This is a genomic window from Flaviaesturariibacter aridisoli, from assembly GCF_004343705.1.
Taxonomy (GTDB): Bacteria; Bacteroidota; Bacteroidia; order Chitinophagales; family Chitinophagaceae; genus Flavisolibacter; species Flavisolibacter aridisoli.
The window spans coordinates 1-57,671 of the sequence record NZ_SKFH01000005.1 but is presented as its reverse complement, the minus strand read 5'-3'; the positions used below and the strand labels follow the sequence as shown (position 1 = coordinate 57,671).

General features: G+C 60.7%; 42 protein-coding genes. 18 read left to right on the top strand and 24 right to left on the bottom strand.

The window, feature by feature from the left end; genetic code table 11:
* Positions 1 to 144: 144 nt before the first annotated feature.
* Positions 145 to 3,513, bottom strand: a complete 3,369-nt coding sequence (locus E0486_RS04975; RefSeq protein WP_131851043.1) for a vitamin B12-dependent ribonucleotide reductase — start codon at positions 3,511 to 3,513, stop codon at positions 145 to 147.
* 360 nt (positions 3,514 to 3,873) lie between these two features.
* Between E0486_RS04975 and E0486_RS04970 the strand changes: the two genes are divergently transcribed.
* Complete coding sequence (locus E0486_RS04970) at positions 3,874 to 4,629, top strand: phosphoglycerol geranylgeranyltransferase (protein WP_131851042.1); 756 nt, start codon at positions 3,874 to 3,876, stop codon at positions 4,627 to 4,629.
* 84 nt (positions 4,630 to 4,713) lie between these two features.
* On the opposite strand, the gene E0486_RS04965 is transcribed toward E0486_RS04970, so the two are convergent.
* From E0486_RS04965 to E0486_RS04950, 4 genes are all read right to left on the bottom strand, one after another.
* A complete protein-coding gene (locus E0486_RS04965) occupies positions 4,714 to 9,336 on the bottom strand; it encodes an HYR domain-containing protein (RefSeq protein ID WP_131851041.1) in 4,623 nt (1,540 codons plus the stop codon).
* Between the two features lie 351 nt (positions 9,337 to 9,687).
* Positions 9,688 to 10,971, bottom strand: a complete 1,284-nt coding sequence (locus E0486_RS04960; RefSeq protein ID WP_131851040.1) for a M28 family peptidase — start codon at positions 10,969 to 10,971, stop codon at positions 9,688 to 9,690.
* 111 nt (positions 10,972 to 11,082) lie between these two features.
* A complete protein-coding gene (locus tag E0486_RS04955; protein ID WP_131851039.1) occupies positions 11,083 to 11,817 on the bottom strand; it encodes a LytR/AlgR family response regulator transcription factor in 735 nt (244 codons plus the stop codon).
* 101 nt (positions 11,818 to 11,918) lie between these two features.
* Positions 11,919 to 13,013, bottom strand: coding sequence for a sensor histidine kinase (locus tag E0486_RS04950; protein ID WP_131851038.1), 1,095 nt, complete (start codon positions 13,011 to 13,013; stop codon positions 11,919 to 11,921).
* A 276-nt stretch (positions 13,014 to 13,289) separates the two neighbouring features.
* Here E0486_RS04950 and E0486_RS04945 point away from each other — a divergent pair, with 276 nt between their 5' ends.
* On the top strand, positions 13,290 to 13,883 hold the full coding sequence (locus E0486_RS04945) for a T9SS type A sorting domain-containing protein (protein WP_165917196.1): 594 nt from the start codon (positions 13,290 to 13,292) through the stop codon (positions 13,881 to 13,883).
* Positions 13,884 to 14,434: 551 nt separating this feature from the next.
* On the opposite strand, the gene tnpA is transcribed toward E0486_RS04945, so the two are convergent.
* Entirely contained in the window at positions 14,435 to 14,893 is a 459-nt protein-coding gene (gene tnpA, locus E0486_RS04940; protein ID WP_131851036.1) for an IS200/IS605 family transposase, read from the bottom strand.
* A 336-nt stretch (positions 14,894 to 15,229) separates the two neighbouring features.
* Between tnpA and E0486_RS04935 the strand changes: the two genes are divergently transcribed.
* The 4 genes from E0486_RS04935 (at position 15,230) to dxs (ending at position 20,458) form a co-directional block, all read left to right on the top strand.
* Positions 15,230 to 16,171, top strand: a complete 942-nt coding sequence (locus E0486_RS04935) for a toxin-antitoxin system YwqK family antitoxin (protein WP_131851035.1) — start codon at positions 15,230 to 15,232, stop codon at positions 16,169 to 16,171.
* Between the two features lie 96 nt (positions 16,172 to 16,267).
* Complete coding sequence (locus E0486_RS04930) at positions 16,268 to 16,924, top strand: porin family protein (RefSeq protein WP_131851034.1); 657 nt, start codon at positions 16,268 to 16,270, stop codon at positions 16,922 to 16,924.
* Between the two features lie 632 nt (positions 16,925 to 17,556).
* Entirely contained in the window at positions 17,557 to 18,237 is a 681-nt protein-coding gene (locus E0486_RS04925; RefSeq protein WP_131851033.1) for a DUF6624 domain-containing protein, read from the top strand.
* A 283-nt stretch (positions 18,238 to 18,520) separates the two neighbouring features.
* Positions 18,521 to 20,458: a 1-deoxy-D-xylulose-5-phosphate synthase gene (gene dxs / locus E0486_RS04920; RefSeq protein WP_131851032.1), complete on the top strand. Its 1,938-nt coding sequence runs from the start codon at positions 18,521 to 18,523 to the stop codon at positions 20,456 to 20,458.
* Positions 20,459 to 20,591: 133 nt separating this feature from the next.
* Here dxs and E0486_RS04915 read toward each other — a convergent pair whose 3' ends face one another.
* The gene (locus E0486_RS04915; protein WP_131851031.1) at positions 20,592 to 22,097 is read right to left on the bottom strand and encodes a VWA domain-containing protein; all 1,506 of its coding nucleotides are present in this window, start codon (positions 22,095 to 22,097) and stop codon (positions 20,592 to 20,594) included.
* An 84-nt stretch (positions 22,098 to 22,181) separates the two neighbouring features.
* On the opposite strand from E0486_RS04915, the gene E0486_RS04910 reads away from it, so the two are divergent.
* Both E0486_RS04910 and E0486_RS04905 read left to right on the top strand, forming a co-directional pair.
* A complete protein-coding gene (locus E0486_RS04910; protein ID WP_131851030.1) occupies positions 22,182 to 22,850 on the top strand; it encodes a murein L,D-transpeptidase catalytic domain-containing protein in 669 nt (222 codons plus the stop codon).
* A 5-nt stretch (positions 22,851 to 22,855) separates the two neighbouring features.
* Positions 22,856 to 23,347 carry a DUF6265 family protein gene (locus E0486_RS04905; protein ID WP_131851029.1) on the top strand — a complete coding sequence of 164 codons (492 nt, stop codon included), beginning with the start codon at positions 22,856 to 22,858 and terminating at the stop codon, positions 23,345 to 23,347.
* A gap of 59 nt (positions 23,348 to 23,406) precedes the next feature.
* Here the strand turns inward: E0486_RS04905 and E0486_RS04900 are convergent, their stop codons facing one another.
* Entirely contained in the window at positions 23,407 to 24,198 is a 792-nt protein-coding gene (locus tag E0486_RS04900) for a segregation and condensation protein A (protein ID WP_131851028.1), read from the bottom strand.
* Positions 24,199 to 24,267: 69 nt separating this feature from the next.
* Positions 24,268 to 25,239, bottom strand: a complete 972-nt coding sequence (locus E0486_RS04895) for a DUF3078 domain-containing protein (RefSeq protein ID WP_131851027.1) — start codon at positions 25,237 to 25,239, stop codon at positions 24,268 to 24,270.
* Positions 25,240 to 25,346: 107 nt separating this feature from the next.
* Between E0486_RS04895 and E0486_RS04890 the strand changes: the two genes are divergently transcribed.
* On the top strand, positions 25,347 to 26,216 hold the full coding sequence (locus E0486_RS04890) for a DMT family transporter (protein ID WP_131851026.1): 870 nt from the start codon (positions 25,347 to 25,349) through the stop codon (positions 26,214 to 26,216).
* A gap of 120 nt (positions 26,217 to 26,336) precedes the next feature.
* Here E0486_RS04890 and frr read toward each other — a convergent pair whose 3' ends face one another.
* Positions 26,337 to 26,900, bottom strand: coding sequence for a ribosome recycling factor (frr, locus tag E0486_RS04885; protein ID WP_131851025.1), 564 nt, complete (start codon positions 26,898 to 26,900; stop codon positions 26,337 to 26,339).
* Between the two features lie 223 nt (positions 26,901 to 27,123).
* On the bottom strand, positions 27,124 to 28,260 hold the full coding sequence (locus E0486_RS04880) for an MraY family glycosyltransferase (RefSeq protein WP_131851024.1): 1,137 nt from the start codon (positions 28,258 to 28,260) through the stop codon (positions 27,124 to 27,126).
* Positions 28,261 to 28,500: 240 nt separating this feature from the next.
* Between E0486_RS04880 and E0486_RS04875 the strand changes: the two genes are divergently transcribed.
* The gene (locus E0486_RS04875; protein ID WP_131851023.1) at positions 28,501 to 29,337 is read left to right on the top strand and encodes a transketolase; all 837 of its coding nucleotides are present in this window, start codon (positions 28,501 to 28,503) and stop codon (positions 29,335 to 29,337) included.
* 105 nt (positions 29,338 to 29,442) lie between these two features.
* On the opposite strand, the gene E0486_RS04870 is transcribed toward E0486_RS04875, so the two are convergent.
* Together E0486_RS04870 and rbfA are read right to left on the bottom strand one after the other, a co-directional pair.
* The gene (locus E0486_RS04870; protein WP_131851022.1) at positions 29,443 to 30,666 is read right to left on the bottom strand and encodes an FtsX-like permease family protein; all 1,224 of its coding nucleotides are present in this window, start codon (positions 30,664 to 30,666) and stop codon (positions 29,443 to 29,445) included.
* A 98-nt stretch (positions 30,667 to 30,764) separates the two neighbouring features.
* A complete protein-coding gene (gene rbfA, locus E0486_RS04865) occupies positions 30,765 to 31,175 on the bottom strand; it encodes a 30S ribosome-binding factor RbfA (RefSeq protein ID WP_131851021.1) in 411 nt (136 codons plus the stop codon).
* A gap of 136 nt (positions 31,176 to 31,311) precedes the next feature.
* On the opposite strand from rbfA, the gene E0486_RS04860 reads away from it, so the two are divergent.
* Positions 31,312 to 33,117, top strand: coding sequence for an ABC transporter ATP-binding protein (locus E0486_RS04860; RefSeq protein WP_131851020.1), 1,806 nt, complete (start codon positions 31,312 to 31,314; stop codon positions 33,115 to 33,117).
* Position 33,118: 1 nt separating this feature from the next.
* Here E0486_RS04860 and E0486_RS04855 read toward each other — a convergent pair whose 3' ends face one another.
* The 6 genes from E0486_RS04855 to porX form a co-directional block, all read right to left on the bottom strand.
* Positions 33,119 to 34,372, bottom strand: a complete 1,254-nt coding sequence (locus E0486_RS04855) for a hypothetical protein (RefSeq protein WP_131851019.1) — start codon at positions 34,370 to 34,372, stop codon at positions 33,119 to 33,121.
* Positions 34,373 to 34,459: 87 nt separating this feature from the next.
* A complete protein-coding gene (locus E0486_RS04850) occupies positions 34,460 to 35,686 on the bottom strand; it encodes a hypothetical protein (RefSeq protein ID WP_131851018.1) in 1,227 nt (408 codons plus the stop codon).
* A gap of 176 nt (positions 35,687 to 35,862) precedes the next feature.
* Complete coding sequence (locus E0486_RS04845; protein WP_131851017.1) at positions 35,863 to 37,002, bottom strand: acyl-CoA dehydrogenase family protein; 1,140 nt, start codon at positions 37,000 to 37,002, stop codon at positions 35,863 to 35,865.
* Positions 37,003 to 37,334: 332 nt separating this feature from the next.
* Complete coding sequence (locus E0486_RS04840) at positions 37,335 to 38,108, bottom strand: MBL fold metallo-hydrolase (RefSeq protein WP_131851016.1); 774 nt, start codon at positions 38,106 to 38,108, stop codon at positions 37,335 to 37,337.
* A gap of 126 nt (positions 38,109 to 38,234) precedes the next feature.
* Positions 38,235 to 38,603, bottom strand: coding sequence for a hypothetical protein (locus E0486_RS04835; RefSeq protein WP_207906200.1), 369 nt, complete (start codon positions 38,601 to 38,603; stop codon positions 38,235 to 38,237).
* 165 nt (positions 38,604 to 38,768) lie between these two features.
* The gene (gene porX / locus E0486_RS04830) at positions 38,769 to 40,325 is read right to left on the bottom strand and encodes a T9SS response regulator signal transducer PorX (protein WP_131851015.1); all 1,557 of its coding nucleotides are present in this window, start codon (positions 40,323 to 40,325) and stop codon (positions 38,769 to 38,771) included.
* Positions 40,326 to 40,494: 169 nt separating this feature from the next.
* On the opposite strand from porX, the gene E0486_RS04825 reads away from it, so the two are divergent.
* Entirely contained in the window at positions 40,495 to 41,709 is a 1,215-nt protein-coding gene (locus E0486_RS04825) for an HD domain-containing protein (protein ID WP_131851014.1), read from the top strand.
* A gap of 129 nt (positions 41,710 to 41,838) precedes the next feature.
* Positions 41,839 to 42,906, top strand: coding sequence for a UDP-3-O-(3-hydroxymyristoyl)glucosamine N-acyltransferase (gene lpxD / locus E0486_RS04820; protein WP_131851013.1), 1,068 nt, complete (start codon positions 41,839 to 41,841; stop codon positions 42,904 to 42,906).
* Here the strand turns inward: lpxD and E0486_RS04815 are convergent.
* From E0486_RS04815 to E0486_RS04805, 3 genes are all read right to left on the bottom strand, one after another.
* Entirely contained in the window at positions 42,903 to 43,325 is a 423-nt protein-coding gene (locus E0486_RS04815) for a four helix bundle protein (protein WP_131851012.1), read from the bottom strand. The genes lpxD and E0486_RS04815 overlap by 4 nt on opposite strands.
* Positions 43,326 to 43,461: 136 nt before the next feature.
* Positions 43,462 to 43,896, bottom strand: coding sequence for a response regulator (locus tag E0486_RS04810; RefSeq protein ID WP_131851011.1), 435 nt, complete (start codon positions 43,894 to 43,896; stop codon positions 43,462 to 43,464).
* A gap of 89 nt (positions 43,897 to 43,985) precedes the next feature.
* Complete coding sequence (locus E0486_RS04805) at positions 43,986 to 44,411, bottom strand: response regulator (protein WP_131851010.1); 426 nt, start codon at positions 44,409 to 44,411, stop codon at positions 43,986 to 43,988.
* Between the two features lie 627 nt (positions 44,412 to 45,038).
* On the opposite strand from E0486_RS04805, the gene gyrB reads away from it, so the two are divergent.
* The 4 genes from gyrB to E0486_RS04785 all read left to right on the top strand — a co-directional run bounded on the left by gyrB (position 45,039) and on the right by E0486_RS04785 (position 49,779).
* Entirely contained in the window at positions 45,039 to 47,033 is a 1,995-nt protein-coding gene (gene gyrB, locus E0486_RS04800) for a DNA topoisomerase (ATP-hydrolyzing) subunit B (protein ID WP_131851009.1), read from the top strand.
* A 178-nt stretch (positions 47,034 to 47,211) separates the two neighbouring features.
* Positions 47,212 to 48,411 (top strand): carboxypeptidase-like regulatory domain-containing protein, encoded by a 1,200-nt coding sequence (locus E0486_RS04795; protein ID WP_165917195.1) that lies wholly within the window; start codon positions 47,212 to 47,214, stop codon positions 48,409 to 48,411.
* 81 nt (positions 48,412 to 48,492) lie between these two features.
* Complete coding sequence (mgrA, locus tag E0486_RS04790) at positions 48,493 to 49,497, top strand: L-glyceraldehyde 3-phosphate reductase (RefSeq protein WP_262709620.1); 1,005 nt, start codon at positions 48,493 to 48,495, stop codon at positions 49,495 to 49,497.
* 78 nt (positions 49,498 to 49,575) lie between these two features.
* A complete protein-coding gene (locus E0486_RS04785; protein ID WP_131851007.1) occupies positions 49,576 to 49,779 on the top strand; it encodes a hypothetical protein in 204 nt (67 codons plus the stop codon).
* Positions 49,780 to 49,936: 157 nt separating this feature from the next.
* On the opposite strand, the gene E0486_RS04780 is transcribed toward E0486_RS04785, so the two are convergent.
* Entirely contained in the window at positions 49,937 to 55,276 is a 5,340-nt protein-coding gene (locus E0486_RS04780; protein ID WP_131851006.1) for a S8 family serine peptidase, read from the bottom strand.
* 408 nt (positions 55,277 to 55,684) lie between these two features.
* On the opposite strand from E0486_RS04780, the gene E0486_RS04775 reads away from it, so the two are divergent.
* Positions 55,685 to 56,176 (top strand): hypothetical protein, encoded by a 492-nt coding sequence (locus E0486_RS04775; protein WP_131851005.1) that lies wholly within the window; start codon positions 55,685 to 55,687, stop codon positions 56,174 to 56,176.
* A 190-nt stretch (positions 56,177 to 56,366) separates the two neighbouring features.
* On the opposite strand, the gene E0486_RS04770 is transcribed toward E0486_RS04775, so the two are convergent.
* Entirely contained in the window at positions 56,367 to 57,614 is a 1,248-nt protein-coding gene (locus E0486_RS04770; protein WP_131851004.1) for an IS256 family transposase, read from the bottom strand.
* Positions 57,615 to 57,671: the final 57 nt, after the last annotated feature.

Below are 57,671 nucleotides of genomic sequence, written 5' to 3'. Positions count from 1 at the left end.
TAGCTTTGGCGGGCGGGGAAGGGGAAAAGGTTTTTCACCACTAAGAAAAGAATAGAAGAAGGTGGTACGCGAAGAGACAGGAAAAGGCCCCACCAGTGGCGGGGCCTTTTACTTATTAACTAGTCAACGTAGCAACCGGTTCACTTAACTGCAACCCATGCTGTTGCCGCAGTTAAGGCACTTGTAGCAGGTGCCGCTGCGCACGGTGATGTGACCGCAGGTGTTACAGGCCGGGGCGTCGCTCTGCATGCTCTTGGCAGCTGCATTCACCGCACCGAGACCGTTAGAGGCCTTCACGGCTACCGGCTGCTTGTGGGCGACGGCCTTGGCCGCCTGGGGCGTGGAAGCAACCACCCGTACCGAGGAGAGTTCAGGCTTGTCCGCCGAAGCTTTAGCGGAGGCGGGTTCATCCCAGCTTTCGGTGCCGGTGTTTTCCACTTCGGGCTTGTCGAGCACGTGCACCAGGTCGGTGCGGTTGAGGTACTCGTAGCCGAGGAGGCGGAAGATGAAGTCGACGATCGACGTGGTGCTCTTGATGTTCGGGTGCTCCACGAAACCGGCGGGATCGAACTTGGTGAAAACGAACTTCTCCACGTATTCGTCCAGCGGAACACCGTACTGCAGGCCGATGGATACCGCTACGGCAAAGCAGTTAAGCATCGAGCGCATCGTGGCGCCTTCCTTGGCCATATCGATAAAGATCTCACCCAGCGTGCCGTCGGCATACTCACCGGTGCGTACGAACATCGTCTGCCCGTTGATCTTCGCCTTCTGCGTAAAACCGCGGCGCTTCGCCGGCAGCGAGCGGCGCTCTACGATGGAGGCCAGCTGGCGCTTCAGCGCCGTGTCGGGCGATGCCTGGACGCGCTTCTGCACTTCCTCCAGCAATTCATCGATGGTGAGCTTGCTCATGTCCACGATGTTGGTGGCCTCTTCGGCAACGGCGGGCAATTCGGCTTCTGAGTTTTCTCCTTCCGCCGAAGCCTTGGATTTCTTATCGCTTTTGTTCGACAGCGGCTGCGACATCTTCGAGCCGTCGCGGTAAAGGGCGCAGGCCTTCAGACCGAGCTGCCAGGAGAGCATGTAGGAGTCGGCGATCTCGTCTACCACCGCTTCGTGGGGCAGGTTGATCGTTTTGGAGATGGCGCCCGAGATAAAGGGCTGCGCGGCGCCCATCATGCGGATGTGGCCGTGGGCGTGGATGTAGCGCTCGCCTTTCTTACCGCACTTGTTGGCGCAGTCGAACACGGGGAGGTGCTCCTCCTTCAGGAAGGGCGCGCCTTCTACCGTCATCGTGCCGCAAACGAAGTCGTTGGCCGCTTCGATCTCGCCATCGGAGAAGCCGAGGGCTTCCAGCAGGCTCCACTCGAAGTTGAAGTACTGCTCGGGGGTGAAGCCGAGGCGCTGCAGGCACTCTTCGCCGAGGTTGTATACGTTGAACACAAAGCCGATCTCGAAAGCGCTCTTCACGGCCTTGTCCAGCTTTTCGATTTCGGCTGCAATAAACCCTTTTTCCGACAGCGTCTGGTGGTTGATGCCCGGGGCGCCGGCAAAGGTGCCGCTGCCCACGGCGTATTTGATGATCGCGTCCATTTCCTTTTCGGAATAGCCCATGTTTTTCAGGGCCGTGGGTACGCTCTGGTTGATGATCTTGAAATAACCGCCGCCGGAGAGCTTCTTGAACTTCACGAGGGCGAAGTCGGGCTCCACGCCGGTGGTGTCGCAATCCATCACGAGGCCGATGGTGCCCGTGGGGGCGATCACCGTCGTCTGGGCATTGCGGTAGCCGTGCTGCTCGCCGAGCTCGAGGGCGTCGTTCCAGGCCTTGCAGGCGGCCTTCAACAGGTAGTCGGGCGTGAACTGCGCCTTGAGGCCCTGCGGCTTCACGGAGAGGCCTTCGTATTCGGCGGCGTCGAAAGCGGCGGCGCGGTGGTTGCGCATCACGCGGAGCATATGCTTTTTGTTCTCTTCATAGCGGGGGAAGGCGCCGAGCACAGCGGCCATTTCGGCCGAGGTCTTATAGGCCACACCCGTCATGATGGCGCTGATGGCGCCGGCGATGGCGCGGGCCTTTTCGCTGTCGTAGGGAATGCCGCTCACCATCAGCAGGGTGCCGAGGTTGGCGTAGCCGAGGCCGAGGGTGCGGTAGTCGTAGGATAGCTGGGCCACTTCCTTGGAGGGGAACTGCGCCATCAGCACCGATACTTCGAGCACCACCGTCCACAGGCGGCAGTTGTATTCGTAGCCTTCCACGTCGAAATGGTTCGTCGCAGAATCGTAGAACTTCATCAGGTTGGCCGAGGCAAGGTTACAGGCCGTGTTGTCGAGGAACATGTACTCCGAGCAGGGGTTCGAAGCGCGGATCTCGCCACCCTCGGGGCAGGTGTGCCACTCGTTGATGGTGGTATTGTATTGCGTGCCGGGGTCGGCGCAGCGCCAGGCGGCGTAGGCGATGGTGTTCCAGAGCTCGCGGGCGGGCACTTTCTTCATCACGCGGCCATCGGTGCGGGCGGTCAGCTCCCAGTCTTCACCTTTCTCCAGCTTCTCGAAGAAGGAGTTGGGGATGCGCACGGAGTTGTTGGAGTTTTGCCCGCTCACGGTGCGGTAGGCTTCGCCTTCGTAGTCGGAGGGATAGCCGGCCTGGATGAGGGCGGCCACTTTCTTTTCTTCTTCCACCTTCCAGTTTACGAACAGCTCGATCTCGGGGTGATCGAGGTCGAGGCACACCATCTTGGCGGCGCGGCGCGTGGTGCCGCCGCTCTTGATGGCGCCGGCCGCGCGGTCGCCGATCTTGAGGAACGACATGAGCCCCGAGGAGGTGCCGCCGCCGGAAAGCTTCTCGCCTTCGGCGCGGAGGTTGGAGTAGTTGGTGCCTACGCCCGAGCCGTATTTGAAGATGCGGGCTTCACGCACCCAGAGGTCCATGATGCCGTTGTCGCCCACGAGATCATCCTCCACGGACAGAATAAAGCAGGCATGGGGCTGGGGACGCTCGTAGGCGGAGGTCGATTCTTTCAGCTGGCCGTCGCGGGCATCCACGTAGTAGTGCCCTTGGGGCTTGCCGGTGATGCCGTAGCTCTCGTAAAGCCCCGTGTTGAACCACTGCGGCGAGTTGGGCACGCACATCTGGGCGAGGATGGAATAAACGAGCTCCTCGTAAAACACCTGGGCGTCCTGCGTGGAGGCGAAATAACCGTACTTCTCGCCCCATACGCGCCAGCAGTTGGCAAGGCGGTGGGCAACCTGCTTCGCGGAAGTTTCGCGGCCCGTGCTGCCGTCGGCCTGGGGCACGCCGGCCTTGCGGAAATACTTCTGGGCCAGGATATCGGTGGCGATCTGGCTCCAGCCCCTGGGCACTTCCACGTTGTTCATTTCGAACACCACTTCCCCCGAGGGGTTGCGGATCACGGACGTGCGGTAGTCGTACTCGAACAGGTCGAAAACGGGAACGTCATCCCGGGTGAATTTGCGCGTAAAGGTCAGGCCCTTCGCAGGTTTTTTAGCATTGCCCATGGCTAAAGAAGATTTATTGTGGTGGATTAGAAGTTTGTCCTGCCGCCGCTCGTTACCAAGCGGTCGGACGACGAAAGTATCTGTACAGGGCGAAAAAAGAGAGCCGGAAATATGCACATCCCGGTGGATAACTGTTGACAAATTAGGGAGCGCCCGTCCCTGTTGCTTCCTGCGATTTTTTCACGCGAAATCCACATTTGCTGGCATAAATAAATTTGGGCCTGGTCATTTCGGTTTTAAAGCGGGAAACCGGCAAAGCCCGGCCGTTACCCCACTCCCCGGCCACCCCATTCTGTAGCCGAAATTCCCATGGCACAGGCATTGCAAAACTTTTCGCATTTTTGCAGCTAATACATTCGGATGCAGGGCCTTGTTTATCAATCGTTACAGGAAAAGAAGATCCGGGGCGCGAAGTCATTCGCCCTCCTGATCGACCCGGACAAGGTTACGCCTGCCCTGCTCCAGGAGCTCGTGCCGCGCGCCGAGGCGGCCGGCGTGGACTACTACTTCGTGGGCGGCTCGTTGGTCATCAGCGACGGCCTCGACGAATGCGTGCTCGCCATCAAGGCGCTGACGGCCAAACCGGTGGTGCTTTTCCCCGGCGCCCCCTCGCAGCTGAGCCGGCACGCCGACGCCCTCCTGTACCTTTCGCTCATCTCGGGACGCAACCCGGAGCTCCTCATCGGGCAGCATGTGCTGTCGGCGCCCTTCGTAAAGAAGAGCGGCCTTGAGCTGATGCCCACCGGCTACATGGTGGTCGACGGCGGCGCACCCACCACTGTTTCCTACATCTCCAACGCGGCGCCCATCCCCCACGACAAGGCCGACATCGCCCTCTGCACCGCCCTCGCGGGCGAAATGCTGGGCCTGAAGCTCATTTACATCGATGCCGGCTCGGGGGCCCGCCGGCCCGTGAGCGCCGAGATGATCGGTGCCGTGGCGCAGCATATCGACGTACCCCTCATCGTCGGCGGCGGCATCCGAACGGGTGAAGCCGCCTGGGCGGCCTGCCAGGCCGGCGCCGACGTCGTGGTCGTCGGCAACGCCATCGAAAAAGACCCGGCGCTGCTCGAAGAGATCGCCGCGGCGGTGCATGGCGGGGTAACCAGTTTATAATTTGTAGTTGCCGGTAGGCGGCGACGGACAATAAAAAAAGAGCCCCTCTTGCGAGGGGCTCTTTTACTTACTGAACCAAAAGGATCAACGGGCGATCACGACGCGGGTGCTCAGTACGGTCGTGCCATCGGTGACACGAACGGTGTAGAGACCGGCCGCAGCCGTTTGCAGGTCGAGCGTCAGGTCTTCGTTCTTGTAGCTGATGTTCTGGTCGCGCTGCAGCAGGCGGCTGCCGCGGCTGTCCAGCACCTCAATGTGCAGCTTGCCCTGCAGGCCGCTTACGCGCAGTTGCACGATGCCGCGGCTCGGGTTGGGATAAGCGCTGAGCGCAGCCTCGATGGCCGGCTCCGTGCGGGGCTGCTGCCGCGTGACGGCATTGCCGCCGCAGGTGCCGAGATAGCCGCCGTTGGCGAGTTGCGTACCCACCGCTGCCGGGGCTACACATACCTGCACCCAGGGGTTGGAGCCCGAGCCCGTGTTGTGGCAAACCAGCACTTTGTCCATCTTGTTGCCACAGCGCACATCTACCGTGCCGATCACTTTGGTAATGACGGCGGAGATGCAGCCGAAGGCATCGCGCACGACCACCGTCCAGGTGCCGGCACCTACAGCCGTGGATGCCGATGTGGCACCGTTGCTCCACTGGTACGTGTAGGGTGCGGTACCACCTGCCGGAGTTACGGTAAGGGTCAACGTAGCAGGTCCATAACCCTGGTAGATCGTGTTGGGCTGGCCGCCGGGGCGAACGGCCCAAACGTCGGCTACCGAGCCGCTCACTGGTGCATTCACCCGCACGTTGGCCGAAGCCGTGCTGCTGTTACCATGCACGTCGGTCACGGTCCAGGTAATGGTCGACGTACCCACGTTGAAGGCACCGCTGGCGTCGGCTCCGTTGCCGTTGCGGGTGCTGGCGCCGCTGATGCTGTAGGTCACCGAAGCGATGCCGCAGTTGTCGCTGAACGTCGCTGCCGGCACATTATAGGAGGAAGCATGGCAGTACACCGAAGAAACGACGGGGGCCGTTACCACCGGGACTTCCCTATCCTGTACCGTGATGGCTTGCGTGGCGCTGGCCTGCTGGCCGTTGCTGCCGGTGGCCGTCCAGGTGATGGTCGTAGTGCCTACCGGGTACGGGGCGGAAAGCGCGGCGGCGTCGCTGCGGGAACCGCTGACGCTGGCATCGTTGCTGCCGCAGAAGCGGATGTCGTCGATGTAATACTCGGGCGCCGCCAGGTCGTCGGGGTTGTTGCCGGCGTAGAAGTCGATGGCGCCGAGTTGCTTCGTGCCCGGACCGTTCACCGCGCCGATGCGGTCGGAAAGCGTCCAGGTCTGCACTGCGCTGCCGTTGATGTACAGCGTGGCGGTGTTGGCATCAAGGTCGTAAGCGTGCCGAACGTCGAACCACTGCCCGTGCGGGAAGCTGAAGGTGGTGGTAGCGGCCGGCGTGCGGGCCGAGCCGGTGCCGTTGGCAAAGAAGCGTACTTCATGGCCGAACTCCGTACCGATGCTGCCGGCAAACTTCTGCGAATTGAAATACGCGAAGCGGCCCTCGGGCACATACATTTTCCAGGTGAGCTCCCACTTGCCGGAGGTCTTGTCGCCCAGCAGGTACAGTTGGTCCTGGTCGTTGGCGAGGCGCATGCTGTTGGGTGCGCTGAAGGCATAGTTCGAAGACACCGTGCCGCCGAAGCCGCCGGGCCAGGGGGTGAAGTAGGGCGACTGTCCGCTGATGTCACCGGCGCTGAAGCCGTCCATCTTCTCGCTGCGGCATTCGTTGTTGGCGCAGAAGGCCGCGGCCTTCGGAGTGGCTACAGCCACGCGGGCACCGCAGGTGCCGGCGTCATTGGAGGTCGTGATCGCGGGTGTGTTTGCCAGCACGGGTGCGTCCATGCTCAGCACCGTCACGATCTGCACACCTTGCGTGCCGTTGCCCGAGGCATCCACCGCGGTGTAATACACGGGGGTGCTGCCCACGGGGAACTGGTCCGGCAGCGGGTTGCGGGTGACGGTGGCCATCGAGCAGGTGTCGGTAGCCGTGGCCTCTCCCAGCGCAACGGCCGAAGCCGGGATGCTGCAGGAGCCGGAGGGCGCTGTTACCGTGACGTTGGCCGGCAGGTGGAGCACCGGGCGCGTTACGTCGCGCTTCGTCAGGCGGAAGCTGCAGAAGGCGCTGTTGTTGGCCGCGTCGCGTACGGTGAAGTTCACGAACAGGGCACCCGTTCCGCTGAGGAGCGTGCCGGGGGCCGGCGACTGCACGATGTTCAGGGCGCCGTTGCAGTTGTCGGAAGCCTGCAGCAGGCTGCGGTAGTCGGGCATCGCGACCGTGCAGTTGGACTGCAGGTTGATGCTGCGGTTGGCGGGGCACACGACAGTCGGCGCCTGCGCATCCACCACCGTTACGGTAAAGGAGCAAACAGCCCGGTTGCCGCCGGCGTCCACGGCTTCCCAGGTTTCCGTGGTCGTACCGATCGGGAAGGTAGCACCGCTGCCGAGGCCGGAGACGAGATGCGTAGGAATATTACCGCCTTCGAATTCCACCACGAAGAGGGCGTTCTCATAATAATACCAGTCGTTCCAGGTACCGTTGGGTCCCCAGTTGATGACGGCCCAGTCTTCATTGCCGCCGGCATTGTTGGGTTCGCCGCCGTTCCAGTTGGTATAAGTCACCGGCTCGCTGGTCACCCAGCGGAAGTCGCCTTCCACGGCGCGGTCGGTATGCCCGATCCAGATGAAGGCCGGGTTCATGGCCGAAACGAAAGCATTTTCCTGTGCGTTGCTGATCGTTACGAGGTGGCCGCCGAGCGCGATGGCACGGGCGTGCGCATCTTCGGGCGTGGTCACGCTGTTCGACAGGAAATAGGCATGACCGCCGAAGATTCCCTTGTAAGTATAACCCGGGATGGAAGTCGGCAGGCTGCCGCTGCCGCAGTTGTCGGTAGCGGAAGGCGCGTTGTAGTTCACCACGGCACCGCAGCTGTTGGCGGCTGCATTCACCGTCACATTGAATGCACAGGCGATCACCGGCGGCGTGTTGTCTTTCACGATCACGGTCTGCTCCTGCTGCGTGCTGTTACCCGCAGCATCGGCATACGACCAGTGAATGGTGTAGGTGCCCTGGGCGGTGTAGCTCAGCGGATCGTTGGTGGTAGCGCTGATGAGGCCGCTGCAGTCGTCGGTCGCCTGGGGGGCGGTGGCCGTTACCGAGCACTCGCCGTTGAGCAAGGGCAGGGAAGCCTGCACCGGAACGGGGGCCGAATGGTCCGCTGAGGCTACCACGAACGATGCGGGCGCCGAAGCGCAGCCACCGGCAATGCTCTGCACCGAATAGGTACCGGGATGTACGTTGATGGAAGCGCTGCTGTCGCCGGAATTCCAGCGATAGGCAGAGCCGCCCGAAGCCGTGAGCGTTACGGTTCCGGCCGGGCAGGTTTCTGACGCGCCGTTGATGACGGGCATTTCCGGACCGGTTACGATCACGGTCACGGTTACCGTAGAAGTACGGGACGGCGTTCCGTTGTCGGAGGCGCTGAATTCGATGGTATGCGTACCAATGTTGCAGGAAGAAGCAGTGATCTGCACCGTCGCCGTGGACTGGGCACCGGCTGCCTGGCCGCCGCTGACCGACGCCGTGGCGCCACAGAGGCCATTAAGGTCGACACTGTTGGTCACAAACTGGTTGACTTCGGGGCCGAGGGCCGACACCGTGAGCGTAGTCGTCTCCCCACAACCCAGCGTCAGCGTGTTCCCATTCGGCAGGCCGGAGAACGAAGGTGGAATGTTGTCCGCATTGCTGACGTTGAAGGAGTAGCACTCGTAGTCGAGATAGTCGACGCCGTCGGTAGCGCCACCGCCACCATCATAGGTGGTGCCGGCGAAGCCGAAGCGCCCGGTCTGAATGAAGTTGCCACCGGTGCCCTTGTTCACGCCGGCAGTAGCGGGCGTGCCGCCAAACCCAGCCGAACCGCCCGAAGCGGAGCCGGTGGTCCAGTTCATGTCGCCGTAGTTGAACTTGACGTTCTGGCCCAATCCAACTACGGGGTCGGCACCATCGCTGATCACCACCTGGAAGGTGTTCTTTTTATCGCATTGGCCACTGTAATAACCAACGGCTTCCCAGGTCACCACGAATCGGGTGCCGAAGTTCTTGTAGTAAACGCCGCCACCGCAACCAGCGGGCGAGTTGCCGCGGGTGTCCACATCAGCCCAGAAGGGCGCAACCATCGGCATGCCGGCAAAGGGAAAGCCGGTGGAGCTGAAGCTGCTGTAGGCGCTGGTGAAGGTGAGGTTGCCGTTGTTGTTCACAAACACCGAGTTGTAGGCCACGCCATACAGGTTGAAGGTGAAACCGAGCGGGATGACGCCACTGGAGTTGTCGTCGCCGATGGCCAGCCGCGTCCAGCTGGCATCGCGGGGAATGAGGCAGCTTTGCGCCGCTGTTTGGCGTGCACCCGCGGACGGGCGGGAGGCGTCGTGCGGCGCCTGGAGCACCGGGCGGGTGCGCTGCAGGGCAGCGGCGGAAGCCTTTTGCTGGTCGTACTGGTCCAGCGCCGCGTTGTACGCGGCGGAGTCGGCGGCCGGGTGCCCGGTGTCGGTAAATTGTGGGTAGGAACTCTGCGCGGAGGCACCGGATATGCCGGCAACCTGCAGGCATAAAACGGCGAGGCCGGCCAGGAAAGTCCTGGACTTGCTGTTTCGAGGGATGCTCATAAGGAGTTTAGTTTTAACTGGTGCCGATCACAGGTCGCAAGGGCGTCCCGCTCCACTGCCGAAGGCACGGAAAGGAAGATCCATACATGGAAAATGAGGTGGGGAACACAGGTCAGTGAGCCGTCAGGAACGACTCCGGAACTTCAAAGGATGGGGGCTTGATTTGTCGCAGGATGGTAGACAAGACAAATAGAGTCGAAAAGGACCGGCTCGCAAAACGAACCACATTAGAATTCTCTAACCTGCGCAATTTATAGTAGAAATACGGCACTTAGGGTACACATTACCGGGAGTCCATAAAAAGGCCCCGCCGATGGCGGGGCCTGACAAATTCTGCTGGATAACCGTGGCCTATTCCCCGGTCACGCGGCTCGGTGTTTCCTTGCCGCTGATGATGGTGGCGGCGCTCTTGGCAATGGCTTCGGTTACGCGTGCCAGGTTGTCGAGATCGAGCGTGCCCACTTCATCGGAGGGCTTGTGGTAGTGCGGCTCCACGTCCATCTTGGAGGTGGACAGTGTGTGCGCGGGCACACCGAGGCGCGCCAGGGTGGCGTTGTCGGAGCGGTAGAACAGTTGCTGCTGCGGGTAGGGATCGGGATAGAAGTCGAAGCCCGAGCCTTTGAGCGCGGACTGCAGCAGCGCACCCATGCTGCTTTTTTCAAAGCCGGTGATGTAGGCGGAGTTCTTGCCCCACTTCGATTCAGTGCCCACCATCTCGATGTTGAACATGGCCATCACCTTGGCGGGGTCGAGCTGGCGCGAGAAGTAGGTGGCGCCGAAGCCGCCGCTCTCTTCGGCCGTGAAGGCCGCGAAAAGCAGGGTGCGCTCGTTGTTCTGCTGCTTCGCAAAATGCTGCGCCAGCAGGAGCATCGACGTGATGCCCGAGGCATCGTCGTTGGCGCCGTTGTAAACCGAGTCGCCATCAACGGGCTTGCCGATACCAAGGTGGTCGTAGTGGCCGGAAAAGATCACCTGCTCGGCCGCGCGGCCCTTGCCCGGGAGTATGCCTACTACGTTGGCGAGCTTCAGCTCCTCGAAGTTGTGCTCGGCTTTGATGGAATAGGTATCGGGCAGCTTGTCGCCCAGTATAAATACAATATCGGCGGCATTGCTGAACAACGAGCGCTTCAGCCCGGTGAGGCGGCCGAAGCTGGATGAAAACGAAGTATCCACCAGCACGATCGTGGGCGTGGTGGCCGCTGCCAGCTTGATGGCGCTGTTGAAAAAAGCGCGCTGGTTGGCCGCGTCGGCAGGCGTGATGTGCTTCACCGCAAAACCGGACTTCTCCGTCAGCTTGAATTCTTTTTTCGTGGTAACGACGATGAAGCTTTTGGAGTCGGCTTCGGTGCCGGCCATTTCGGCTTTGAGCAGCGTCATCTTCGGGCGGAGCACCGAGAACTCCTGCAGGAAGCCCGAGGCGCCGGGCAAGGGCCTCAGGCCGGCCTTGCGCATTTCTTCGGCAATGAAGGCGGCAGCTTTCTCAGACCCAGGGGTTCCGGGCTTGCGGCCGGCGAGCTCGTTGGAGGCGAGGTAATTTTCCAGGCGCGTGGCTTCGGCGACCGGGATAAGCCCTTGCTGGGCCGAACAGGCAACCGTCAAAAACAAGGCGGTTGCTACAGAGAGTTGTTTGATCATAAGAAGTAAAAGTGTTGGTTGTTGCTACTGATAAACCAGGAAAGGGCCATCTGTTTCGACAGCGACTCCGAAGGCATGCACGATTCACGCTTCACGGCTGACCGCTCACGCCTACAGCGACATCATTTCTTTGAACTTGACCGTCTGCCGGCGGCTCACTTCGATCTTCTCGCCGCCTTTCAGCTCCAGCAGCAGGCCGCCGTTGAAGTAGGGCTCGATTTTGTCGATAAGGCGCAGGTTGACGATGTGCTTGCGGTTGGCGCGGAAGAACACCTTCTCGTCGAGGCGCTCCTCGAGCGCATTGAGCGACTTCAGGATGAGGGGCTTGTTGCCGCCGAAGAACACCTTGGCGTAGTTGCCCACGCTTTCAAAAAGGCGGATGTCGCCGAGGCGCACAAACCAGCAGCGGTCGCCGTCTTTCACGAACACCTGGTCCTGCTCGGTAAGCAGGCCGCGGGGTCCTTCGCCTGCCGCTACGTGCAGGCTGCCGTTTCCGCTCTCGCCGCCGTGCAGCTTCTGGATGGCGTCCGAAAGGCGCTTCGGCTCTACGGGCTTCAGCAGGTAGTCGAGCGCGTTGACCTCGAAGGCCTTCAGGGCGTAGTCGTCGTAAGCGGTGGTGAAAATAACTTCGGGGGCACGGTCCAGTTCGGCCAGCAGGTCGAAGCCGGTCTTGCCGGGCATCTGGATGTCGAGGAAGATGAGGTCGGGGTTGTGCGCCTCGATCTTGGCCAGGCCTTCGTCCACATTGCCGGCCTCGTCCACTACTTCGATCTCGGGAAATTCCTGGAGCAGCTTCCGCAGCTCCGTCCGCGCCAGGCGCTCGTCGTCGATGATGATTGCACGCATAAGAGTAAAAGTTTGTGGTTTGTTGTTTGTGGTTTGTCGTTCCTGGGCGATCCGTGATTCCTACGGGTCCACTTCGTTATTCTGTTTTCTTCATCAACCCGTTAACCGGTCAACTGATTCAACGGTTTGTCCACCGGGATCTCCACCCGTGCTTCAACGAGGTCGTCGGTGAGTTGGCAGATCTGGAAGCGGGCGCGCTCGCCGTAGAGCAGCGACAGGCGGTCCTGGGTGCTGGAGAGGCCAAAGCCGCCCCCGCCTTCGGCGCCGCCATTGAGGTGGCCGGTGTTCTGCACCGTCAGCGCGTAAAAACCTTCGGAGCGCCCCGAGGCGATGCGCACGAGGCCGCCGCGGATCTGCTTGGAGATGCCGTGCTTGATGGCGTTCTCCACCAGCGTTTGCAGCATCATCGGCGGGATCTCGTACTTAAGCGTTTCGGCATCCACCTCGTATTGCACCTGCAGGCGGTCTTCGAAGCGGATATGCTCCAGTGCGAGGTAGTCTTTCACGATCTGCAGCTCGTCGTTCAACGGCACCGTCTCGCCCTTTTCGGCCTTCAGGCTCGAGCGGAGAATGTTGCTCAGCTCGGTCACGGCAGTGCGGGCGCGCGCCGGGTTCTCGTCGATGAGGGCCCGGATGCTGTTGAGGGCGTTGAAGATGAAGTGCGGATTGATATGGGCCTTGATGGTCTTCAGCTCGAGCTCCTTCACCAGCGTTTCGAGCTGGAGGGTTTCCATCTGCTGCTTGCGGCTTTTCGACACGTAGTGGAACATGAAGTAGATCAGGTTCCAGATGAAGAAGAGCCAGAAGTAGCCGAAGGCGCCATCGAGGATGAGCAGGAAGACGTTCTTTTTAAGGTAATACAGTTCCTTCTGGCTGAGCAGGCCGAGCCCATTGAGGCTTTGCATGTAGGTGAAGGAAGCCAGGAAGGAAAAGCAGACCGTCATCAGCAGGAACTGCGCGGCCTGTTGCTCCACCGGCTTTTGCAATACGTTGAGGCGGAGGATGGCAAAGCGCATCGTCATGGTGGCCAGCAGGCCCACGGCCAGGTAGATGCTGAGACGCCCGAAGAAGGTCTCGGTTGCCTGCCAGTTTTGCAGCGTGCCGAAGGAATAGGCAAAAAAGGTGTTGATCAGGGCAAAGCTCCCCCATCCGGCCCCCTGCAGGATCCAATACCGCGAAAACTTGCCAAGAATCATAGGACGACAAATCTACAATTTCAGTCTGCTACGTATAGGTTATTTGTAGGAACGGCCCCGAAGGCGCCTGAGTGGAGCGGAGCCCTCCCGGGCGGCCGCCTGGCTACCGGGGGTAAGCACCGAGGCGGGATTAGGGTTTTCTAATAGCCCCTTAGCCCTTCATCGTATTTCTCCTAAGGGGAACACCGCAATTTGCCATGATAATACCCCAAACCCTGCAATACCGCGGCCCCTATGAGTAATTTCGTAGAGACCGCCTCACCAAACACCGACCTTATGAGAACCCGTACCATTCAAATTCTGCTGGGGGTGCTCTGCCTCCTGGCGACGACGGCCGGGAACACCCAGTCCTACGGCAGGGTGGTGATCAACGAATACATGCCCTGGCCCTCTGCCTCCTGCGGCACGACCTCTATCGAGGAACTCGCGGCCATCGACCTGGAGAGCAGCGAGGACGGCCGCACTTTCCGCAGCGAGCAGCACTGGAACGTGGGCCCGGATGCACCGCTCCGTTACCGCACGTCGGTGCGTCGCGGCGCCGCACGCCACTTCCGCCTCCGCCTGACGGCCAGCACGGGCCGCCCCGAATACTCCCGGGTCGTGTTTACCGGCAACGAGGAGCTGACGCTGCAGACCTACCCCAACCCCGCCACCGACCGCCTGCGCATCCGCTATAAGAGCGCCACCGAGGGCACCGCGCGCTATGCCCTCATCGCTCCCGACGGCCGCACGGCGCAGTCCGGCACGGTCAGCGCCCACAGCGGCCTCAACGAGTGGCCGGTAGACGTGCAGGCCCTCGCCCCCGCGGTGTACCAGCTGCAGGTCGACGCCGGCGGCACGGTGCTGCGGACGCGCTTTGTGAAGCAGTAGGAATGGCGAAAGGCAGCCGGTTGCGCTTGCAGCCATCCCGTCTTCATTTGCGGAGACAACCGACAGAGCGCCCCTTCGGGGCGCCTTTGAAACCCGGGCTCCTGTTTCCCCGGGTTTCACCCGGGGCTACCAACAGGGCGCCCGTTCCGGGCGCGCATATTAGCAACCGGAGAATCTCCTTTGAATCGCGCTGACGCACAGCCTGCTTTTGTCGAAAGGGCGGGATAACGACACCTCTCATTGAAGCGAAACAGGCTTCCGGGTTTCACCCGGGAACTATTTACGGTGGCGGGCCGCCGCACCCCGCAGGGGTGCCCTGTCGGTAACCCCGGGTGAAACCCGGGGTCGCAGTCGGGTAAGCAGTTCCCGGCACCTCGAAGAGGTGCCCTGTCACCCGGCGTTGCAACGTGGGCTATGGTGCAGAAGCAGTACCGCTCCGAAGGAGCGGCCTCCTGGTAGCCCCGGGTACAACCCGGGGTTTGGCGCAGGAGACAAGAGCGGCGCCCCGAAGGGTCGCGCTTCCGGTTGACCTTCCGTAGCAGTACCACTCCCTACTGTAGCGGCGGCCAGAAATATTCGGGCTGCCAGCTCACCCCGGCGTCCTGCAGCATTCCCTGCACCTCGTTGTGAAAACCCATCTTCCGATGGTGCTCTTCCTGATTTTGGATATAGGCCGCAACGACCGGGATGGCGCTTCGTTCATAGCTGAACGCAGCGTAGCCTTCCTGCCAGGCAAAGCGATGCTCGAGGAATCCCCTTTGATTGACCCAGGCGCTGCTGTCGCTTTTGAGCGTACGCAACAGGTCAGGTAAAGGATCGGATGGGCGGTAGCCAATCAGCAGGTGCTGGTGATCGGGCATCGAATTAATAGCCAGCAGTTTGTGCCGACGGTTCTCGATCAACTTGATCTGGTAGCCATGCAACTCCTCTTTCCAGGCGGCGCCGATCAAGGCGCGGCGGTATTTGACGCCAAAAACTAGCTGCAGGTGAATTTGGGTATAGGTAGACATCCGGCAAAACTGCCTTTTGCAACTGGCGGAGCCATGTGTTTTTCAACAGGGAACCGGGTTATTTTTCTCGTGTCTGCCTGTCGATTTCACCATCCCGCGGCGGTCAACCGGAAGCGCGCTCCTTCCGAGCGCCTGGTCGCCACACTCCAACGCACCCCGGGTTGCACCCGGGGCTACCGGAAGCGCACCTCTTCGAGGTGTATTCAACAAGCATCCCAAAGCCCGCCAGGCGATACGCGCCCATTTCGCACACCGGCGTGCAAACCGGCACCCTGCTGCGGACGCGCTTTGTGAAGCAGTAGGAATCGCGCACCTTTGCCGGCATAGCCAACGCATATGTCCCCCCAACGCCTGCTCCTTGCCCTGGCCCTGCTGACCGCCACCGCCGCCGGTGCCCAGAAGGCCCCGCCACGCTATACGCCGAAGCACTTCGTGCGCCGCTACGACAGCCTCGCCTTCCCGCGCCTGCGCGCCACCGACGGCCCCGTCCGCACCTACCTCGAGCTGGCGCCCGATATCTGGGACGTCGACGACGACAACAGCACTCATATCCGCGGGGGCGCCCGCCAGGCCCTCGTGCAGGTGGACGGCACGATGCGGAACAACAAGCGCGAGGGCGTATTCACCTTCTCGCTCATCGACAGCGCCGACCACAGCAAGCGCTTCAAGATCTGGGAACAGGAATTCGCGGGCGATAAACTGAACGGCCAATACCGCACCTACAACCTGAAGGGCACGCTGGTGGAAACCCAGACGATGCGCAACGACAGCCTCGACGGCGTCGGCCGCAGCTACTGGATCGACGGAAAATTGGTGATGTCCGAAACCGAATACTTCGGCGGCCGGGCGCACTACGTCCGGCGCGACCTCAACCCCGACGGCAAGCCGGCCCGCGAATCGGAATACCGCGACGGCGACCTCGTGCGGGTGCGCACCTTCCACCCCAATGGCGCCCCCGAGCAGGAAACGCCGCTGCGCAACGGCGTGCCCAACGGCACCGGCCGGCGCTGGTACGACAGCGGCAAGCCGATGGAAGAAGTGACGCTCGTCAACGGGCAGTTTCACGGCATCCGCCGCTACTTCTACCCCAACGGCCAGCTCTGGATCGAAGAGGAATACCGCAACGGCCTTCACTGGAACATCCTGGGCAACTGGGACGCGCAGGGCAAGCGCCGCGACGCCGGCACCCTGAAGGGCGGCAACGGCACCGTGAAGCTGTATCACGAAGACGGCAGCCTCCGCGAAACAACCACCTACGTGAACGGGAAGGAGCACTAAGAACGGGCGCTCCTCGCTGTTAAGGATAACCTAAATGGCCGGCCCCGTTGCAGCTACCGGCCTCTTGCCGCTGTCCTGTCCGGGAAAAAAATCTCAATGAGGAAAACATCGTTCCTGCTCCTGGGCTGCCTGCTGCTGTTCGCCGGCACCTTTGCCCAGACCGGCCGCCTGAAGGTCGGCCTCGAAACCGGTTTCGGCGTCGCCTCGCTGCGCGGATCTTCCGCCTACAACGACCTGGTCACCGCGCGCCCCAGCACCTACCAGGGCATCTACGCCTCCTGGGCGCTCAACGACCGCTGGTTTCTGCGCACCGGCGCCGGCTTCAGCCTCAACGGCGCGAAGCAACGCAACTCCGTCACCTTTACGGATCCCAATGGCGTACCCAACGGCACCTACCAGGCCTATACCAACCTCCCCTACCTCAACGTGCCCCTGCTGGCGGGAGTTTCCTTCGGCCCCAGCAAGCGCTTGTACGCCGTCGCCGGTCCCTACGTGGGCTTCCTGCTCAGTGCCCACGATACCTACGACGGCCATGAAGCCACCGACACCAAGCGCCTCTACGAGCACACCGACTTCGGCGTGATGGGCGGCCTCGGCGTGGAGCTTCCGCTCCACAAGCGCTTCGGCTTCACCATCGAAATCCGCGACCAGCTGGGCCTCACCAACATCAGCAAGCCTGCCTCCGGCGCCGGTTACCCGCCGCTGAAGAACAATGCCGCCCACCTGATCATCGGGGTGAACTACAAGTTCTGAACAAGCTGTCTGAAATTAATCCGTAGAGGCACGAGGCGGACTCTTCGCCCCGCCGACGTGCACGCCACCAAGCCCTGGCGCGCCACGAGTGCGTCCCGCATGCCGCTCGCCGCCCCGATGAAGTCCCGCGCGGGACGGGCAACAGCTCTTCTCCCCCCGGTTCAGGTCATTTTGACGGGAAAACGCTTTCCAAGTGCCACGCGGAGCCTTTTTAAAGGGGAATACAGGGCGTCGGGCCGTTCTGACATAGCGTCGGAGCGGTCGTACAGGGCGTCATTGACCAGATACAGGGCGTCGAAGGCAACGGACGCAGCGTCGGCGGCTCCGTACCGTGCGTCATTAACCGGGTACAGGGCGTCATGGGCCGCGTACGTTGCGTCATTGAGCCCGTACGACGCGTCATTGGGCACGTACGACGCGTCATTGAGCACGTACCGGGCGTCGGAGGGCGGGATACCTTCCGTCGAAACTCGTTGACGGTGCGTCGAAGGCCACGAACAATGACACAATGACGGGGTTCCGGATGGAGCTTGCAGCAGTAAGAATGCCGTTCCCGGCCGCTGTGGCTATAAATTGCGCCAGGCCGTCCGGCATTGCCGCAAACTCCCGAACTTACCGGTACAATTCCCTTTATGCGCCGATACTTGTTTTTGCTGGCCCTGCTCGCCGCCACTGGCAGCTTTGCCCAGACCGCCCGTAACGAATCCCTCCGCCGCGAGCTGGACAGCATTTATCGCACCGACCAGTATTACCGCGCCCTGATGGGCGCCAAGGGGGCGCCGGCCGACTCGCTGGCCCGCGTGTACCAAACGACCACAGAACAGCTGGACTTCGCCCTGTGGCAGCGCCAGTCCCGGATCGACTCCGCCAACCTGCAGCGGATCGAAGCGATCATCGCCCGCTATGGTTACCCCGGCCGCACGCTGGTCGATTCGCCGGCCAACGAGGCCGCCTTTTACGTGATCCAGCACTCCCCTAAGATCGACACCTACCTCCCACTGCTCAAAGCAGCCGCTGACAAGAACGAATTACCCTTCCGCCTTTACGCCATGATGCTCGACCGCTCTCTGATGTATGCCGGCAAGGAACAGGAATGGGGCACGCAGGGACACGGTTTCGAATACCTGGACAGCAGCTCGGGCAAGAAAGCCTTCCGAATGATCGTGTGGCCGGTGCGCGACCCGGCCAGCATCAACGAGCGCCGCCGCAAGGCCGGCTTCACGCTCACCGTTGAAGAAAACGCAGCCCGCATGGGCATTACCTATGTGCCGCTGACGCTGCAAGAAGTGCGGCGGCTGAAGGCGGGGCACTGAGCAACAGCTGCTGGCGGAGAACGGAGTCGGCACCGCCCGCCTACGCTTTCGCCCCCGACGCCTTGGCGTAACCGGGCACCGCCTGCCGAAGCTTTCGCCCCCGAAGCCCTGACGTAACCGGGCACCGCCCGCCGAAGCTTTCGCCCCCGAAGCGGGCCGAAAGCGAAGGCGGGCAACTTAATTGCATCGGGAGTGTTAAGGTTCTGAAAAGCGCCCCGCTTCGGGTGCTTTCGGTTATTTTTGTACCGTTCCCCACCGCTTCCGGGGAGCCAAAATCGTACACATGCAGATCACGCCCGGCCCACTGCTCCAGCACATCGACAACCCCGACGACCTCAAGAAGCTCCAGAAGGAGCAACTGCACCAGGTTTGCGATGAGCTGCGCCAGTACATCATCGACGTCGTTTCCGTCCACGGCGGCCACTTTGCCGCCTCCCTCGGCGTGGTGGAGCTGTCGGTAGCCCTGCACTACGTGTACCACACGCCCTACGACCAGCTTGTGTGGGACGTAGGCCACCAGGCGTACGGCCATAAGATCCTCACCGGCCGCCGCGACAACTTCGAAAGCAACCGCAAATACGGTGGCCTAAGCGGCTTCCCCAAGCGCAGCGAATCGGAATACGACACCTTCGGCGTGGGCCACTCCTCCACCTCCATATCGGCGGCGCTGGGCATGGCCATGGCTGCTAAGTACAAGGGGGAAACCGACCGCAAGTCGGTGGCCGTCATCGGCGACGGCTCCATGACCGCGGGCATGGCCTTCGAAGCCATGAACCACGCCGGCGTGGCCGACTCCGACGTGCTCATCATCCTCAACGACAACTGCATGAGCATCGACCCCAACGTGGGCGCGCTCAAAGAATACCTCACCGACATCTCCACCTCCCCCGCCTACAACAAAGTGCGCGACGAGGTCTGGAACCTGCTGGGTAAAATGCCGATCGGCAAACGTTTTACCCGCGACATGGCCTCCAAGCTGGAAGCCTCCGTCAAGGGCATGGTCAACAAGAGCTCCAACCTCTTCGAGGCCCTCAACCTCCGCTACTTCGGCCCCATCGACGGCCACAACATCACCAAGCTGGTAGACACGCTGAGCGACCTGCGCAAGATCCCCGGTCCCAAGATCCTCCACATCCTTACCGTGAAAGGCAAGGGTTACGCACTGGCCGAGAAAGACCAGACCAAGTGGCACGCCCCGGGCCTGTTCGACAAGATCACCGGTGAGATCTATAAAAAGAAATTCGAGCTGCCGCAACCGCCCAAGTACCAGGACGTGTTCGGTCATACCATCATCGAGCTGGCGGAGCAAAACGACAAGGTAATGGGCGTCACGCCCGCTATGCCCTCGGGCTCTTCGCTCAAGTTTATGATGGAAGCCATGCCGCAGCGCGCCTTCGACGTCGGCATTTGCGAGCAACACGCCGTAACGCTGTCGGCCGGCATGGCCACGGCGGGACTGAAAGTATTCTGCAACATCTACTCCTCCTTCATGCAGCGCGCCTTCGACCAGGTGGTGCACGACGTGGCCATCCAGAAGCTTCCCGTGATCTTCTGCCTCGACCGCGCCGGCCTTGTAGGCGAAGACGGTCCTACGCACCACGGCGCCTACGACATCCCGTATTTCCGCTGCATTCCCAACATGATCATCTCCGCCCCGATGAACGAGCAGGAGCTGCGCAACCTGATGTACACCGCGCAGCTGGAATCGACGCAGCTGCCCTTCGTGATCCGTTACCCCCGTGGTGAAGGCACGATGCCCGAGTGGAGAAAGCCCCTCGAGGAGCTGACCATCGGGAAGGGCCGTCGCCTGCGCACCGGCAAGGACGTGGCCATTCTCTCCTTCGGCCACCCCGGCAACTTCGCCGCCGCCGCCATCCGCGAGCTCCAGGGCGAAGGAATCACGCCCGCCCACTACGATATGCGCTTCGCCAAACCCATCGACGAAGCACTGCTCCACGAAGCCCTCTCCACCTACGGCAAGATCATCACCGTCGAAGACGGCACGGTCGTCGGCGGCTTCGGCTCCGCGGTGCTCGAGTTCATGCAGCAGCACGGCTACAAGAACGACGTGCGCATCCTCGGCATCCCCGACCGCGTGGTCGAACACGGCACGCTGAAAGAGCTGCACAAGGAATGCGGCTACGACGCCCCTGCCATCGCGGAAGCGATTCGGGAATTATCGCGCATCTCGATCAATGACATCATTCTGACCACAGAATAGGCTTCAGGAAGTTTATAGTTTATAGTTTAGGTAGTTTATAGTTAACAGCGGCCCCGTTCTACGGGGCCGCTGTTCTATTAGTGTGCAGGGCGCAACTGTAAACTGTAAACTATAAACTGTAAACTATAAACGGTCATCGCGCGCGCGCGTTCCCCTGCACGCTCCGGAGCAACGCCTCCGCGTCCTTTTGCACGTCCGTAAGTGTTACGATCTGCACATTCGGGTAGCGACGGAATTTGGCCAGCAGGCGCTGGCCTTCGGGGCTTTCATCGATCATCACCACCGTGAGCTGCACGTTTAGGGTTTGCAGGATGGTGCGCTCTACATCCGAAAAGACGGGGAAGTCGCCGTCGGTGACGAGGAAGATCTGGTTGTTGCCGGCGGGGAGCAGCTTGCGCAGCGCCTCGGCGTAGCCTTGCTTGATGGCCACGGAGCCGTTGGTGGCCTCGCCCTGCACCCGCAGCGAGTCGACGATGTGCTGGAGCTTCTTCGGATCGCTGAGCGCCGGCGCGTCGTACAGCCGCTCCGTATGGTCGCCGAAGCGGTAGAGCGACACGCGGTCTACGGGACGCAGCACACGGATGAGGGGCCGCATGGCCGCCTTCAACAGCGCCATGCGGCGCGCGATCTTCATTGAATTGGACAGGTCCAGTAGAAATACAATGTTGTTCGGTTTGTAGCGGGGCTCGCGCAGGTCGTTGTCGGCAGTGTCGGCCACCGGCACGGGCACCGGCGTTACCACCGGCGGCTTTCGGGTCGTATCGGGCCGGAGGTGGAAGATATCGCTTCCGCCAAGCGTGCCGGAGTCGGACACGAAGCAGGCCTCGCCCGTCCACGGATCGATGGTGAAGGACCGCTCCTGCCCGCTGCTGTTGACCGGTGCCCCCAGGTTCTTCGGAAGGTTCCATTCGGTCCAGCCGGCGCCGCTGCGCACGGCACTCCAGATGTCGAAGCCGCCGAGGCCGCCGGGGCGGTCCGATGCGAAATAAAGCGTACCGTCGGGCGCCAGCCAGGGCGCCGATTCGGCGAAAGGTGTGTTGATGTTCAATTTCTGCGGGGCGCCCCATTGCAGGAGGCCCGGGTCGGGCTCCAGCGGGTTGAGCGCGGTGCACACGAAAAGGTCTTCATTGCCCGCGCGCCGTACCGACAGCAGCAGCAGCCGCGCCCGCGGCACAAAGCAGGCGGACGTATAGCGGCTGTTCAGCATGGTGTCGATCCCGGTAAACGGCAGGGAGCGAAACTGCGTCCCGTCCTTGCCGGCATACGCAAAGGCTAGCCCGTTGCCCTGCAGGCGGCTTTGCAGGCCGTAGTTGAAGTGCCCGTTAACAAGGTAGGGGCCACCGGGTAGCGTGGGGTAAACATACTTGTCGCCGCGGGTGGAAGGCAGCAGGAAGGCGGGGCGCCGCTTCGGGCTCCAGGAGCTTTGCGGCGTGCGCGTACTGTAGCGGATCTCGAAGAGGCCGTCCGCGCCGGTTTCACTGAAAAAGAGGGTATCGCCACTGCTGCTGAAGACGGGCAGCACCTGCTGCGCCGCGTCGTTGACCGCGGGGCCGAGGTTCTCGCGACGCCCCGTCCATTGGGCCCGGGCGGCCGACCCGCAGGCGACCCCGAAAAAAAGCAACAGCAACAGGCGATTCATAGAATAGTTGGTTCAACTAAGATAGCCCAAAAGCCCCAAAGCTGCGGTCTTTATGGAAAACGGAACCCTCCGCATCTCAGGGCTATGGCCAAAACCCTGACCGCTTGCTGCCTGTTGCTGGCGCTGACGGCGGCCGCCCTTTACCTGCGCGGCCGGAAGTCCGGCGCGGCGGCGTTGCCTGAACCAGCTACCGCTATTCCTGCGGCCCCGCCCAGGCCGGCGGAATCTGCCCCTGAACGTTCGGCCCTCCGGGCCCGCCTCCATGCGCAGGGCCTCAGCGGGCAGGTGTATGCGGCCGCCCACGGCCTCTCCACCCGCATAGCCTTCCTGGTAGACATGAGCCGGCACAGCGGCCGGCGCCGCTTTTTCATTTACGACCTGCGGGCCGACAGCATACTTTCGGCAGGGCTGGTGGCACACGGCAGCTGCAACACCGACGGCCTTGCCGACGCCGCCTTTGGCAACGAGCCCGGCTGCGGCTGCACTTCCCTGGGCCGCTACAAGGTCGGCTACGCCTACCGGGGCCGCTTCGGCACGGCCTTCAAGCTCTATGGCCTCGACCCGGGCAACAGCAACGCCTTCCGCCGCTACGTGGTGCTCCACGCCTACGACTGCGTGCCCGACGAGGAGCGGTACCCGGTCAACATCTGCAACAGCCTCGGCTGCCCGATGGTCTCCTACCCATTCCTCGACACGGCCACGACCTACATCCGCCGCGAGAAAAAACCTATTTTACTCTGGATTTACAAATGAGCCCGATGCGTTACTCCGTATTGCTACTCCCCCTCCTGGTTGCCGCCTGCACAGAACCGCCCCGAAAGCACTTCCCCCAGATCGAAAAGCTGGCCTGGCTCGAAGGGCGCTGGCAGGTGATCAGTGTGCCGCCCTCAGGCACGCTTCCGCCCGACACGACCATCGAGTCGTGGACGCGCGAAAACGATTCGGTGCTGGTGGCTACCAGCTGGAAGTATACCGGCGCCGACTCCAGCTTCTCCGAGCGGATGCGCCTGGAAGAACACGGCGGACACCTGGAGTTCGCAGCGACGGTACCCGGGCAGAATGAGGGGAAAGCAGTGGTGTTTCCGGGCTCGGACAGTGGCGGCATCACGACGTTCATCAACGACCGCCACGACTTTCCCCAACGCATCCGCTATACGCCGGCCGGCGCGGATGCTGCGGTCGCGGAAATTGCCGGGCACACCGACCAGGGGTACCAGCGCTTTACGTTCCGCATGAAGCGCCTCCGCTGACCGGCACCGCCAACACCCGACAGCCTACATCAGACATCAGACTTCAGACATCCGACATCTCAAAGCAGGTGCATGTGCTCCTCGTCGGTGAGGCCTTCTTCGGTTTCGTTATATTCCACCAGGAAGTTGTTGCGGCCGTCGCCGATGATGATGCGGAGGAACTTCTGCTGCACCAGCTCCAGCATCGACAGGAAGAGGAAAATGGCGTGCACGCGGTTTTCGGCCTGCTCGAATACGCCTTCGAAGGAGAGCGTGCGGCGACCCTGGGCCAGGGAGATCATGTTGGTCTTGGTGGACTCCATACTGTAGTTATACTGGACCACCGTATGCACCGGTTTGTTGTTCTGCGCGTGCAGGCGCTGCATCACCTTTTCAAAGGCTTTCATCAGCTTGAACAGCGTAATGGTCTGCACCTCGGTGCCTTCGCTGGCTTCCTCGCCGATGGCCGACAGCTCGCGCTGGATGTTGCCGCGCTTTACCATCAGCATGCGATCGGCTTCCTGCTCGGCCAGTTCGGCGGCGGCCTGCTTGTACTTTTTGTATTCCAGCAGTTTGTCCACCAGCTCCTGGCGCGGATCGATCTCGTTGCCGGAGGCGTCCACTTCCTTGCGCGGCAGCAGCATCTTGGCCTTGATGCGCATGAGCGTGGAGATGAACAGGATGAATTCGCTCGACAGCTCGATGTTGAGGGTTTCCTGCGAATGGATATAGGTCAGGAAGTCCTTGATGATGCTGTTGATAGGAATGTTGTAGATGTCCAGCTCGTCGCGCTCGATAAAGAAGAGCAGCAGGTCGAAGGGACCTTCGAACTGGGGGAGCTTGATCTTATAGTTGATGTTGTGGATGGCCATGTGCTTAAAGAAACGAAAATCCCGTGGCTTTCGTGCCACGGGATGCCGTAAAGATAGGTTATTATTCGCTTAGAAGCCGACGCCCACGCCTACGCCGAGGATCGAGCGCATCTGTGCCGCGTCGTCGTTCTTGTTGTCGCCGAACACGCGCAGGTTGCCGTCGTAAATGAGGTCGTAGTTGTAGATCACCTTCAGCCACTTGTTGACGTGGAGGCTGATGTTGTTGGTAAAGTACACGTCCATGTAGTTCGTTTCGCGGCCGATACGCTTGGCGTTGAAGTCCCACGACCAATCAGCGCGGCCGCGGTAGTACACGTTCTTCATCAGCTTGCGCTGGTAGCCGAGGCTCAGCATGGCGCCGGTTTCGAAGCGGCTGGTTTTCACCGGGTCAACGGCGTAGCGCGAAGCGAGGGTCTGCTCGGTTCCGCCGTCGGGCTTCACACCGCCCTGGTAGGTAAAGCTGTAGGGCGAGTTGCTCACGATCACCCAGCGGGCGAAGGGGCCTGCGGCGAAGAACAGGTTCTTGGCGGGCGTCAGGTGCAGGCCGGCGTGGAAGGTGAGGTAGGCCGGTGCGAAGAAGCCCGACACGCGGCGGCGCGGCGCTTCGGAATAATCGTAGCCGTTGCTGAACTGCGTGCGCAGGTCGCCGCTGATGCCGAAGCCCATGCGACGGTTGATGTGCCCGGTGTAGCGGGTATAGAGTTCGAGCTTGTCGTCTACCTTGCGGATGCCGGTCGACTGCACGTTGGACAGGCCGTACGACAGTTCGGCCATCGAGTTCCAGGTATGGCGGGATTCGTATTTGGAAGTATCCCAGCCGCTTTTGCCCCAGCCTTTGTTGGCATAGAGATAAAGCGAAGCAACACCGGTGAGGGAGTATTTCTCGGGAGCGTTGACATAGTTGCGGCTTCCCGTTTGTGCGCCCACGATGCTCAGAACGGCACCTTTGCGCCACTTCGTGTTTTGTTTCTTCGGCGCTTTCTGGGCAACAGAAACGATAGCCAGGCAGAGCGCGCCGGCGATCAGGAGGCTTCTTCTCATAATTCAGTCAGGTTTTAAGCAGTTCCGCCGGGCGGATGAGCCAAAAATAGGAGAATTTTATTACATACCGCACCGCGTAGGACAAATGCACCGCACATTTGCAGCCCATGACGCCACGCGATAAATGGATCAATTGGGGGCTGTTTATTTTGCTCGCCCTCATCTGGGGTTCGTCCTTTATTCTGATGAAGGTAGGCCGCACCCACCTCAACGGCCTGCAGATCGGATCCCTGCGCATCCTGTCGGCGGGCGTGGTGTTCCTGCCCTTTGCGCTCTTCCAGGCGCGGCGCATTCCACGGGCGCGCATCCCCCTGCTGCTGCTGTCGGGCCTGCTCGGCAACCTGTTCCCCGCCTTTCTTTTCGCCGCTGCCATCGACCGGATCGATTCTTCGCTCGAAGGCATTCTCAACTCGCTCACACCGCTGTTCGTGATCGTGGTCGGCCTGCTGTTTTTCGGGATGAAGCTCGGGAGGCGACAGGTAGCCGGCGTGCTCATCGGCTTTATCGGCCTCGTGCTCCTGAGCCTGTACAGCGGCTTCAATGCATCCAATTTCGGTTATGCGGCCCTGGTGCTGCTGGCTACGCTGATGTACGGCATCAACGTCAACATCGTGAACCGCTACCTGCGCGGCCTCGACCCGATCGCGATGGCCACTGTTTCGCTGAGCCTGATGGCCATACCGGCAGCGATCGTGGTAGGGCAGCAGGAGGTCTTTTCAATGCTGCGCTACGATGAAGGCGCCCTCCTCAGCATCGGCGCTTCGGTGCTGCTCGGCATCGTGGGCAGCGCTATCGCCACGGCCCTCTTCTACCTGCTCATCAAGCGGGCCGGGGCGCTTTTCGCATCGCTCGTTACCTATGCCATTCCCATCGTGGCCATCGGCTGGGGCCTGCTCGACGGCGAGGGCTTTACGCTGGTGCAGGGCGGCTGCCTGGCCGTCATCCTCGCCGGGGTGTACCTCGTCAACAAGAAGTAAGCAAGTCGGAGCTGGGAAGTCGGAAGTCAGAAGCAAAGGAAAGCCCCTTCGCGAAGGGGCTCTTGTATTTTGGGGGAAGCCGACTAATTCCGACTTCCCAGGTCCGACTTATAAACTTTCTTAAACCACCATGATCTCCTTCTCTTTCGCCTCCAGGTGCTTCTCCACGAGGGTGATATAGCGGTTGGTCATTTCCTGGGCTTCGGCTTCGTAGTCCTTGGCGGCGTCTTCGGAGAGGCCATTTTTCTGGGCCTTCTTGATCTGCTCGATGGCATCGCGGCGGATGTTGCGGATCGCCACGCGACAGTGCTCGCCCTCACCCTGGCAGCGCTTCACCAGCTCGCGGCGGCGCTCTTCAGTGAGCGGTGGCAGGAACAGGCGGATGATGATGCCGTCGTTTTGCGGGTTGAGGCCGATGTTGGAGTTGATGATGGCCCGCTCGATGGGCTGCAGCATGTTCCGTTCCCAGGGCTGGATGGTCAGGGTACGGGCATCGGCCACGCTTACGTTGCCCACCTGGCTCAGGGGAGTCGGCGCGCCGTAATAGTCCACCATGATGCCTTCCAGGATCTGCGGATTGGCTTTGCCGGCGCGGATCTTGCCCAGCTCCGACTCCAGGTGACCGATGGCCTTGCGCATCGAATCTTCGGCCATCTCGAGGGTCAACGACACTTCTTCTGACATATAAGTGAATGATTTAGTGCAGCAAAACTAACGAAAAGCCCCCTGTCCCCCTAAAGGGGCACTTAGATCGGACAAACTTTATTTGCCGGGAACTTGTTTAGGGTTGAAAAGAAAGCCCGGATCGCGAAGCGTTCCGGGCTTTTGAATGTCGTGATAGTTGAAAGGAAGCGACCGGTAAATGGAATCTTCCGCCGGGTGCCCCCGTTGAGGGCAGGGGCCGGTCCTAATTCTCCGCCACGGCTTGTTCCGTCGAGATCGGCACTACCTTGGTCACCTGCGGCAGGTGGCCGTCAAAACCGTTCTTCGGCAGCGGGTCTTTGGCGAGGGCCGGCCTGGGGCGGCTGTAGATGAGCAGGCCGAGCAGGCTCACCGACACCGTGGAGATGATCAGCATAAGGTAGTTCGGGCCGAGGGTGCGGCCGAAGTAAGCAATGCTGATAAAGCCCATGTTGAGCAGGAGGCAGGCGAAGGTCACGTATTTGTGGTTCAGCCCGCGGTCGAGCAGAAGGTGATGGATGTGGTTGCGGTCGGGCGAAAAGGGCGAGCGACCGTTGAGGATGCGGATCGAAAATACGCGCAGCGTATCGGTCAGGGGAACTACCAGGATCGCGAAGGCCACGGCCACCGAGGAGGGGATCGGGTACTTCATCGCCGGGTCGTCGGCCACCTGGATGAACTTGATCACCAGGAAAGAGTTCACCAGCCCCAGCATCAGCGAACCGGAGTCGCCCATGAAGATCTTGGCGGGGTTGTAGTTGAAGATGAGGAAGGCCATCAGGGCACCGGCCATCGCGAAGGAAAGGGAGGCGTAGGCGTCAAGCCCGGAGAAGGCGAAGTAAGCTCCGAACACGCACATCGTGAGCAGGCTCAGCGTAGCGGCCAGCCCGTCGACCCCGTCGATGAGGTTGAAGGCATTGATAATCAGGATGATCGTCAGGTAGGTCAGGGAGAGGCTAAAGGCCAGCGGCAACTCCCAGAGACCCAGGAAGCCGTGCATGCTGGTGATGCGCACCCCGCAGAGGTGGATGATGATCGCCGCGGCGCCCACCTGCCCGATAAACTTCTTGGTAGCGCTGAGGATGAGGATATCGTCCTTGATGCCCAGGAAAAAGATCACGGTTGCGGCCGCGAAGAAATATTGAAACTCCGGTGAGGCTTTGAGGTCCACGGTAAGGAGGGCTGCCAGGAAGAAGCCGATGAAGATACCGACACCGCCGAGGGAAGCAATTGGTTTCGTGTGCAGTTTGCGGGCATCCGGAACATCGTACAGCTTCTTGAGTTCAGCGATCCGGATGATCACCGGAACAGCGAGAAACGTCAGCACGAAGGCCACAGAAGCAGTCAATAACACATTGAGCATACAGTGTGTGGTTGGGGGGTTAAAGTATTTACATGGGTCCAGGGTACACGCTCTCAGCCACAGCTCTTCACAGGAAATCGGATCCAAGGCTCAATTACGCAGCGAAAGTAACCAAACTACGTCATTTAACCTATTAAATTAGTGTTTACTATAAGATATGGAATTGAAAAAGGTTGCACATTTGCAGCCACAGCGATCAGGCTGAATTGCCCGCAAAAGGTTAACAATCAACTAAAAATTATGCCAGAATTACACGAAATCGCCAGCCAGGTACGCCGCGACATCCTCCGTATGGTCCACGCCGCCAACAGCGGCCACCCCGGCGGCTCGCTCGGCTGCGCCGATTTCCTGACTGCCCTGTATTTCCATACCATGAAGCACCAGCCGGAATCCTTCGACATGGATGCCCGCGAGCAGGACGTGTTCTTTCTCTCCAACGGCCACATCTCCCCGGTATTCTATTCGGTGCTGGCCCGCTCGGGCTACTTCCCCGTGGCGGAGATGGCCACCTTCCGCAAGCTCGACTCGCGCCTCCAGGGCCACCCCACCACCCACGAAGGCCTTCCCGGCGTGCGCATCGCCTCCGGCTCCCTCGGCCAGGGCATGAGCGTGGCTATCGGCGCCGCCCTCGCCAAGAAACTCAACAACGACCAGCACGTGGTGTACTCGCTTCACGGCGACGGTGAGCTGCAGGAAGGCCAGAACTGGGAGGCCATCATGTTCGCCCCCAACCACAACGTCGACAACCTCATCGTGACCGTGGACTGGAACGGCCAGCAGATCGACGGCCCCACCTACCAGGTGAACGACCTCGGCAACATCCGCCAGAAGTTCGATGCTTTCGGCTGGTATACCCTCGAAATGAACGGCAACAAGATGGAAGAAGTGGTGCAGGTGCTCGACGAAGCCCGCTCGATGGTAGGCAAAGGCAAGCCCATCGCCATCATCATGCACACGATCATGGGCTCCGGTGTCGACTTCATGGAAAACGACCACAACTGGCACGGCGTGGCCCCTTCCAACGAACAGCTGGAAAAGGCGCTGGCGCAGCTGCCGGAAACGATGGGAGACTATTGATCGTGAGCCGTGAGCCGTGAGCTCGCATTACCGTAAAACAACAAAGAACGGATGCCAGTGGCATCCGTTCTTTGTTTCCGGCTTCAGCGCTCACGGCTCACGCTCCTACCCTTCCCGTATGGCAAACTGCTGCTTCGCCGCCTTTCGGGCCGGGATCCAGGAGGCCACGAGGGCGATCACCAGGATGGTGACGGCCACCAGCAGGAAGTCCCAGGGGTTGAGCTTGACGGGGAAATAATCGATGAGAAACGAGCCGCCGGTGAGCGGGATGAGCTTGTATTTGAGCTGCGCCAGGGCGAGCAGGAAGGCCAGGAGAATGCCGGAGCCGCCCCCGATAAGGGCCAGGAGCAGGCCTTCGTTCAAAAAGATCGCCTGGATGCGGCGGCTGTCGGAGCCCAGGGCCTGCAGCACCTGGATGTCGGCCTTTTTCTCCAGCACCAGCATCGTGAGCGAGCCGATCATGTTGAAGGCCGCCACCACCAGGATGAGCGACAGGATCGCGTAAATCACCCACTTTTCAGCGCGCATAACGGCATACAGCGAAGCGTTTTGCTCGTAGCGCGTTTGCACCAGGTAGTTCTTACCGAGCATCTGCTGCAGCTGTTCCTGCACGGCTTCCGGCTCCGCACCGGGCTTCAGGGCGATCTCCAGGAACGTGAGGCGGTCGGCGGGAAGGTCCATCATCCGCTGCACGAAGCCCAGGTTGGTGAGTACGTATTTATTGTCAAAGTCCTGCTGGATGAGAAAGGCGCCGGAAGTGTTGACGGTGTCGGCACTGATGGAGTTGAGGGGGTTGCTGAGGTCGGCGGCACCGGAGCGCGGCAGGTGCACCAGCAGGGGCGCCAGGTTGCGATCGCTTTGCACGCCCACGGCGTTTTCCACACCGGCGCCGAGCACCAGCAGCGGCTCGTCGGCCGTACCCACCTCGAAGTTGCCCCGCAGGATGTGACCGGGCACACCCGATACGCGGCGGTAATTGTCGTCGACGCCCTTGAGGTAAATGATGGACTGGTTGTCGCCGTTCTGCAGCAGGGCTTTCTCCTCGAGCGTTCCCGCGCTCCAGGCTACCCCGTTGACGGCGCGGATCCGCGCCAGCTGCGCTTCGCTGAGCGTGATCTGCTTGCCGTGGGCCGCGCCCACACGCAGGTCGGGGTAAAAAGAGGAATACAGCGACTTCACCAGGTCTTCAAAGCCATTGAACACGCTCAGCACGAGGATGAGCGCCGCCGCGCCGACACCGATGGCCAGGATCGAGATCCAGGAGATGATGTTGATGGCGTTGGTGGATTTCGGAGCCTTGAAGTAGCGCCAGGCGAAGAGGAAATTCATTTATTGAATAATATTTATTGAATAATAGCTATTGAATAACCGAAAACACGAGTGCAACGGGACTGCTCCCCTATTCAATATTCAATAGTTATTAATGATTATTCAATGCCCGGCTTTGCGTCTTCGCCACCTTCTTCCTCTTTGCCCCGGGCCTCGTCTTCCTTCTTAATCTGGTCGAACAGGTTTTCCATTTTGAACACATGGTCGAGGGTATCGTCGTAGAAGAAGCGGAGTTCGGGCATGCGGCGCACCTGCGTTTTGATGCGGGCGGCCAGCTCGCGTTTTACTTCCCAGGCGCGCTCGTTGATCTTCTTGTGCGTCGCCTTAGGGTCGGCCACCTGGAAAAAGCTCAGGTAAATACGGGCTTCCAGCAGGTCGGGGGTGATCTTAACGCCCGACACCGACACCATGCCGCCGTCCATCATGGCCATGCCGAGGCGGCGGAAAATGTCGTTCACTTCTTCCTGGATGAGCCCGGCCACCTGCTTCTGACGCTTACCTTCCTGCATAATTGTGTGCTTTGTAAGGGGCAAAAATACAGCCCACCCCTCACCCCTCCCAAAGGGAGGGGAAACTTTCCGGCGAATTTCTCCCCTTCCCCTCGGGAAGGGGTCGGGGGATGGGCTTAACTTCGCGGCTCCGCTCATGAAGAAATACGCCCGCATTTTCCGCTATCTGCGCCACTACCGGGGCGAGATCGCGCTTTATACCCTCACTACGCTGCTATCGGTCGCCTTCTCGATCGTATCGATGGGCATGCTCATCCCCTTCTTCAACCTTATTTTCAACGTCGAGGGGCAGGAGATCAAGCCGTCGTCCAGCCCGATGGTCAATGCCATCCAGGGCGCCATGCAAAACCTGATCGACTCGCAGGGCAAGGGGCGGGCACTGCTCTTTATCTGCGTGTTCATCATCGTATTCACCCTGCTGAAAAACCTGTTCCTGGTGCTCTCCAACTACATCCTCAACCCGCTGAAGGCCCGCATCGTGGTACGGATGCGCAACGAGATGTACGACAAGATCCTCCAGCTGCCCATCGGCTTCTTCACCGAAAAGCGCAAGGGCGACCTCATCAGCCGCCTCACCAACGACATCGGTGAAGTGGAAGCCTCCCTCATCGGCGCCCTCGAAGGCTGGGTGCGCGACCCCATCACCATCCTGGTGGTGCTGACGGCCCTGCTCACCACGAGCTGGCAGCTGACGCTGTTCGTGCTCGTGTGCCTCCCCATCGTCGGCTTCATCATCGGCCGCACCAGCCGCTCGCTCAAGAGCCAGAGCGGAGAGCTGGCCCACCTGGCGGGCGAAGGCGTCTCGATCCTCGACGAAACCCTCACCGGCCTGCGGGTGATCAAAGCCTTCAACCTCGAGCGCCTCATGCAGGGCCGCTTTCACGGCAACGGCAACGAGCTGCTCCGGGTGAAGAACCGCGTATCGCGCCGCCGCGATGTCGCCTCTCCCCTTTCCGAAACCCTCGGTATCATGGTGTTTTGCGCGATCCTTTATTTCGGCGGCATCCTCGTGCTGTCCAACCGGATCCCGCTGCCGGCCGCGGCCTTTATCATGTACCTCGGTCTTTTCTATACAATCATCAACCCGGCCAAATCGCTGTCCACCTCCTTCAGCAACATGCAGAAAGGACAGGCGGCCATCGGCCGCATCGAGGAAGTGCTCCAGGCCGAGAACACCGTAGACGACAACCCAACGGGCCGTGACCTTTCCGAGTTCCGCGACTGCATCGAGCTGCGCAATGTATCCTTCCATTACGACGATGTGCCCATCCTGCAGGACATCAACCTGACCGTCCGGAAAGGCCAGACCGTAGCGCTCGTGGGCTCTTCGGGCGCCGGTAAGAGCACCCTGGCCGACCTCGTACCCCGCTTCCACGACGTCAGCGCGGGCGAGCTGCTCATCGACGGCATCAACATCCGCGACTACCGCCTTTCATCGGTACGCAACCTCATCTCCATCGTGACGCAGGAGCCGATCCTGTTCAATGACTCCATCGGCAACAACATCCGCATGGGCAAGCAGGACGCCACCGACGAGGAAGTGGAAGAGGCGGCCCGCATCGCCAACGCCTACAATTACATTTCGAAGAAAGACAGCGGCTTTGACACCAACATCGGCGACCGCGGCACGAAGCTTTCCGGCGGTGAACGCCAGCGCCTCACCATTGCACGCGCTATCGTAAAGAACCCCCCGATCCTCATCCTCGACGAGGCCACCTCGGCCCTCGATACCGAAAGCGAACGCCTCGTGCAGGACGCCATCAACAACATGATGCAGCACCGCACTTCCATCGTCATCGCCCACCGGCTCTCTACCATCCGCCATGCCGACGAGATCATCGTGCTGCAGAAGGGCCGGGTCGTAGAGCGCGGCAACCACGACGAGCTCATGAAAAAAGGCGGTTATTACTACCGCCTTGTACAAATGCAGGAACTCAAATAGGTCAGGGCTTCGTACCGATCCGCGGGCTCAGGTTCACCTTCAGCACCACGCTCAGCATCGTTGCGAACGGCTCGCTGGTAACCGGCTTTGCATACCGAAGGTGCAGCGAGGCCCGGTAGCATTGAAGGCCTAAGCCACCCAGCATTCCGGCATCCACCGCGTGGGGGCCGAACAGCGGCTCCGAAGGCACCTGCTTGTCGGAAAAATACCACTGGTAAGACCCCGACCCCGACAGCGTCATGCGCAGGAACGCGCCCCCTTCCACAAAGGGCTGAAAGCTGCCCGAGCCGAAAGCATAACGCACACTGATGTCGGCAAGGATGTTGGTGTAGCTGATGCTGGCGGTAGTAACCGTCAGGTGCCGCGACGTATCGGTATAGGGCAGGTTCACCGTCTGGTGCATCGGCGCCACGAGCATGTTGAGACCGAAGGTCATGTGGCGGAGGCGGCGCAGCGGCGCCAGCTCCAGGAAAGCCCCGAACACCGGGCCTTTGACGGTGCCGATGGAGCCTTCACTAAGTCCCGGCAGGCGGTGATAATCCAGCGCGCGCAGGCTGATGTCGGATTGCAGGAACCCGATCGCGGGACCCACCCGGAGCTGCATGCTGTAGTCGGAGGGGTCGCGCAGCACCGCTTCGGGCTTGCAGGCGTTGATGTTGCTGAAAAACTGGCTCAGCTCGAGGGCTTCGTACGGCGTGTGGGCCGTAGTGCCGGCCAGCCAATCGCTGCACTTCAGGTCGCGGGCCAGCGCAGCGAGCTCACCCTGGTAGGCCGTAACACCCGCGGTCTGCCCGTTTTCGGTGTACGGCGTATAGGTCAGGGATTTCAGCGTCCCGTTCCTCGGGCGGAAATAGAAGTGAACATAGCCATAGGCATCTACAAACTGGTAGAGCTGGTGACCGCCGTCTACCAGGCGCTCCAGCAGCAGCGTATGCGCCGGAAAGGCGCGGGTGTAATCCGAAGCGACGCGGGCCCCGGGCGCTTTCGACAGCACGGGCACCTCCACCGAGAATCGCTCATAAACAGGTCCGCCGGCGAGCTCCGCGCGGGTGATCACCTCGGCGCCCAGCGGTCGGAACGAGCCGTCTTCGGTTTCGGAAAACAACAGTTCCTGCGGCGTGCCTTTCGACGGGGGAACCTGTACATAGCCTACTTGCTCCGTGTTCCCGATAAAAATCCTTGCGGCCCGCGGTTTTTCCTGTGCGCCGGCGCGCAGCAGCAACAGGAGGCAACAAAGGGTGATGATCCTTCTCATACGTTCGGTTTTTGGTGGAAAGCAATATACGGAATGCAGGCATGCCGCCGCGGGTCACCTGTATGAACTGTACCTGTATTTATACGATCAGCGTATGAGCGCCAGCCGCGCCGTGAGGCTGACACTCCTGCTCTGGAATGAATAGGCGCCAACGAGCGGCTGGTGGTAGCGCAGGTGCAGCGAGCCGAGCGAAAAATACACGCCCCCGCCCAGCACTGCTTCGGTGCGCGTGCCGCCCATGCCGTAGCTGGATTCCTCCCAGGGGGCGTTGGGCGTCGGCGATTCGACAATGAAGTGGGCCACGCCGCCCGTAACGATGCTGAACGCCAGCCCGCCCTCGGCGAAGAAGCGTGCGCGGCTGGCACCAAACAGGCGCCGGGCCACGAGGTCGAACGAAAACTCCTTGTAGGAAACGCTGGCAAAGGGTATCCGCAATACTTTGGAGCCGTCGCCGTTGTTGCCGCCGGCGACGTTCATCGAGGCGGCAATGCCCAGCATCAGGTTGCTGTTCTGGCGGCGGGGGAAGAAGTCGGCCCAGCCGCCTACGATGATGCCGCTCGAATGCACGTGGTCGGCGCCCCCGCCCGGGAAAGTCTGGTAGTAGCTGCTCCGCATCCCAGCGGCCAGCAGGCCGGCGCGCACAACGTGGCGCCTGCGGTTGAGGCGGCCCACCACGCGCGCCGTGCGCCCCCCGCAGGCGTTGAGCTGCTCGAAGAAGCGGATCATATCGTGGGTTTCGTAAGCCACATAGCGCACGCCGCTGCGCTCGCCGTCGCCACAGCCGGCCTGGATGCCAAGGCGCTCCAGGTCGTTGCGGTAGCCAAACTGACCGCGGTCGTTGACGTCCTCATAGGGCTCGTATACGATCGGCTCCAGCAGGCCGCTGTCGCTGCGGTAAAAAAAGTGCGCTACCTGGAACGAGTCGGTATAACCGTAGAGCGCCGGAGTTCCTTCCACCAGCAACTCCAGCAACACTGGCCCTTCAACGTATACCTCGGGCTTATAATCGCTTTTCTGGCGCTGCGATGCGGGTACCGGCAGGATCGCCATCCGCACAACATGCTGCTCTAATACGGTGCTGTCTTCGAGCTCCACACGCAGCAGGTTACCGCGCCCAATGGGCCGGAAGGGACCAGTGGCGGTCTCCGAAAATTCATAGTCCTGTGGCGTGGCAACGGCGGTGCGGTTGCGCACATAGCCTTGTAAGGTGGCGGTGGTCGTTTGCACGCGGGCGCGCGAAACAGCGTTGAGTTGCGCGGATACGGAAATGCCGATGACGAGGAAGCCGAGCAGGAGGTTTAGGGAGCGGAACATGGCTGGAGTTTTAGCCAAAATAGTGATTTCCGGTGGCGCGCGGGTGCGCCGTTCCCGCAAAGGCGCAACGACGCAAAGTGAAAAGGCTTCCTAAAAATGAAAAGCCCGGATCGCGTTGCGATCCGGGCTTTTTGTTCCCCTTCCTCCAGGGAGGCGTGGGTCCGGTTGGTCCGTCGTTATTTCAACACCTCGCGGGAGATCACCAGCTTCTGGATCTCGCTGGTGCCTTCACCGATGGTGCACAGCTTGGCGTCGCGGTAGTGTTTTTCTACGGGGAAGTCCTTGGTATAGCCATAGCCGCCGAACACCTGCACGGCGTCGTTGGCCACCTTCACCGCTACTTCGGAGGCGTAGTATTTGGCCATGGCGGCTTCCTTGGTCATGGGCAGCCCTTTTTCTTTCAGGTCGCAGGCCTGCAGGATGAGCAGCTCGGAAGCGGCGATCTCGGTAGCCATGTCGGCCAGCTTGAAGGCAATACCCTGGAAAGACGAGATCGGCTTGTCGAACTGGTGGCGTTCCTGCGAGTATTGCAGGGCAGCTTCGTACGCACCCTTAGCGATGCCCAGCGAGAGGGCCGCGATCGAGATGCGGCCGCCGTCGAGGATTTTCATGGCCTGCTTGAAGCCGTCGCCCACTTCGCCGAGGCGGTTGGCGTCGGAAATAACGCAGTTCTCGAAGATCATCTCGGCGGTCTCGGAGGCGCGCATGCCGAGCTTGTTTTCTTTTTTGCCCCCGCTGAAGCCGGGGGTTCCGCGTTCCACCACGAAAGCGGTAGCATTGTTCTTGGCGCGGGGTTCGCCGGTACGGCAAACCACTACGGCCACGTCGCCGCTGCGGCCGTGGGTGATCCAGTTCTTGGTGCCGTTGAGCACCCAGTTGTCGCCGTCGCGCACGGCGGTGGTCTTCATGTTGCCTGCATCGGAACCGGTGTTGGGCTCGGTAAGGCCCCAGGCGCCGATCCATTCGGCGGTGGCGAGCTTCGGCAGCCAGCGGCGCTTCTGCTCCTCGTTGCCGAAATACATAATATGGCCGGTGCAAAGTGAATTGTGCGCCGCCACGCTGAGGCCGATGGAGCCGCACACCTTGGCGATCTCCACGATCACGGCCTGGTATTCAAAGTAAGAGAGGCCGGCGCCGCCGTATTGTTCGGGCACCAGCACACCCATCATGCCCAACTGGCCAAGCTGCTTGAAGATCTCTACGGGGAACTCCTGGCTCTCGTCCCACTCCATGACGCGGGATTTGATGTTTTGAAGGGCAAAGTCGCGGGCGGTCTGCGCCACCTGCTGGGTAATCTCGGATGGTTGAAAATTCATAAAGGCAATCGTTGTATGCGCCGCGAAGATAACGGTTGGGAGTTTGGGAGTTTGGGGTTTGTAGCCCGTAGTTTGGCGCTGCCCGCCGGCGGCTCGCCGAAGGTGGGCGTTTGTCGTTGCTGGCGCCGGCGATCTCCGCGAATACCGGAAGCGATTCCAAATGGTTTTTCCCTTCACCCGGAAATACCGGGAGCGAGATCCCGCCGCAAGCGCCGGGATAACGGCTTACGGTCTTAAAGAAAGAAAGGGCGCCGCGTGCGCAACACCCTGAAAAATAGCATTCCGCCTGCGGCGCTCTTCGGAACCTGCACGCAATCGACCCCGCTACCCCATTACCCCATCACTTCCAACCCGTCATAAGCCAGGTGGATCCCCTCCGGCAGCTCGGATTCGATCTCTTCGTGGCGCCCGAGCTGGTGGGAGATGTGGGTGAAATAGGCCCGCGGCACGCCGAGCTCGCGGGTGAGGGCGATGGCCTCAGCGAGGTTGTAGTGCGAAATATGGGGCTCGCGGCGCAGGGCGTTGACCACCAGCACTTCGGAGCCGCGGATCTTGTTTTTCTCTGTTTCGTCGATGCGGTTGGCGTCGGTGATGTAGGTGAAGTTGCCGAAGCGGAAGCCGAGCACGGGCATTTTGAGGTGCCATACCTGCACCGGCAATGCGGGAATGTCGCCCACTGTAAAGGGCTCCGTATCGATCGTGTTCAGTTCTAGGTTGGGCACGCCCGGGTATTTGTTGTCGGCAAAGGCATAGGCGAACTCCCGGATGAGGGCTTCCTGAGTCATGCCATTTGCGTAGAGCGGCATCTGGTGGCCCGTAAAAAAGTTGAAGGCCCGCACGTCGTCGAGGCCGGCGATATGGTCTTTGTGGGGGTGGGTAAACAGCACAGCGTCGAGGCTCTTCACACCGGCGCGGAGCATCTGGAAGCGGAAGTCGGGCCCCGTGTCCACCACCAGCGTCGTTGTGGCCGACTGCACCAGCAGGGCGCTGCGCAGGCGCTTGTCGCGCGAGTCGGGCGAGGTGCAGACGCGGCAGTCACAGGCGATCATCGGCACGCCCGAGGAAGTACCGGTGCCGAGAAAGGTGAATTTGAGCTGCGGCGTCATGAAGGCAAATTAAGTTGAATAAGTATTTTAACCGCGAAGAAAAAAAGAGAACAAGGGTTTCGCGAAGCGTTCATAAAAACGGCTACGCAATGCGCAGCCGTTTTCTTTGCGTAACCACTTTTTTTCTTATTCACTTTGCGGTTCCGACCCTTCTTTTGCTTCAGAATCTTCTTCCGCCTGAGTGCCGCCAGAACCTTCAGAATCCGCCTTGAAGTTCAGTTCCTCCTGCGCCGCGCGGTAGCGGCCCATGATCTCGGAGAACCATTTCTTGCTCTCGGCTGTGAGGGCCTCAGCGTCCACGCGGAGCTGCGGAATGAGGTCGATCATGGTGTTGATGCGGCCTTCCAGCGGCAGGAATTTGTTCAGCACCACCACCTTGCGGTCTTCCAAAATGCAAAAGCCGCTCTGGAAGGAGCCGCGCTCGTAGCGCACGATGTAGCCCGCCTCTTCGGCGACGCCTTCGATCTTGTCGAGGGTGGTCTGCGTGTACTTCATGAGGCGAAAATAGTTTATTGGTTTATTGGTCTATTGGTTAATTGGTCCCTCGACTACGCTCGGGATGACAAAGTACATTGTCACGCTGGGCGCAGTCGAAGCGCTAAACCTTTCTAAACCGTTTTCACTTCCGACTTCCCACTTCCGACTTCCCACTTCCCAACTTTACTTGCTGACCATCTGTATGACCGGCACGATCATCTCCTCCATGCTTACGCCGCCGTGCTGGAAGGTATTGCGGTAGTAGTTCACGTAGTGGTTGTAGTTGTTCGGGTAGCACAGGAACACGTCTTCGCCGGCGAAGATGTAGCTCGAGTTGATGGTTGGCGACGGCAGCCCGGCCTCCTTCGGGTCGCGGAAAGCGAGCACTTCCTTGGGGTCGTAATTGAGGTTGCGACCGTGCTTGTAGCGCAGGTTGGTGGTCGTTTGCTTGTCGCCGATCACCTTCACCGGTGTTTTCACGCGCACGGAGCCGTGGTCGGTGGCCAGCACGATGCGGATGCCTTTGTCGGCGATCTTCTTGAGCGCCTGGTGCAGCGGTGAGTGCAGGAACCAGGAGGCCGTTACCGAGCGGTAGCTCTGCTCGTCGCCGGCGAGCTCTTTCAGCACCTCCATTTCTGTGCGGGCATGCGACAGCATATCCACGAAGTTGTATACGATCACGTTGAGGTCGTTGTGCAGCAGGTTGTGCATGTTCTGCACGAGCTCGAGGCCCGCCTGGTTGTTCAGCACCTTGGTGTAGGAAACCTTGAGGTCGCCCTTGCCGGCGGCCTTGAGCTGCCCGCGCAGGAATTCTTCCTCGGCCATGTTCTTGCCGCCTTCTTCCTCGTCGTTCTTCCACAATTGCGGGTACTTGCGCTCGATGTCGATGGGCAGCGAGCCGGCGAAGATGGCGTTGCGGGCGTAGTGCGTGGCCGTGGGGAGGATGCTGTAAAAGGTATCTTCCTCCACGATGCGGAAGCTTTCGGCGAAGATCGGCTGGATGGCGCGCCATTGGTCGTAGCGCAGGTTGTCTACCAGCAGGAAGAAGAGCGGCGTGCCCTTCTGCAGCTGCGGCAGCACCTTGTCTTTCATCAATGTATGCGACAGCACCGGGCGGGTCTTCGCTTTGGGCGACAGCCAGTCCGTATAATTACGGGATACGAACTTAAAGAACTCGGTATTGGCCTCGCTTTTCTGCGACTGCAGCACTTCCTGCATCTCGGGCGAATCGCTCTGCTGCAGGCTCAGCTCCCAGCGCACCAGCTCCTTGTAAATCCCCATCCACTCGTTGAAGTCGGGGTTGGAGTTCAGCGCCATGAACAGGTTGCGAAACTGCTGCTGGTAGGCCGTGGTGGTGCGCTCGGCCACGAGGCGGCGGTTGTCGATGATCTTTTTCAGCGACAGCCACACCTGGTTGGGGTTGACCGGCTTGATCAGGTAGTCGGAGATCTGCGAGCCGATGGCTTCGTCCATCAGGTTCTCCGTTTCATTTTTGGTGATCAGCACCACCGGTATCTGGTCGTTGTGCTCCTTGATCTTGGCGAGGGTTTCGAGGCCGGTAAGGCCGGGCATGCTCTCGTCCATCAGCACCACGTCCACGAAATTCTCCTTGATATAATCGATCGCGTCGAAGCCGTTCGTCAGCGTCTGCACGTCGTAGCCCTTGTTCTCCAGGAACTTTTTCTGCGATTGCAGGCTTTCAATCTCGTCGTCCACCCATAAAATCTTTGCTAATGCCATGTTGAATTTCCGTTGTAATTGTGCTTTTCAGAATCGAGAGGCGTGAGGCGTCTGGCGTGAGGATCTATGCGGAAAAAAGGTTCACAGTTCACGGTTCACGCTTCACGCCTCACGTTTTTCAAATGTAGCCCTTCGCCACCCTACTTTTGCCTTCTTAACGTTTCCCTGCATGCCCTATGTCCGCAAGATCATCAACGACCCGGTATACGGATTCATAACCGTGGATGATCCCCTGGTCTTCGACATCATTTCCCACCCCTACTACCAGCGCCTGCGACGCATCCACCAGATGGCCTTCGCATCGCTGGTATATCCCGGCGCCGTGCACACGCGCCTGCACCACTCGCTGGGCGCCTACCACCTGATGGGGCTCGCGCTCGCCGAGCTGCGCAACAAGGGCGTCGACATCACTACCAACGAAGAGCAGGGCGCCAAGATCGCCATCCTGCTGCACGACATCGGCCACGGCCCCTACTCGCACGCCCTCGAGCGCAAGCTGATCAAAGGAGTGCACCACGAAGAGATCTCCGACCTGATCCTCCAGCTGCTCAACGAACAGTTCGGCGGACGCCTGGCCACGGCCATGGCCATCTTCCGCGGCGACTACCCGAAGCAATTCCTGCACCAGCTCGTGTCGGGGCAGCTCGACGTGGACCGCATGGACTACCTCACGCGCGACTCGTTTTTCACCGGTGTGTCGGAAGGCGTCATCGGCTACGACCGCATCCTGAAGATGCTCACCGTGCATGAGGGCGAGTTGCTGATCGAGGAGAAAGCCATCTTTTCGGTGGAGAAGTTCCTGGTGGCGCGCCGCCTCATGTACTGGCAGGTGTACCTCCACAAGGCGGTGGTGGCGGCCGAGAAGATGCTGGTACGGATCATCGAGAGGGCCGGCGAGCTCATTGCCGCCGGGATCGAGCTCAACGCCGTTTCCAACAACCTCGACTTCTTTCTCAAGGAGCACCAGCCCGATGGAAACTTCATCCGGCACCTGGAGCGCTTCGCCCAGCTGGACGACACCGACGTGCTCTGCTCGATCAAGAACTGGTGCGGCCACTTCGATAAAGTTTTGTCAAGATTGTGCAAGGGACTGGTGGAGCGCAAGCTGCTGAAAGTGCGTTTCCAGGGCGAGCCCTTTGCCGCCGAGTACGTGCAGGGGTTACGCCGCGAAGTAGCGGACCGGCTGGGGATTTCCGAGACGGAAGCCGCCTACTTCGTGTTTACGGGCGAAGCCCAGAACACGACCTACAACCCCTACGATGAACGCATCCGCGTGCTTTTCAAAGACGGAACGGTGACCGATATCGCCTCCGTAGACAACGCCCTGATCCACCACCAGCTCGCGGCCCCTGTCAAAAAGTATTACCTTTGCTACCTCCGTTAAGCTCTCGTCTGAGCTTGCCGAAGACGCAAAATTCAAAAGTCCAAAGTCCAAAGCTTTCGACCGGCCCGACCGGCAGCGCCCACGATTCTTTTTTTTGAATTTTGTCTTTTTACTTTTTACTTTTAAAACATGCAGTTTACAGCCGCCCAGATCTCTCTATTGCTCAACGGGAAAATTGAGGGGAATGCCGATGCGACCGTGTCGTCGTTCGGAAAGATCGAAGAAGCTACCGAGGGGCAGCTGACCTTCCTGGCCAACCCGAAATACGAGGATTTCCTCTACTCCACGGGCGCCACCATCGCCATCATCAACGAGCACTACGAACTGCGGCAGACCGTCACGCCCACTCTCATCCGCGTGCCCGACGCCTACAGCGCCTTCGCGCAACTCCTGAGCAAATACCAGGAAATGGCCACCCAGCAGATGAAGGGCATCCAGCAACCGAGCTACATCTCCGAATCCGCTAAAATCGGCGCCGACGTCTTCGTGGGCGCGTTCTCCTATATCGGCAACAACGTGAAGCTGGGGGCCGGCACCAAGGTCTTCCCGGGCACCTTTATCGGCGACAACGTCACCATCGGCGACAACTGCCTCCTCCACCCGGGGGTGAAGGTGTACCACGACTGCGTGCTGGGCAACAACGTAACCATCCACGCCGGCACGGTGGTGGGCGGCGACGGCTTCGGCTTCGCGCCCCAGGCCGACGGCTCCTTCAAGAAAGTACCGCAGATCGGCAACGTGGTGATCGAAGACAACGTGGAAGTGGGTGCCAACACCACCATCGACCGCGCTACCATGGGCTCCACGGTCATCCGCGCCGGCGCCAAGCTCGACAACCTGATCCAGATCGCCCACAACGTGGAGATCGGCAACAGCACCGTCATCGCGGCGCAGGCCGGCGTATCGGGCTCCACCAAGATCGGCGCCAACGTCATGATCGGCGGACAGGCCGGCCTCGTGGGCCACATCCAGATCGCCGACGGCTCGCGCATCAATGCCCAGAGCGGCGTTTCCAAATCGCTCAAGGAAGCCTTCTCCTCCGTCACCGGCTCTCCCGCCGCCGATTACACCAGCGCCCTCCGCTCGCAGGCCGTGTTCCGCAACCTCCCCGAGCTGGAGAAAAGGATTTATGAGCTGGAGAAGATCGTGAAGCAACTGACAGCGGAAAAAATTTCAGATCTCAGATCTCAGATTTAGGATTCGGGATCTTGCGACCTTGAGGAACGACTTTTTCGTTCCTCTTTTTTTGTCTTTTTCGCCGCATTGAGTTTCGCTTTCGTCGTTTTACATACGGCCGCGAAAATGGCCGTCAGCTCATTGGCTTCGCCGGTCAGCCGGAGCACCCCCGCGCCGATGATCATTTGCGAATCGCCAATCACCCCGAGCCAATAATGCGATTCGTCTGCTTCTTCCAGTACGACCTCCATCTTATACAGAAAGTCTTTGTCCGACTTGGAACGCCGTGAAGCCCGGTAGTTAGCTCCTACCGAGCCGGCAGACCGGATTACCTGCTTGCCCGTTTCAAAACCGGCCGCATCTTTTGGCAACTCCTTGCAAAGCCGGAGCACGTCCACATGAAATTGGTTCGTTCTTTTTTCCAGTAGCTCGCGGTTCATTTTTTAGACAAAGCTCCAGGCAACCTTTAGTTCCGGCAAAGGAGAACAAACAGTTTTCATCGCTTTTTTAAACAGAAAAAGCCGGTGGTAATCCCACCGGCCAAAAAATCTGAAATCCGAGATCTGAAATCTGAAATCAGCGCTGCGGCTGCACCGCATGCGCTTCACAATGCTCCAGCATCCGCTCCGCGATGGCCACGAGGGAGTCGAAGTGAATGGGCTTGGTGATGTATTCGACGTTTTTGCCGCGGAAGAAAAGCTTGTCGAGCTCGGAGTTGGAGGTACTGAAGATGACCACCGGCAGGTGGGCGAGGGCGGGATCCTGGCGGAGGGCCTGGAAGGCGCGGCGCCCGTCCATCCGGGGCATATTGATGTCCAGCACCACGAGGCAGGGCAGCTCGCCCTGCACGCTGAGGCGGCGCAGGAGCTCGAGGCCGGCGACGCCGTCGGAGGCATGGAGCAGGTTGAACTGCGCATCTACGCGGCCGAGGGCCTCGCGCAGCAGCTGCAGGTCATCCTGGTCGTCGTCCATATACAGGATGGTGTGGGAATGGGTGTCGTGTACTTTCATAAGGTCGACGACAAAGGTCGACTTATCGATTGTTAAAGAGCGGCCAGCATCGCCGAAAGCCCGGTGTTGCCGGTCGAATGCGGATGGGCTCAGGGAAGGCTGGGGGCGTCGGCGGCGCGGCAGAAGTCGGCCAGGCGGGTAACAAGGCTGAGCCAGTCGCTGTACACGTCGGGTTTGGTGATCAGCTCTACGTCGGGGCTTTGCTTTTGCTCGCGTTCCATCAGCTCCCAGGAGGAGGAAAAGTATTTAACCGGGATGGCGCGGAAGCGGGTATCGGCCTGCAGGCAGGCATAGGTTTCCGGTCCCGAACGCACGGGATTCTTCAGGTCCAGCAGGATGAGGCAGGGCAGCGTCGTCGCTTGTTCGCCCAGGCATTGCAGCAACGCTTCCCCATCGGGGAAGGATTGCACCACAAGTCCGGCAGCCGTGGCCACTTCTTCGAACAACTCTACGTCTTCCGCATCATCTTCAACGTAGGCGACATACCGCTGGCCAGCGGGGAACATACACTTCATACGCCCAGACCGCTGCAATTAACATGCCGCGTACCGGGTACACAAAGGCCCGTTCTGAGCGGAAGCGCTTACCCCGAGGGGGCGGAAACGCTTACGCGCCGATTTTAGACGCCCCCCGTACTGAGCCCCCGGTGCAATAAAGCGCCGCCGCTACGCGGCGGGTCGGAACAGCGGGAGCTGCCGCCGGATTCGCCTTCCCACGGGAGAAAATTTGCCTTCCGGGGAGAAACTTTGCTCCCTGGAGCGCAATTTTTCTCTACAGAGAGAAACTTTTCTCCAAAAAGGAGAAACTTTTCCCTCCCGGCAGGCAACTTTTCATCGGAACGAAGAAACTTTTCTTTCCCTGGAGAAATATTGCTCCGGCCGGAGGCAATGTTTCTCCGTTCGCAAGAAACTTTTCTTCCCAAACGGGCTCCGTTTCCCCGGAAAGAAGAAACTTCCTCCTCCCAAGGGCAATCTATGCCCGGAAGCGGCGCTTCCCGGGCTCCAATCAGACATCCTCCACCCGGCAGCAGACCTCCCCAAACCGCCTGTTTTTTAACGCTTTCCGCCTTGTTAAACCCGGCCTTTTTCGGTACATTTGCTCCATCCCGCCGGAGCCATTCCGAAGGACCTAATCCCCAATAAATGAGCGATATTTTAGATACCCTGACCGGCAGCCCGGTAGCTGCCACCCAACCGGCTTACGGCGCCGACAGCATCCAGGTGCTCGAGGGCCTCGAAGCGGTGCGCAAGCGCCCCGCGATGTACATCGGCGACATCGGTGTCAAAGGCCTCCACCACCTCGTGTATGAGGTGGTCGACAACTCCATCGACGAAGCCCTCGCCGGCCATTGCAAGAACATCCTCGTTACCATCCACGAAGACAACTCCATTTCGGTGGAGGACGACGGCCGCGGTATCCCTACCGCCATGCACACGAAGGAAAAACGCTCCGCCCTCGAGGTCGTAATGACCGTGCTCCACGCCGGCGGCAAGTTCGACAAGGACTCCTACAAGGTGTCCGGCGGCCTGCACGGCGTGGGTGTATCCTGCGTGAACGCCCTTTCCACCAAGCTGCACGTAACGGTGTTCCGCGAAGGCAAGATCTTCGAGCAGGAATACCGCATCGGCGTGCCGCAGTACCCCGTGCGCGAGATCGGCGTTTCCGACAAGCGCGGCACCACAGTGCACTTCTGGCCCGACAACACCATCTTCATCACCGACACCTACGTTAAAGACATCCTCGAAGGCCGTCTGCGCGAGCTTAGCTTCCTCAACAAGGGCCTCCGCATCACGCTCAACGACCTGCGCGAGCGCGACGAAGAGTCCGGCCTCACCTATTCGAACACCTTCTACAGCGAAGGCGGTATCGTTGAGTTCGTGGAAATGCTCGACGCCAACGCCGGCCGCACCCCGCTCATTCCCAAGCCCCTCTACGTGGAGGGCCGCGATGAAAAAGCCAACGTAGCGGTGGAAGTGGCCATGAGCTACAACGACTCCTACAACGAGCACATCTACTCCTACGTCAACAACATCAACACCATCGAAGGCGGCACCCACGTCACGGGCTTCCGGCAGGCGCTGACCCGCGTGTTCAAGAAGTACGGCGACGAGCAGAACCTGTTCGAAAAAGCCAAGGTGCAGATCGAAGGCGACGACTTCCGCGAAGGCCTTTCCGCCGTGATCAGCGTGAAGGTGCCCGAGCCGCAGTTTGAAGGCCAGACGAAAACGAAACTGGGCAACAACGAAGTGGCCGGTATCGTAAACACCACCGTAGCCCGGGTGATCGAGCATTTCCTCGAAGAAAACCCCAAGGAAGCGAAGAACATCATCCAGAAGGTGATCCTCGCCGCCCAGGCCCGCGCCGCGGCGAAGAAAGCCCGCGAAATGGTGCAGCGCAAGAGCGTGCTCTCCGGCGGCGGCCTCCCCGGCAAGCTCGCCGACTGCTCCGAGCGCGACCCCGAGCGCTGCGAGCTCTACCTCGTGGAAGGTGACTCGGCCGGTGGCACTGCCAAGCAGGGCCGCGACCGCTCGTTCCAGGCCATCCTGCCGCTGCGCGGTAAGATCCTCAACGTGGAGAAGGCCATGGAGCACAAGATCTACGAGAACGAAGAGATCCGCAACATCTATACGGCCCTCGGCGTGACCGTGGGTACCGAAGAAGACAAGAAAGCCCTCAACATCACCAAGCTCCGCTACCACAAGCTGATCATCATGACCGATGCCGACGTGGACGGATCGCACATCGCCACGCTCATCCTCACCTTCATGTACCGCTATATGAAAGAGATGGTGGAGCAAGGCTACGTGTACCTCGCGCAGCCCCCGCTGTACCTCGTGAAGAAAGGCAAAGACGCCGTCTATGCCTACAACGAAGAGCAGCGCAAGGCCGTGGTGGAAAAGCTCGGTGGCGGCAACGAAGGCGCCGTCAACATCCAGCGCTACAAGGGCCTGGGTGAGATGAACGCCAACCAGCTCTGGGAAACGACGATGAACCCCGAAACCCGCACGCTGAAGCAGGTGACCATCGAAAGCGCCGCCGAAGCCGACCGCATCTTCTCGATGCTGATGGGCGACGAAGTGGCCCCGCGCCGCGAGTTTATCGAAAGCCACGCCAAGTACGCGCGGATCGACGTGTAACCGCACGCAGATCACGCGGATAACGCAGATAATCGGACAAAAGCCTCGCTATGCGAGGCTTTTGTCATTGCGAGCGCAGCTTCCCTGCGCCGTCCTCCGCATGCTCAACCTTCAAAACCTTCAAAACCTTCAAAACCCCCAAAACCATTCTAAACCTTTCTTCGAAGTACCTTCGGTCATGCTTCGCCTCTTCCTGTCCGTACTGCTCCTCCTTTCCGTTCCCGCTTTTGCCCAGAAACCCCTGCGGGGCGTGGTGCTCGACGCCAATGGCGGCGCGCCGCTGCCCGGCGCTTCGGTGTTTTTGAGCAACACCTCCACCGGCACCGTAGCCAACAGCCGCGGTGAGTTCGAGCTGGCCTTTCCCGCCGGCAAATACGACCTCGTGGTGAGCGCCGTGGACTACGAAACCTACAGTCATTCTTTTACGGTGGCCGAGCTGCCGGAGCGCCTCACGGTGCGCCTGAAGCCAAAGGCCAAAGAGCTGGCCGGCATCGTGGTGCAGCCCTATGAAAAGGACGGCTGGAAAAAGTGGGGACAGTTCTTCCTGGAGAATTTCATGGGCACTTCCGATGAAGCGAGGCGCTGCGTCATCCGCAACAAGGAAACGCTCCGCTTCCGCCTCAACCGCGTGACCAACCAACTCACCGCCGTGGCCCGCGAGCCGCTGGTGATTGAGAACAAGGCGCTCGGCTACCGCATTACCTACCAGCTGGAAGACTTCACCTACAACTACGGCAGCCGCGTAGTATCGTTTTACGGCTTTCCATTGTACCAGGAACTGGAGGGCGGCGCCGGCCGCGCGCGCAAGTGGGCCGCCGCCCGCCGTGCCGCCTACTACGGCTCGATGATGCACTTCATGCGGGCGCTGTACCGCAACCGGCTGGCAGAGGAAGGCTTCATCATCTATGCCCTGCGCAAGATTCCCGACATCGCGCGCATCGCGAAGACCGAGCAGTTGGAACAGGGCCGCCTCATCGTGCTCAACAACGGCACCATGCTTCGCAGCGACGAGCCCGACGACACGCTCCGTGCCTACCAGCCGCAACTGGGCCGCGAGCCCGTGCTGACGCTGGTGGACGGCCACCGCCTCGCCGGCGACAACCTCGCCTACGCCGCCGACAGCGCCACCGCCGTGCTCGACTTCACCAATTATATCAGCGTGAACTACGACCGCGCCAAAACGCCCGACGCCTACCAGCGCACCGTGCGCAACGGCAACTACGCCATGCAGTCCGAGCTGTGCCTCCTCAGCGGGCACCCCGTCGTGGTGGAATCCACCGGCTACCACTACAATCCGATGGACCTGTTCTCGAACGGCTGGTGGGCCTGGAATGAAAAGATGGCCCGGATGCTGCCGTTTGATTATAAACCGGAATAGATTTCTGATGTTGGATGCCTGATGTCTGATTTCAGAGACTAACTTTCAAAACCTTTCAAAACCTCCAAAACCCTCAAAACCTTGTATTCCCCTTCTCCCGGCCGTTACTCCAGCATGGAATACCGCCGCTGCGGCCGCAGCGGACTGAAGCTTCCGGCCCTCTCGCTCGGGCTCTGGCACAACTTCGGCGTCCACGACGACATCGACCGCTGCCGCAGCATCGTGCATACCGCCTTCGACTCGGGCATCACCCATTTCGACCTGGCCAATAATTACGGCCCGCCGCCGGGCGGCGCGGAGGTCACCTTCGGGAAGATCCTGAAGCAGGACCTGCTCCCCTACCGCGACGAGCTGATCATCTCCACCAAGGCCGGCTACCCCATGTGGCCCGGCCCCTACGGCGACCTCGGCTCCAAAAAATACCTCGTGGCCTCCCTCGACCAGAGCCTCAAGCGAATGGGCCTCGATTACGTAGACATCTTTTACCACCACCGCCCCGACCCGGACACACCGCTCGAGGAATCCATGACCGCGCTGGATCAAATAGTACGGCAGGGCAAGGCGCTGTACGTGGGCCTATCGTCCTATTCCGCCGAAGAAACGGAGCGCGCCGCCGCCCTGCTCCGCAGCCTGGGCACGCCCCTGCTGCTGCACCAGCCCCGCTACTCGATGCTCGACCGCTGGGTGGAAGGCGGCCTCCTCGACGTACTGGGCCGCGAAGGCATTGGCTGCGTGACCTTCTCCTCGCTGGCGCAGGGCCTGCTGACGGACAAGTACCTGCAGGGCATCCCCTCCGACTCGCGGGCCGCCTCCGGCCGCGGCAACGGCGCCCTCGAGCCCGGCGCCATCGGGCCGGCAATGCTGGCCAAAGTGCACGCCCTGCAGGCCGTTGCCGCGGCCCGCGGCCAGTCGCTGGCGCAGATGGCCCTCGCCTGGGTGCTCAAAGACCCGCGCGTGACGTCGGTCATCATCGGGGCCAGCCGCCCCGAGCAGGTGCTCGATTCGGTTCGCTGCCTCCACCGCCCCGGTTTCAGTGCCGAAGAGCTGACGGCCATCGAAGCAGCGCTGGCCAGCCACCACGGCTGAGCCGGACAAAATATTTTGGCGCCTGTTTTGCGGGAATGCCGTAGATTTAATTCTTACTAAACATTAAAACCCGACCATATGGCTGACGTAAATCTCACCGCGTACAATGTCAAAACCAAAGAAAAGAACGTTCCCATCCAGGACGCCGTAGTAACGAAAACCGCGAAAGGCGCCTATATGGTGCAGGGACACGACGGTAAGGGCAATAAGCTCACGACCCTCTGCAACGAAGAAAAGGCGCTCGCCGCCATCAAAGCCGGCGTTGCCAAGCAAGGCTGGTAAGAAAGCAGGTTAATCGGTCTATTGGTTGATTAGTAAATGGGTAAGAGGCACTTGACGCCGCTGCCATCAACGACGCATTCAAGACCTGATCGCATACAAAAGGTGCTCCACACGGAGCACCTTTTTCGTTTTTGATACGTTTCTCGTGCATAGCAGCCTAGCGTTTGTAAAGGCGGAACGAACGCACGCCTTCCGGTCCATCGGCCTGCAGCAGGTATACACCCGCAGCGAAGCCATCGAGGTCGATCGTTTCCTTTTCCACGAAGCCCGAAGCAACGCGGCTCCAGTCGCGGAGCAGGCGGCCCTGCCCGTCGTAGAGGCGGAGGCGCAGCGTGCTGCCGTCGGCGGCGTGGAAGTTCAGGTGAAGGACACCGGCGGACGGATTCGGGTATACATTCCATTCGTATTGCTCGCTGAACAACACCGGGCGGATGGCCGAGAATTGCCAGGAGCCGTCGGCATTGCGCACGCGGAGGCGATAGTAGCAGGTGCCGCTCTTGCCCGGGCGGTCGTCGAGGTAGCTGTAGCGGCGGCTGCCGGTGGCGGTGCCCAGCGGGTCCACGCTGCCCAGCAGGCGGTACTGGCCACGGCGCAGGGCATCTTCGCCTTCCGCCACTTCCACTTCGTAGCGCGCTACGTTCTCTTCCAGCGCCACGTCCCAGTCCAGGCGGACGGCGGCACCGTTGCGGCGGGCGGTAAAGGAGAGGAAGCGCACGGGCAGCGGCGCGCCCTGGATGCCGCCCGAGTTGAACCAGAACTCCGAAAAATCCTTCACCTTGAATTCGGCATAATAACCACCGTCGTAAGGCACGATCGTGCGCGCTGCCGATCCATAGAATTTCCAGCTGCCGCCCGTGTTGTTGGCGAGGCTCCCGTCTTCGTGCGAAAGGTCGGCGTCGGTGTATTTCGACACACCGAGGTCGAAAGCGGTGCTGGGTTTGGCGCAGCCCGCGCAACCCGTGGCGCTGATCAGCAAGTTCGACTCGCGCTCGCTGAAATAAAGACGCACGGTAACCGAGTCGGCCAGCACCCGCGTGGCGGGCTTGATGCTGAGGCTGCGCCCGAGGTAATACTGGTTGCTGGTGTAGTGCGACACGCTGGTGTCGAAGTAGGCCTGCACGGCGGTGCTGCCGAGATCCTGCCCCTGCGGGTTGATGGAGGCCAGGAGCTTTCCCCCTTCGGTGAAGTGAATCCAATTGCTGCCCGACACGGGTTGGGTGGCCGGCGTACCGGGTGTGGGCCCGGTGTAGATGCCCAGGTTGTCGAAGATGTGTACGTCGTCGATGGCGATGCCTTCACGGCTCGTCGACTCGTCCGAGCTCATGGCGAAGCGCAGGCGAAGGGCCGAAGCGCCCACGGGCAGCGATGCGGAGGCCACGCGCCACACGGTGTAATTCTGGCGGCTCCATACGTTTGCCGACGTTTTGTTGTACCAGTTGGTACCGGTCAGCGCGGTACCGAGTTTGGTCCAGGTGGCGCCGTCGAGCGAGTACTCGACCCAGGCCGCATCGCAAACGGTGCTGCCGCAGTCTTCGAGATCCAGCACGAGGCTGAAGCTGAGGGTCGGGTTGCTGAGCCCGGACAGGTTGAAGCAGGGCGAGTAGAGGCAGGATTCCTCGCGGTCGTTGTAGTTGCCGCCGAGGCGCGTTTTCCAGGCCTTCACACCCGAGGCGGCACGGGCGATCTTCGCCGACTGCGGCGTGCCCCATTCCCACGAAGAATTCTTGCCGCCGCTGTACCAGTTGCCGCTGCTGCTCTCGAAGTTTTGGAGGTAAGGAAAGGTGCTGTACACCGGCGCGTTCACCAGCGACAGCGACAGCGTATCGTTTTCGTGCACGTTGTCGCCACCCATGTCGGCCAGCACCTGCACGGTATGGGCGCCGGGTGCCGAAAGATCGGCGCCGGTGGCGAAAGAGAAGTCGGCGCTGGCGTTGGCAGCGAGGGAGGGATAAGTTTCACTCACCCAGGCGCCGCCGTCGATGCGGTAGCGCAGGGGGATGTTGCTGAGCGTTCCATACGAGCTGTTGCGGATGCGGGCGCTGATGGTACTCGCATTGGTAAGGCCACAGGCATTGGCCACAGGCGCCAGGATGCTGAGCAGCTGCACGTCGTTCACCGCTTCGTAGAGGCGGATGTCGTCGAAAGTATAGCCGCTGCCCCCGTAGAGGTCCACCGCGGGGTAGGTGCCGTACTGGCCCCAGCGTACCTGGAAGCTCGAACTGAAGTTTTGGCCGGCGGCCCGCAGCAGGCGTCCCACCTCCACACCGTTCACCACGGTTTCGGTGCCGGCGTCGCCGCCGTTGGCGCCGAGGTCGTATACTTCCACCCAGGTGGCGCCGTCGTTGCCGCGTACCCACACTTTGTTGGCCGCATTCAGGTCCTCGCCGTGGTTACGAAAGGCGAAGCCGAGGCGCAGGTCGCTGGTAGCGGTATCGTAGGCGGAAAGGTTGAAGGTGCCGACCAGGTAGTTCGTGCTGTTGCTGCCGTTGAAGCGATCCATGTCGAGCGTTACGGCGCGGGTGCCCGAGTGGGCGAAACCGCTGTTGACCCAGGTGCGCAGGCGCGCATAGCCCGAGTTGCGCTGGAAGTCGAAGTGATCGTCGCCCTCGATGCCCACCTGGTCGAAGCGATAGCTCACGTTGGCCATGCCTTCGAGGTCGTCGGTAAAGGGCAGCGTGAGCACGGGGTTGGCGAGTTGCTTGATCACCACCGTCAGCGTGTCGTTGGCGGCCACCGGATCGGTGCCGTTGTTCTTCACCACTGCGCGGATGCTGTACGAGCCCGCGGCGCTGAGGTTGATCTTGTTGGTGAAGTTGTAGTTATACGTAGCGCCGGCGTTGATGCTGGCGGCCACGGCCTCGCTCACCCACGCACCGCCATTGACGCTGTATTTCATCGCAAAGCCGGTGATGGCCGCGTCGTCGAGGTTCTTTACCTGCACCGACAGCGTGCTGACGGCGCTGAGGGCACTGCTCGTATTGAGGCGCCCGTTGACCGGGCCGGTGACGGCATTCAGCTTCAGGTCGCCGTCGGAAAAGCTGCCGCTGCAGGAGCCGTTGTTGGGCTGGCGCGACAGGGCCACCGAGCGGCGCCCGGGCTGCCCGCCGATGCGCGGACGCACGGCCACCCAGTAGGTTGTGTCGGCACTGAGGCCGCTGATCACATAGCTGTTGGCCGCGGTGGTTCCCATCGAAACCATTTCATCGCCGCGAAGCATCATCAGCTCGTAATCGGTGGCGCCGCTGACCGGCGTCCAGCTGCAGTTGATGTAGCCCTCGCACTGGCTTGCCGTGGCGGCCATCGTCAGCACGGGCAGCGTGGCGATCACGAAGGCATTGCTGCTGCTGCTCAGGCCGGTGCCCGATTGGGTGATGCGCACTTTAGCGGCACCCGTAGCTACCGGGGGCACGGTCCAGGTATAGATGCGGCGTGCGCCGTCGAGGCCGCTGGCAATCCCGTTCCAGCTGGCGCCGTTGTCGGTGCTGTATTCCAGCGTAAAGGTCGCCGACGGGTTTCCGTAGGCCTCCCAGTTCAGTTTAACGATGTCGCCGGGTGCCCAGCCTTCGCCGCCCACGGGGTTGGTCAGCTGCAGCGAAACGGGCAGCGCATCCCAAACGAGGTAGTAGTCCTGGCTGCCGCCCTGCGTGATGGCGGTGCCTTTCACCCGAACGGTGTAGTTGCCGGCGGGCGGCGCGTCGATCACTACTTGTTCGAGGTTGTTGAGGTGATCGGCACCGGTCAGGGCGGCGCTGCCGAGGCTGCCCATGGACGTATCAAGACGAAAAGGGAGCACCGTGTTGTTGGACAGGTTGACCACTTCGAGGTCGAGGTCGTTGACAAGTGTTTTGGAGGCAATGAGCGAGGCCGCGGGGTCGTGCCAGTAAAGCAGCACCTTCAGTTGCGCGCTGTTGGCGGGTACGGCGATCGAATGGGTGGCCGTGGCCGAAGCCGCCACGTTGGCCGCGAGGTAGTGATTGTTTTCGAGCATATCCACGCTGCGCAGCAGGTTCATGAACCCGTAACCGTAGTTGTAGTCGGGGCCGTCGGTGCCTTTGTCGGTGGAGCCGTTGCAGAGCACGGCTTTGATCAGCGCGCCCTTCGGGTTGGCGCCGCTGTGCAGCTGGCGGTAGCGTTGAATGAGCAGCCCCATTCCGCCGGTGACGGCCGGCGCCGACATGCTGGTGCCCTGGTTGGAGCCGTAGGTGTTGCCGGCTACGGTGGAGATCACGGCGGCACCCTGCGTCACCACTTCGGGCTTGACGCGGCCGTCGCGCACGGGGCCGCGGCTGCTGAAGGAAGACACGAGGCCCGAGTCGCTGGTGGCGCCGACGGTAACCACGTTCTTGGCGCTCTGGTAGCCGCCGTACACGGTGTGGTAGCGCTGCGGAAAGGGCGCACAGGTGGAGGCGCCGCTGTTGCCGGCGGCAAACACGTGGGTCAGCTCGGGCAGGTCGAAGGCCTGCTGGTCGAGGGCCTGCGCGTAGATGTCGTAAAGGCCCATGTACGAACACTCGGCGATGTTGCCGTAAGAGTTGTTGGTGAGCACCATGCCGTAGTCCTGGTGGTAAGTGGCGGCGTTGGAGAGGATGCCCGAGTAGAACGACGACACGATGGTGGCCTTGGGCACCATGCCGCGGTACAGCTCGTTTACGATGCCGGCGCCGGCAAGGGTGCCGGTAGTGTGGTAGCCGTGGCTGGTCTGGGTAAGCACCGAGCGGTCGATGAGGCGGCCGGTGAAGTCGGGGTGCGATTGCACATCGGCGTCGTCGCCGATGCCGAGCACGAGGCCCTCACCGTTGAGGGCGCGGCCGCCCTGCGCCAGCGGCGCGTTGAGGACGTTGGCGCGGGCACCGGAGCGGTTGTTGAAATTCAGTCCCTGCACCGGCTGCTCGGCCTGCACGTAGTCTACGATGGGAAGGAGCGCCAGCTCGCGGAGGCGGGCTACCGCCACCTGAAGGCCCACGATACGCCAGGTAAGCCAGTCGCGGTTCGTTATGAAAAAGCCGCGCGTTTGCAGCTCGGCGAGGGCGCCGGCCACGGGCGTTGCGTCGGGGATGCGTACCAGCACGTTGACGGTGCCGGTTACTTTCACGGCCCAGGCGGGTACCGTCCCGCTTCCCAGCAGCGGGTCCATCTTCTGCTCGGCGCGGAGCGCCCAGATGCCGCGTACGCCGCCCTGTGCCAGCAGGTTTTCGCTCAACGGCAGGCGCACCTGCGCCGTATAGGCGCCTTCGGGCACATATTGGAGGAGCTCCACGCCGCCGCCGAGCAGCCATTTGCGTTCCGCGTCGGTGGGAATGCGGTCAAACTGAAGCACCAGCTGCGCCCGTCCACCCACGCGGGGCAGGGTCCGGTTGAAGGAATCCACCAGCGCGGCGCTGAGGGCGGGCACGGCCTGCGGGCCGGTTTTGAGCAGCAGGGGGCGACCCTGGGCCCCGGCGGGGACGGCAGCGGTGAGCAATAAAAAGGAAAGGAGGCAGCGGGTCAGGCGGTTCATCGGCACAGGTATCTATATTAAAAATACGAAAGGACCACGGGAAGGGATGGGCGCATTCGGCAAAAGGGGGGTTTAGGGGGTTTAGGAGGTTTGAAGGTTTAGGGGTTGGGGGCCGGGGAGCAGTGCCGATGCCGGTAAATGGGCGGGAAAGTCGTCGGGGCTCCGCCGCCCAGTTGCCGGAAATGGTGCCGGGGGCCTTGCGGGGCCCATCAAACACCTTCCTTCAGGCGCCGTCATCCCGTTCGCCTGCGAACGGGATCTGTGCCCGTTGGGCACCCGGCTCCAGCCCCTCGGGCTGAAGCCCGAGGCAAAAAAAAGGATGCCGCTACGCGGCGGTACAGGTCGAAATCATTTTCCGGATGGCATTCAGACGTCTACCGGGGCATTGTCGAGGCACCTTTTGCCGAAATGTCATATAACACCGCCAGAATTTACTTTGTCAGCATCGGAATACGATTCGCTTGCCTCGGAATAGACTCTGTCGCCTCCGGAAACGACAGAGTCAGCATCGGAAACGACTGGGTCAGCTTCGGAAACGACTGTATCAACTCCGGAAACGACTGTGTCAACTCCGGAAACCGTTGTGTCGGCGCCGGAATGGCAGTTTCGCCTGCCGGAAAGGCGTGTGTCGGCTCCGGAATGGCAGTGAGGGCTGCCGGAATTTCATTCGGCAGGGCCGGAATAGACTTCGTCGGCACCGGAATACACATTGTCGCGACCGGAATACACTTCGCCGGCGTCGGAATACACTTTGTCAGCATCGGAATATGTTTCGTCAGCGTCGGAATACATTTGGGAAGAACCGGAATATACTTTGACGGAACCGGGAAAGACTTTGTAAACCGCTGGAAACACTTGGTCATTGACAGGAGAGACTTTCCGCCCATTGGAAACAGTTAGCTTTTGGTTGGAAATACCGCGCCGACCGTTGGAGACACTTTGACTTTGATTGGAAACACTTCGTCAATGGCTGGAAACATTTTGACCAGACCGGAAAGACTTTGCCGGCTATTGGAAAGACTTCGCCTTCAGTTGGAAACACTTCGCTTCAGCTGGAAACGGTAATGTCAGCTAAACTGTGTCAGTTGGGTTATAAAGATATTGGCATTCGGTCGCCGAAGATGATTTTGAGTTGTTGTGCGCTTTGGGCCCAATTGGGCAGGGGCATGGTCCATTTTCGTGCGATGCGCTCCTGTGCCAGGTAAATGAGCTTCAATAGCGCCATGTCATTGACGAAGGCTCCTTTTGTTTTGGTGACCTTGCGCAATTGCCGGTGATAGCCTTCGATGGTGTTGGTCGTATAGATCACCCGGCGTACGTGCTCCGGGTAATCGAAGAAGGTGGAGAGCTTATCCCAGTTGGTCTGCCACGAGTTCACCACCAGCGGATACTGCTTTGTCCATTTGCCTGCAAAGGCTTCCAGGGCGCTCTCCCCAACACTTCGGTTCACGGCCCCATACACCGCCTTCAGCTCCTTTAGAACAGCACGCTGGTCTTTAGAAGCTACATATTTGGCGGAGTTGCGCAACTGGTGGACGATGCAGCTCTGCACGTCGCAATACGGATACACCGTCCTGATGGCATCGTCAAATCCGCTCAGGTTATCGATACAGGCAATCAGCACGTCCTCTACCCCGCGGCTCTTCAGGTCTGTAAGGACCGAGAGCCAGAAGCGCGCTCCTTCCGACCCGCTCACGTAGCAGCCCAATACCTCCTTGTGGCCCGAGGGAAGGATGCCCAGTATATTATACAGGCAGCGCGTCACCACCTTACCGGACTCCTCGTCCCGCACTTTATAGTACATGGCATCCAGCCACATAATGGGATAGACGGGGTCCAGGGGCCGGCTCTGCCAGGCCTTCACCGCAGGAACCACCCGGTCGGTGATCTCGGATAAGACCGTGTGGGAGATCTCGGTGCCGTACATCTCTTCGATATGCCGCGAGATATCCCGAAGCGACATCCCCAGCCCGTACAAACCCAGAATCTTTTCCTCGAGGTTATCGGCCAGAATGGTTTGCCGCTTTTTGACCAGGTCCGGCTCAAAGGAACCCAGGCGGTCGCGGGGCGTGGATAGTTCGATAGTGCCGGCGGCGGTTCGAAGCTGCTTACGGGAAAAACCGTTGCGCCGGTTCGCCTCCCCTTCTAAATACGGCTGTTCTTCCTTCAAATGCGCGGCGAGTTCCCCTTCCAGGGCAGCTTCCAGCAACTGCTGCAGCAAAGGCCCCAGGGCGCCCTCCTTGCCAAAAACCGCCTTCCCGCTCATAAACTGATCCAGGGCCTGCTGGCGAACTTCCGGATCAAGGCCGGACAACAAATCCTTCTTTTCCTTTTTCATAAACTGTTTTAAAGATGAGAAATCGTCTCAACCTGACACAGTTTAGTTTACACTCTC

Coding starts and splice junctions, on each gene's coding strand:
- E0486_RS04975 (WP_131851043.1), bottom strand. CDS start 3,513: ATGGGCAATGCTAAAAAACCTGCGAAGGGCCTGACCTTTACGCGCAAA.
- E0486_RS04970 (WP_131851042.1), top strand. CDS start 3,874: ATGCAGGGCCTTGTTTATCAATCGTTACAGGAAAAGAAGATCCGGGGC.
- E0486_RS04965 (WP_131851041.1), bottom strand. CDS start 9,336: ATGAGCATCCCTCGAAACAGCAAGTCCAGGACTTTCCTGGCCGGCCTC.
- E0486_RS04960 (WP_131851040.1), bottom strand. CDS start 10,971: ATGATCAAACAACTCTCTGTAGCAACCGCCTTGTTTTTGACGGTTGCC.
- E0486_RS04955 (WP_131851039.1), bottom strand. CDS start 11,817: ATGCGTGCAATCATCATCGACGACGAGCGCCTGGCGCGGACGGAGCTG.
- E0486_RS04950 (WP_131851038.1), bottom strand. CDS start 13,013: ATGATTCTTGGCAAGTTTTCGCGGTATTGGATCCTGCAGGGGGCCGGA.
- E0486_RS04945 (WP_165917196.1), top strand. CDS start 13,290: ATGAGAACCCGTACCATTCAAATTCTGCTGGGGGTGCTCTGCCTCCTG.
- tnpA (WP_131851036.1), bottom strand. CDS start 14,893: ATGTCTACCTATACCCAAATTCACCTGCAGCTAGTTTTTGGCGTCAAA.
- E0486_RS04935 (WP_131851035.1), top strand. CDS start 15,230: ATGTCCCCCCAACGCCTGCTCCTTGCCCTGGCCCTGCTGACCGCCACC.
- E0486_RS04930 (WP_131851034.1), top strand. CDS start 16,268: ATGAGGAAAACATCGTTCCTGCTCCTGGGCTGCCTGCTGCTGTTCGCC.
- E0486_RS04925 (WP_131851033.1), top strand. CDS start 17,557: ATGCGCCGATACTTGTTTTTGCTGGCCCTGCTCGCCGCCACTGGCAGC.
- dxs (WP_131851032.1), top strand. CDS start 18,521: ATGCAGATCACGCCCGGCCCACTGCTCCAGCACATCGACAACCCCGAC.
- E0486_RS04915 (WP_131851031.1), bottom strand. CDS start 22,097: ATGAATCGCCTGTTGCTGTTGCTTTTTTTCGGGGTCGCCTGCGGGTCG.
- E0486_RS04910 (WP_131851030.1), top strand. CDS start 22,182: ATGGCCAAAACCCTGACCGCTTGCTGCCTGTTGCTGGCGCTGACGGCG.
- E0486_RS04905 (WP_131851029.1), top strand. CDS start 22,856: ATGCGTTACTCCGTATTGCTACTCCCCCTCCTGGTTGCCGCCTGCACA.
- E0486_RS04900 (WP_131851028.1), bottom strand. CDS start 24,198: ATGGCCATCCACAACATCAACTATAAGATCAAGCTCCCCCAGTTCGAA.
- E0486_RS04895 (WP_131851027.1), bottom strand. CDS start 25,239: ATGAGAAGAAGCCTCCTGATCGCCGGCGCGCTCTGCCTGGCTATCGTT.
- E0486_RS04890 (WP_131851026.1), top strand. CDS start 25,347: ATGACGCCACGCGATAAATGGATCAATTGGGGGCTGTTTATTTTGCTC.
- frr (WP_131851025.1), bottom strand. CDS start 26,900: ATGTCAGAAGAAGTGTCGTTGACCCTCGAGATGGCCGAAGATTCGATG.
- E0486_RS04880 (WP_131851024.1), bottom strand. CDS start 28,260: ATGCTCAATGTGTTATTGACTGCTTCTGTGGCCTTCGTGCTGACGTTT.
- E0486_RS04875 (WP_131851023.1), top strand. CDS start 28,501: ATGCCAGAATTACACGAAATCGCCAGCCAGGTACGCCGCGACATCCTC.
- E0486_RS04870 (WP_131851022.1), bottom strand. CDS start 30,666: ATGAATTTCCTCTTCGCCTGGCGCTACTTCAAGGCTCCGAAATCCACC.
- rbfA (WP_131851021.1), bottom strand. CDS start 31,175: ATGCAGGAAGGTAAGCGTCAGAAGCAGGTGGCCGGGCTCATCCAGGAA.
- E0486_RS04860 (WP_131851020.1), top strand. CDS start 31,312: ATGAAGAAATACGCCCGCATTTTCCGCTATCTGCGCCACTACCGGGGC.
- E0486_RS04855 (WP_131851019.1), bottom strand. CDS start 34,372: ATGAGAAGGATCATCACCCTTTGTTGCCTCCTGTTGCTGCTGCGCGCC.
- E0486_RS04850 (WP_131851018.1), bottom strand. CDS start 35,686: ATGTTCCGCTCCCTAAACCTCCTGCTCGGCTTCCTCGTCATCGGCATT.
- E0486_RS04845 (WP_131851017.1), bottom strand. CDS start 37,002: ATGAATTTTCAACCATCCGAGATTACCCAGCAGGTGGCGCAGACCGCC.
- E0486_RS04840 (WP_131851016.1), bottom strand. CDS start 38,108: ATGACGCCGCAGCTCAAATTCACCTTTCTCGGCACCGGTACTTCCTCG.
- E0486_RS04835 (WP_207906200.1), bottom strand. CDS start 38,603: ATGAAGTACACGCAGACCACCCTCGACAAGATCGAAGGCGTCGCCGAA.
- porX (WP_131851015.1), bottom strand. CDS start 40,325: ATGGCATTAGCAAAGATTTTATGGGTGGACGACGAGATTGAAAGCCTG.
- E0486_RS04825 (WP_131851014.1), top strand. CDS start 40,495: ATGCCCTATGTCCGCAAGATCATCAACGACCCGGTATACGGATTCATA.
- lpxD (WP_131851013.1), top strand. CDS start 41,839: ATGCAGTTTACAGCCGCCCAGATCTCTCTATTGCTCAACGGGAAAATT.
- E0486_RS04815 (WP_131851012.1), bottom strand. CDS start 43,325: ATGAACCGCGAGCTACTGGAAAAAAGAACGAACCAATTTCATGTGGAC.
- E0486_RS04810 (WP_131851011.1), bottom strand. CDS start 43,896: ATGAAAGTACACGACACCCATTCCCACACCATCCTGTATATGGACGAC.
- E0486_RS04805 (WP_131851010.1), bottom strand. CDS start 44,411: ATGAAGTGTATGTTCCCCGCTGGCCAGCGGTATGTCGCCTACGTTGAA.
- gyrB (WP_131851009.1), top strand. CDS start 45,039: ATGAGCGATATTTTAGATACCCTGACCGGCAGCCCGGTAGCTGCCACC.
- E0486_RS04795 (WP_165917195.1), top strand. CDS start 47,212: ATGCTTCGCCTCTTCCTGTCCGTACTGCTCCTCCTTTCCGTTCCCGCT.
- E0486_RS04785 (WP_131851007.1), top strand. CDS start 49,576: ATGGCTGACGTAAATCTCACCGCGTACAATGTCAAAACCAAAGAAAAG.
- E0486_RS04780 (WP_131851006.1), bottom strand. CDS start 55,276: ATGAACCGCCTGACCCGCTGCCTCCTTTCCTTTTTATTGCTCACCGCT.
- E0486_RS04775 (WP_131851005.1), top strand. CDS start 55,685: ATGTCATATAACACCGCCAGAATTTACTTTGTCAGCATCGGAATACGA.
- E0486_RS04770 (WP_131851004.1), bottom strand. CDS start 57,614: ATGAAAAAGGAAAAGAAGGATTTGTTGTCCGGCCTTGATCCGGAAGTT.